Raw genomic sequence first — 56003 nt, 5'->3', positions numbered from 1 at the left:
GGAAAACTATCAGATCGAGGTCGTGGACCTCGACGGCCAGCGCATCGACAAGCTGCTCTTCACGCAGACCGGGCCGAACCCGGGGGAAGAAGACGACGACCAGGAGGCCGAGAGCCGGAGCGACGGTGAAGAGCCGGACGAGAAGAACGAGGCGTGACCCGCTCTTCTGACCAATGCACAAGCGAAAGGCCGGGCGTTTCGAACGCCCGGCCTTTTTCAATTCGATCCAAGGATCGCAAGACCGATCAGGAGCGGCGGGTGCCGCAGGTGTTCTGAGCGGCCTTCATCGAAAGAAGATAGGTTGGATCACAGCGCCAGTCGCGGTTGAGCGCTTCATGGACGTCGTCCCGTTTCAGGCCCACATCGTTCAGGAGATAATCCGGGAGATCGGCAAGACGGCGGGCAGCGCGGCGATTGATCATCGTTACGGCAAAGGCGCGCAGCGCTGCGCCTGCGAGGCGGAAGCTTTCGCCGAACGAATGGGTGAGATGTCCGGTGGAGGGTCTCTGGAAGATCGCCATGGCTTTGTGTCCTTTCGTGAAAGCCGTCGGGCGTGAGGAAAAAGGGGAAGCGCCGAGCCAGGTTGCTGCGAACGCTTCCAAGTTTCTTCCTGACGAAACGACACATAACGATCGCCTATTGATCGATCCAACGAATGTTCGTAATCTCACCCATCGCTTTTGCTGATGGAGAACCCCGAATGGCATCGCCGATCGATCTGGAACAGCTGCGCACCTTCGTTGCGATCGTGGATGCGGGAAGTTTCACCAAGGCGGCGGAGGACGTGTTCAAAACCCAGTCCGCCGTCTCCATGCAGATGCGGCGGCTGGAAGACCGGCTTGATACCAAGCTCTTCGAGCGCAATGGCCGGGCGATCGAGGTGACCGAAAGCGGGCGGCGGCTGCTCACCTATGCCCGGCGCATGCTGACCCTCAGCCAGGAGACGCTGTCGGCCTTCGACGAAAACGCCATGCAGGGTGCAGTGCGCATCGGCCTGCCGGACGATTATGCCGAACGCTTCCTGCCGGAGATTCTCGCCCGCTTCTCCCGCTCCAATCCTCTGGTGGAGCTGTCGATCGCCTGCGAGCCATCCTCCAATCTTGCGGACGCGGTCGCCAAGGGCCGGCTCGACGTCGCCCTCGTGTCAGACTGTGGCACGGACGGCGCCAAGCTCGACGTGGTGCGGCACGAGCCTTTGCATTTCGTCGCCTCCAGCGCCCATGAGGCGCATCTCAAGGATATCGTTCCCCTCGCGGTCGGCCGCGCGGATTGCAAATGGCGCCTTGAGGGCATCGAAGCGCTGGAGAAAGCCGGCCGCAAACACAACGTCCTCTTCAGTTCGTGGTCGGCGCAGGTGCTGATCTCGGCCGTCCTCGCCGGCCTCGCGGTCGGCGTCCTGCCCGAATGCGCGCTGCGGCCGGGAATGCGCGTCCTCGGCGAGCGCGACGGCTTCCCCAAGCTCGACCATACGGCGATCGGCGTTCTTCGCTCCCCCAATGCATCGGGTGCGATCGTGACGGCGCTCATCGAGCATATCCGCGACAGCCTCGCGAACCTCGCCCCGGCCAATACGCCGGCGGCCCAGCCCATTGCCGAGATCCACCATCTTCCCGAAACGCGGATCATCCGCTCCCAGCGGCGCAAGCCCGGCTCCGTGGCCGCGGGCTGGTAGAAACGGCGACGGCAGATGACCATGACGAGCGAACATCCGTCAGACATGCCGATCCAGATCGCTTCGAGCGAACTCGTGACGGCCGATATCGAGGCTCTTGCCGACTGGTACGGATCGGCGCTGGGCTTCGAAGCGCTTGAAGAGAACGGGGCCCGGATCGTGCTCGGTCTCGGCGGGAGCGCCCTCCTGACACTCATCCAAGATCCCAATGCCAAACCGACAAAGGGCACGGCGACAGGCCTCTTCCACAATGCCTATGTCGTGCCGAACCGGAGCGATCTCGCAGCCTTTCTGGGTCATGCGCGCCGGACCGGCCTTCGGCTCACCGGCGCATCGGATCATCTCGTCACCGAAGCGGTCTATCTCGACGACCCGGACGGCAACGGCATCGAGATCTACTGGGACCGGCCACGGGCGGCATGGCCGCTCGGCCCTGGCGGAGAGATCCGGATGGCGACCGAGCCCCTCGATCTCGACGCCCTGATGGCGGAATTATCGGCGGATGGCGGCTCACCACTGCCGGCGGGGACGCGCCTCGGCCACATTCATCTCAAAGTCGCAGATCTTGCCGCCGCCGAGCGCTTCGTCGGCGCGGCCCTCGGCTTTGCCAAACAGGTCGATTATCCCGGCGCCGGCTTTTTCGGATCGGGCGGCTATCACCATCATGTCGGCGCCAATATCTGGCACTCGCGCGGCGGCAAGCCGGCTCCGCAGGGTTCGACGGGGCTCAGGTCTTACACCGTCGTCTATGCCGATGTCGCATCGCGCGATGCGGCGGCCGCGCGGCTCGAAGACCAATCCTTCGAAAGACGAGAGGAAAGCGGGCGCCTCGGCTATGGCGATATCTCCGGCGGCACGGTCTGGCTCGAAACGCTCTGAGGACGAGCGCTTCGGCGGACCGGGCTGCGCCGAAGCCGTTGAGCATCCCGAACAATGGCCCCTCACTGCGCGCACCGCTTGACTGTTTCGGCCGAAGATGGCTCGGTTCGCCTCATGAGCCTTATCGATCCCGATCCCCAGTCCAATGCCGCCGAATTCACCGTTTCGGAGATTTCGCTCTCCCTGAAACGCACGGTGGAGGACGCCTTCGGCCATGTGCGGGTGCGCGGCGAGGTTTCGGGCTATCGCGGCCCCCACTCCTCCGGCCACGCCTATTTCGCGCTGAAGGACGAGAAGGCGCGAATCGACGCCGTCATCTGGCGCGGCAGCTTTTCCAAGCTCGCCTTCAAGCCACAGGAGGGGCTGGAGATCATCGCGACCGGGCGGCTCACCACCTATCCGGGCTCGTCGAAATACCAGATCGTCATCGAGGACGTGAAGCCGGCCGGCGCGGGCGCGCTGATGGCGCTTCTCGACGAGCGACGCCGCACACTCGAAGCCGAGGGTCTGTTTGCGCCCGAGCGCAAGAAGCCCCTGCCCTTCCTGCCGCGCGTCATCGGCGTCGTCACATCGCCGACGGGCGCCGTCATCCGCGATATCCGGCACCGGATTACCGACCGCTTTCCCGTCCATGTCCTCGTCTGGCCGGTGAAGGTGCAGGGCGAAGGCTCGGGCGATGCCGTGGCGCGGGCGATCGCCGGCTTCAACGCGCTCGAACCGGGCGGCAAGATCCCCCGGCCCGACGTCCTCATCGTCGCGCGCGGCGGCGGAAGCCTCGAAGATCTCTGGGGGTTCAACGACGAGGCCGTCGTCAGGGCAGCGGCCGATTCCGATATCCCGCTGATTTCCGCCGTCGGCCACGAGACCGACTGGACGCTGATCGATCATGTCGCAGACCGCCGCGCGCCGACGCCGACGGGCGCGGCCGAGATCGCCGTTCCGGTTCGCGCAGAGCTTCTCGCAGACGTCGCCGCGTTTCATGCCCGTCAGGGCAATGCGATCTCCCGCAGGCTCGAACACGATCGCCGGCAAGTCGCCCAGACCGCGCGGGCGCTTCCCTCGCCGGACATGCTGCTCGCCCTTCCCCGGCGGCGGCTGGACGACGCAGCCTCCGGTCTCGGCTCGCAGTTTCTGCTCGTCGTCTCGGAGCGGCGCCAGACCTTTGGCGCCGTCTCCGCGCGCCTCTCGCTTTCGACCCTTGAAGCTGCGGTGCGCGAAAAGCGTAGCTCCCTGCGCCATGCCGCTCTCGAATCCGAACAAGCGATGGTCGGGCGGCTCTCGCGCCAGCGCCAGCACTTCCAGCGGATCACCGCGAACCTTCAGCCGATCGGCCTCAAGGCGCGCAGCGAGGCGGCGCGGCTGAAGCTCGATACTGTGAGCGAACGCTTCGAGCGGGCGCGCACGCGCCTCACCGAGGATCGCCGCGAGCGCCTTCGCCAGACCTGGCGCGTTGCGTCGGGTCTCGGTCCGAAGCGCGTTCTCGAGCGCGGCTATGCGATCATCCGCGGCGAGGACGACGCGCCGATCACCGATCCGTCGCTTTTGCCGCCGGGCACCGTCTTTTCGGTGGAATTTGCCGGCGATCGCCGCGTCGCAGCGCTTTCGACAGGTGAAACCGCCGAGAGTGGCGGGGGCCTTCGCCCGAGGGTGAAAAAACGCCGCAAGAAACCGGACGAGGACGCTGCAGCGCGCGTTCAGGGCAGCCTATTCGAGGGCTGACCGGGCGCGTTCAAGCGCTTCGTCCCCATCTGCAAACCGCAGCCAGCTCTCGTCGAACTGGTGGCGAAACCAGGTTTCCTGTCGTTTGGCATATTGCCGGGTGCGGGTGACCGCGCGTTCGCGCGCATCCTCGATTGTTGCTTTACCGTCAAGCACATGCGCAAGTTCCGCAAAACCGATCGCCTTTTCGACGAAACGCCCCTCGTCGGGACGCCGGGCGAGATAGTCGCGCACCTCGTCCAGTGCGCCAATCTCCAGCATCTGGTCGAAGCGCTCGGCGATGCGCGCGCGCAAAAGCGCGCGATCCGGCGTCAGCACGATTTTCAGCGTGGATCGCGTATCGAGAATGCCCTCGCCCCGACCCGCCTGAAGCTGGCTCAGCGGCGTTCCCGTCGCTTCGTGGATTTCCAGCGCCCGCACGATCCGCTGACCGTCTCTTGGCTTGAGCCGTTCCGCGGTCATCGGATCGATGGCGCTCAGCTCTGAATGGAGCGCTTCGGGCCCATCCTCGGAAAGCCGCGCCCGCCACTTGTCGCGAACCTCGTCCGGCACATTCGGCATCGCGTCGAGGAGCCCCAGCAGAGCCTTGAAATAAAGTCCCGTCCCGCCGCAGAAAATCGGCATCCGCCCTTCTGCCCGGCAAGCCGCGAGAACCTTCTCGGCTTCGCGCAGATAGCGCCCGGCGGACATCGGCTCGTCCGCCGCACAATATCCGTAAAGAGCGTGAGGCACGGCGGCCTCGTCCTCTTCCGTCGGCCGCGCCGTCAGCACCGGCATATCGCGATAGACTTGCAGGGAGTCGGCGTTGACGATCCGCCCGCCGAAGCTCCGGGCGATCTCCATCGCCAGCCGCGACTTGCCGCTCGCGGTCGGCCCGGCTATCAGGACGGCCTCTGGAACTTCGTCGGTCAGGATTTTCGCCCCTTCATGTTCGTCGCAACCCTGATCGCCCCGCCCCGCTCCGCCGGCCTCGAACAGGAATTGATCGCCAGGATCGGCGACGTTCTCGGCTATGTCACATCCGAAGACAAGCTGCACCCGACCCACGCTTCCGACCTTCACCTCGATCGCGAGCCGCTCCCCGGCGCATGGGAGGCGGCCCGGCGTCTTGCTGCGAGCCAGCGCATGGACATCGTCCTTCAGCCGTCGGAAAACCGCAGGAAGTCGATCCTGATCGCCGACATGGATTCCACCATGATCGATCAGGAATGCATCGACGAACTTGCCGCCGAGATCGGCGCGAAGGAAGAGGTCTCCAAGATCACGGCACGGGCGATGAACGGGGAGATCGAGTTCGAATCCGCCCTTCGCGAGCGGGTAGCCCTTTTGAAGGGCCTGCCGACAAGCGTCATTTCAGAGGTGATCGAAAAGCGCATCACGCTCGCCTCCGGCGGAAATGCCCTGGTCTCGACTATGCGGGCAAACGGCGGCTATGCCGCGCTGGTCTCAGGCGGTTTCACCGCCTTTACCGAGGTCATCGCGGACAAGATCGGCTTCGACGAGACCCGCGCCAACATCCTTCACATGGAGAATGGGGCACTCACGGGCACGGTTGCCGAACCGATCCTCGGCTCCGATGCGAAAGTCACCGCGCTCATCGAGATCGCTCAGATGCGGGGCGTCGACGTGCGCGATGCGGTCGCCGTCGGAGACGGGGCCAATGATCTCGGCATGATCCGGCTTGCAGGCGCGGGCGTTGCCCTCCACGCCAAGCCCTCCGTTGCCGCAAGCGCCGAACACCGCATCGACTTCGGCGATCTGACGGCCCTTCTCTATATGCAGGGCTACAGAGCGGACGAGATCACCACCGCCTGAGCGGGGACCAAAGGGGTTCAGATCTTGTGCCAGCGATCCTCGGCCGCCTCGTCGGTCGCCTTGGATTCCACCCAGCCGCCCACCGAGCCGTCCTTCAGATGCTCGCGCTTCCAGAAGGGGGCCTTCGTCTTCATGAAATCCATGATGAAGGACGCCGCTTCGAAGGCCGCGCCGCGATGTTTCGACGAACAGGCGACGAAGACGATTTCCTCGCCCGGCGCGATCTTGCCATGGCGATGGGCCGCGCGCACCGCGATGAGCGGCCAGCGCTGGCCGGCCTCTTCCGCGATCTTGCGAATCTCCTGTTCGGCCATGCCCGGATAATGTTCGAGTTCCAGCGCCGAAAGCCGGCCCTCCTCGTCGCGGCAAAAGCCGGAAAAGGTCACCAGTGCGCCGGCATCGCCCTCGCCGGACAGCGCCATGGTTTCGGCGGCGATATCGATGCGCTCGGCTGACACCGTGACCTTCGGCTCAACCGTCGTCGTCGTCCGAGCCGGCTCGCCCGCGTCATGGGATGCGATGCCCTCCGGCCGAACGGTCTTCGAGCCCTCGCTCCGATCATACATGGTCGCGGCCATGTCGCGATGTATGGTGTTGCGGGTATTCTCGTCAGCGCTCATGGTTCATCCGCCCGTCATCGGTGGGAACAACGCGACTTCCTTCGCGCCGGCCAGCGGCTCGGAGTGATCGACATGCTCCTGATCGATCGCGACGCGAATGATCTCGGGGGCCTGAAGCGCGAATTCGTAGTTCTCCCCGCGCCCCTTCAGCCAGCCGAGCAGATCGGCGACCGTCGCAACGCCGGCCGGCAAGGCGACCTCTTCGTCCGCAACGCCGATGCGTTCGCGAACCCAGGCGAAATAGCTGAGCTTCATATCCGATAGCCTCGCAAGATGATGTGTTTCGCGTTTTCCTGAACAGATAATCACGCGGGAAATGCCGGTAAAGCCGTCCGTTCGTCCATCGGCTTAACAGGGCGCTCAACCGAAATCCGTTTGATCGCTTCGCGATCGCGGATTTCAAGAACGTGTCTGCGCCGCGCGGGATGCGATACCATTCCCGGCTTAATGAGCCGGACATGGTATCAAGCGACCGGAAGCCCTCAGGCCTCGCCCTCGTATTCGGCGTCGGTCACCTTTTCCAGCCATTCCACCTGACTGCCGTCCAGCCGTTCCTGCACGGCGATATGGGTCATCGCGCTGTCGCTCGTCGCGCCATGCCAGTGCTTTTCACCGGGCGCGAACATCACGACATCGCCGACTTCCACCTCTTCGATCTCGCCGCAATCGCGCTGGACGCGGCCCTTGCCTTCGATGATGTAGAGGGTCTGGCCGAGGGGATGGGTATGCCAGGCGGTGCGCGCGCCCGGCTGGAAGGTGACGCGGGCCCCGTTTACCCTTGCAGGTTCGGGCGCCGCGAAAAGCCGCTCGATCTGAACATCGCCGGTAAAATATTCCGTGGGAGCGGGGTGGATCGACCGCTCTTCACCGCGTTGGATATCCATCTGTCGCTTTTCTCCCTGAGCCGTGTCGATGCGAGGCGACACCGCTTCGTCTCAATGGATCAACTCCTTACTGATATGAGCGGGCGTGTCGCTTCGGCAAGCCAACTTGCCTCCTCCGGCTCGAGGAACGGCGTGATCTCCTCGGCGACGCGGGCATGATAGGCATCGAGCCAGTCGCGCTCCTCCTGAACCAGAAGAGCGGGATCGATCAGCCGCCGGTCGATGGGGCAGAGCGTCAGCGTCTCGAAGCCGAGCATCGGCGTTTCGCCGCCCTCGATCCCGGTGGGCGGCGTGACGAGAACGAGATTTTCGATGCGAATGCCGTATTCGCATTCCTTGTAATAGCCCGGCTCGTTCGAGGCGATCATGCCGGGCTCGAGCGCCACCATACCCCGCCGCGAGATGGATTGCGGCCCCTCATGGACCGCAAGGAACGCCCCGACGCCGTGGCCCGTACCATGGGCGTAATCGACGCCGGCCTTCCAGAGCGCGATGCGGGCGAGACAATCGATATCCACCCCGCGCGAGCCCTTGGGAAAGCGCGCCAGGGAAATGCCGATCATGCCCTTCAGCACCAGCGTGAACATACGGCGCATCCCGGCCGTCGGCTCGCCAATCGGCATCGTGCGCGTGATGTCCGTCGTTCCGTCACGGTACTGACCACCGGAATCGAGAAGGAAGAGTTCCCCGGCCTCAAGGCGCCGGTCGGACCCCGTGTTGACGCGGTAGTGGACGATGGCGCCGTGGGGGCCGGAGCCCGAAATCGTGTCGAAAGAGATATCCTGAAGCGGCTGCCCATCCGCCTCGCCAAAGCGCCGGCGGCTCTCCTCCAGCGCCCTCGCGGCCTCGATCTCGGTGATCGTGCCGGGCGCCTGCCGGTCGAGCCAGCAAAGAAACGCGGTCATCGCGGCGCCGTCGCGCCGGTGCGCGGCTCTGCTACCCGCGATTTCGGCCTCGTTCTTTTTCGCCCGCAGGGATTTGACCGGATCTTCCATCGCGGCAACCGTGCCGCCGGCATCGGAGACGATCTCGCCGATCGCGGCCACCGCTAGGCTCTTGTCGAGGCCGATCTCGGCCCCGGTCGCCATGATGCGCAGTTCGTCGGCAAACGCCTCATAGGGTTTCAGGGTGGCGACGGCTTCCAGAGCGGACCGCGTTTCCGCATCGAACTTTCGCGGATCGATGAAGAGCGTAGCGCCTCCGTCCTTTGCGACCGTCGCGAAGGACAGAACGAGCGGTGTATGCTCCACATCCCTGCCACGAATGTTGAACAGCCAGCAAACCGAGGCCGGGTCCGTCAGAACGGTCAGATCGTATTTCGCCTTGCGCACGGCTTCCGCGACCTCGGCGATCTTATCATCGGCCGTTTTGCCGGCAAACTCGACCGGATGAAGCGCGACGTGGGCGGCGCAGGCCTCGGGCCGATCCTCCCAAAGGGCATCGATCGGGTTCTCGTCAAGCGTGACGAGCCTTCCCCCTTCGGCTTCGAGCACCTCCTTCAAGCGCTCCGTGCCCGCGATCGTCGTCAGCCAGGGATCGATCCCGATCGAAAGTCCCTTCGCATGCTCCGTGAGATAGTCGTTGAGCGAGGTGTCCATCGAAGCCACCGGCTCGAACGCATCCGTATCGATCTGCTCGCGCAGCTGGATTGTGTAGCGCCCATCGGAAAGGACGGCGGCACGATCGCGGAGAACCACGGCGGTCCCGGCCGATCCGGTAAAGCCCGTCAGCCATTTGAGGCGCGCATCATGCTCGGGAATATATTCGTTCTGATGCCGGTCGGCTCGCGGAACCACGAAACCGTCGACACCGAGGACCTTCAGCCGTGAACGCAGCCGCGCAAGGCGATCGGCGCTCTTCGAAGCATCGCTGACCTCGTCGAAACTCTGAAACATCGCCGCACTTCCTTCCCCGTCCTCGGCCCATCGATGAGCGCTCCTTATCGCGTCCGCCGGCCGGGCGCGAGCCTCGCCCATACCGAGCCATCTGGCAAACAGTGCTTATACCGGCGCGAGCGGGACGACGTTCGACCTGGAGCGAGATCGAAAGAAGCTTACCCAGCGCTTAACGGCGATTTGTTGTGCGTTGCAGCAAATGCGAGGGAGCTATGCATCCGGGGGCCTGCCTGACCCCCCGGTGTTTGTCCATATTGGATGGCAGGGAGACAGACAGCACACGCTATCCAAAGGGGAATACTGGCATGGCAAAGAAGAGCTACACCGATCTGTCCATGCGCAAGGCATCGCCGTCCAAGGGCGTTTTCCGCACTGCGCTCGACCGCATGATCGAAGCACGCGAACGCCAGGTTCGCGCCTATGTCCGCAACAATCTCGCAATGCACGGCCATGACCTGGACGAGCTGATGAAGAGCGGACCGACCGATCCGTCCGGCCCGCAGCGCTAAGCGCAAGGCAGAGACGCAATCCAATCGAACGAAAGCCCGTGTCGGACCCCCGATGCGGGCTTTTTCCTTTGCAACGGCGCTGGAGCGGGATGGGCGCTCATCCTGAGGTCCCGTGCGAAGTGCAACACGCCAGAGCCGATGTAATACCGGCGGACCTTTGAAACCATCGGTTTCATGGGTCGTCGGCAGCCCGAGCGGCGTTTGAGCCGTTTGCCGGGCGTGGATTGAACCAAGGGGTCAATTCATTCGTCCGGCAGTATAAGATCGGACCGGTTTCCAGACCAAATGGCGTGTTGCCCTGCCATTCGGATGGCACGCTTCATGACCCGTTCTTTTCGATGGCGAACCGATCGATGAAGAAGTGGCTTTCGCCCGGCGCGCCCTTCGACCACTGGCCGGCAAAGAGACTTGGCTTGCCGGAGAGCCGCAGAACAGTCAGCGGATCGATTTCGAAGCGGAAGGGCCGGGCCGGTTCCTCGGCCGAGGCCGGCAGCTCGAGCTCGACGGATGCCGTCAGCTGGCGACCGCGACGTTCCAGCCGAATGATGGCAGGCTTTTCGGCCAAAGATGCGAGCACTGTATCGGCATAGGCGCGCTGCTCGGCATTACACATGGACGCGATGATCGGGCCGTCGAAGAGGTTCTGCTCGAACGCCGACTTCTCCGGCTTGGCCCCCGGTTCGCCCGAAATATTGACGATCGAGAAGATCAGCCGCGTGCCGCAGCCGGTCCCTTCCGTCCACAGGACGGCTCCGATCTGGTTGTTCGTATCCTCGAAGACCGAAACGGAGATGTGCTCCCGGCTGGTCTGAAGAACGAAGCGCGCCTCGGTGAGGAGGTCGAAGTCGCCATCGGGCAGGGGCTCTTCCAGCACCAGCCGATTGACCGCCTCCTCGCGATCGTAGATCGATTTCGTGCCGACGGCCGCTATGAAGAGAGCGCCCTCGCCATCGAGCGCTTTCAGCTCCTCGTTCTCGTTGACGATGGACCAGGCCGGATCGATCTCGGGGCCATCGAAGGTCTCTTCGAAGACGGACGTGCTCACCGGTTCTGGCACCGGCATAGGCCCGGGTTCCGGGGCAGGCGCTGGAGCGGGTTCGGCCTTTGCAATCTCGACGGCCTGGTTGATCGCATCGGCGAATTCGTCGGCATCGTTCGCGGCGTAATAGTTGCCATTGCCGCGTTCGGCGATGCATTGGAGGGCCTTGGCCTCCTCGTCGGTGAGATCGAAGCCGACCACATGAACGCGGGTGCTGATGCCTTGCCCTGCGAGCGCTGCCGCGGCTGCACACGGATCGCCGCCGCAGGTCTCCAGACCATCGGAGATCAGAAGAACGTTCGCCGCCCGGTCACCGCCTGAAAAGGCGCCGGTCGCGGCCTCAAGCGCGCCGGCGATCGGTGTCTTGCCGCGAGGCGTAATGGCATCGATGGCGGGACCGACATCGGCCTCGCCGCCCGGCGCGATGGGCAGGACGACGTCGATATCCCCGCAATCGCCCTCGCGGTTGTGGCCATAGGCGATCAGCCCGACATTCGTGGAGCGGTCGAGATCGCCGATCAGGCCCTTCAGTGCCTGCTTGGCCGTAGTGACCTTCGCAACGCCGTCGATCTGGCCCCACATGGAGCCCGACCCGTCAAGCACGAAGAGAAGGTCGCTACCTCCTGCTTCTGCGGCGCTGCTCCGAGCCGGAGCGGCGGTTTCATCCGCTGGCGCCACATCCTCGGTTGATGGGGAATCCACGTCTTCAGGCGCATCTTCGCCGGCCTTCGGGTTCTCGGCCATGTTGCCCTGAAGATCGGCGGGGTTCATGCCGACATCATCCGGCGGATTGTCGATAGCCTCTACCGTATCCATCGCCCCGTCCTGGAGGGTGATCTCCTTACCCGAGACCTGGGCATAATTCACGCCCGCCTCGCGCATGAGCCCGTCGAGCGACCATCCCTCCTCCTCCGAATAGATGTCGCTGATCTGCCAGTCGCCGCCCGGCACCTTCACCAGCGTGTAGATAAAAGTACGCAGCGCGCCGAAATTGGTGAAGGAGACGCGGATCTGCGCGGCCCCGCGCAGCATCGGCAACTCTGGATCGGGCATGATCTGCAGGTTCGCGATGTCGGCGTCCTGTCCGCCATAGACCGGATCGAACTGAAGCCGCCCCTGGAGCCCGTCGATCGCAAGACTGTCCACCAGATAGGGGCTTGCCGCCTCAGCATCGTTGAGAAGCGGTTCCGCGCCGGACTGGAAGCGATCGGTATGATCTGCGAAGAAGACGCGCACCAGCCGTGTTGCGTCATCGAGATCGGCATCCTCGGCCGTCGCGGAAATCGGCGCGGCGAGGAGGCAGAACGCTACGAGGGAAAGCCGGAGGATCGATTTCGAAACGGTCATCTTGCTTATCCTCATCTCTCAGCGCGCCGCGACGATGGAAATGTCTTTGAATTCGACGGTCGTTTCGCCGTTCTTGGCCTTGCTCGACTGGCCGACCATGAAGAAAGGCGTTCCGAACGGCTCCACCCGCGAGACCGCATGGGTGGAAAAGCGCTTTACGCCGCCGCTGTCTTCGCCGAGCGGCGGCAGGTCGAGTTCCACTTCGGCATGATAGCGCATGCCGCGTCGCGCAAGCGTCAGCGTGAAGCCGGTTTCCTGAATATGCGCTAGGACCTTGTCAGCTGCCGCACGCCCCTCCTTGCCGCAGATGCCGTCGAGGATCGGTCCATCGAAGAGATTATCCGTAAAGCTGCTCGTCTGCATCTTGCCGCCCTCCTCGAAGACCCGGCCGTTCTCGACGCTCAGATAAAGGCTCGTACCGCAGCCTTGCGTGTAGGTCAGAAGAGTGGCGGCGAGATAATCGTCCGGCCCGCTCCGAAGGCCGAGCCAGGCACCATCATAACCCGTCTTCGCATCGAGACGCGCTTTCATGCTCATGTCGAAATCACTGAGCGGCAGCGCGTCGTTCAAGGTGAAGATATTGGCGATATCGCCATTCGAGGGATGGGACTTGCCGCCGGTCTGAAGCGCGAACACCTCGCCGCCCTCGACGACGTAGAGATCCGGGTTCCCGTTGACGGCGGTCCAGCTGTCCGCGAGCGCGCCCCCGTCGAACGGATCGTGGAAAGGCAAGGTCAGCGTCTTCGGCGCGGCCTCCGCCGGCTCCGCCGCGCCGCCGTCCGATGCGGCAAGCCGCGCCTTTTCCTCCTCCGATAACCCATCCTGCCCAGCCGCCGGCCCCTGGCTCAAGACGACCGCGAGAGACGTGACGGCGAACAGCGCGCGAAGCGGCGTGAAGCGCTGCGGCGCGGTTGAGGCTTTGGGGATCATGGCGGCAAACTCCTGAACGTCGTCAGAAGCGTAACCCGCTCCACCCTAGGCCGCCTCCTTCAAACGGGTGACGTCCGCCAAAGTCGTAACATCACCCGAAGAGGTGTCGAGGGGCGGCATCCCCAGCGGCCAATCACCTCTCCTCGTCCCCCGATCTCGCAAGCATCCATCGGTCTGTGGCCAGCGCTTGCGAGCGCGCTTCGGGTGTGTGTCGATCTTGAGTCTATACCCTCCCGTTCAAGGAGGCGTCCGATAAGTGCAACCCGCCGCGCAAAGCTCTTCACGAACGGCGCCCGCCAGGCCGTGCGGCTTCCAGCCGAATTCCGGTTCGACGGCGATGAGGTCTATATCCGCCGCGACGAGACGACCGGCGATGTCGTCCTCTCGACACGGCCGGGGACCCGCGCCTGGTCGGACTTCTTCGAGTTGATGGAGACGATCGAGGTTCTGGACGCCTTCATGGCGGATCGGCCGATGAACCGCCTGCCGGTGGAGCGGGACATCTTCGGCGATGAAGGCTGATCGATGCTGCACATGCTCGATACGGATACGGCCAGCTCTATCATCAAAGGCCGATCACTACGCCGAGATCCGCCATCGTCTCGTCAGCGCCGGCCAGCAGATCGTCTGGCTTCAGAGAATTTGTCGAACCTCAAGACCATGAGGCGAAAGCGACCGCCGCGCCAAACGTAAAAAGTTGCGACAGATCCACGCAAACGCTTCACTTCCCAAAGGGAATAATCGTTTCTGTTCAGTGTTCTTATGCTACTTGTTGTGAGTCGGTTCAGCGTTGCCGTCTCTGACCGTACTGAAGGGACGTGCGGGACAAGGTGGAATAGGATCGGGGATGCAGACGGGGTATCTCGTGACGGCGGACGGAGTGACCCTGACGCGCTTCATGGTCCCAGCCGTCAAAAATCAGCGCGGGACCGCCTTCGTCACTCACAGCATCGCCCAGCATACCAGCAATCTCAGCGCCTCCATGGCGGGTCTTGCCGCACATGGCTGGACCACACACGGCACCGACTTGCGCGGACACGGCCATTCGGCGGGCCGCACGGCACCGCTCGGACATATGGAAATCGGCAAGGGCTGGGAGCGGCTGGTCGGCGATCTTGCCCTCGCCCTGCAAGAGACGTTCAAGACCGTGCCATGGGAGGAGCGGCTCGTCGTTGCCCCCAATATCGGCGCCCTCCTCGTTCTGGAGGTTCTGAAGGACTGGCCGGATCTTGCGCGCAACATCGTCTTCGTCACGCCGCCCACGAACCAGCCCGCGCTGATGAAGCTCGGACGCGGCTTCACGAGGGCGCGGTCTTTTCTGCATGCGGCCGACAAGCCCGACGAGTTGACCCATCACCAGCTCTATTCGTTTCTCGGCGCGCATCTGGAAGGCCGCGACCGGCTGATCGACGTGGTCTCCTCCGATAGCGCCGTCACCGATGCCCTGATCGCCGATCCGCTCGCTTGGTTCGTGCCCACCACCGGCTATTTCCATGATCTCTTTCGCGGCGTAGAAAGCGCCTGGCGCTGGCCGGCGGGCAAAACGGTGAAACCGGGAACCCGCATGCTGATCCTTTACGGCGGCGACGATCCGATGACCGCGAACGGCCGTTTCGTCGGGCCGATGCGGGCGCATCTCGAAACGATCGGCTTTGCCACTGTCGACGCCCATTGCGTGCGCGAGGGTCGCGCCGGGCTCTTCATCGAGGAAAAGCGCTTCGGACTGTCGACGCTGATTAACGCCTGGAGCGCCGGCAGGGCGATCGGCGCATCCTCTGGTGAAATCGGCACCGAAGTCGACATGCGCGCGGTCACGACGGGCGTTCTCCAGCGCTACGGCTTCGACGAGCCGGACCGGGAGCTGAGCGCCGACGAACTGGTCGAGATCTGCTATCACGCGATCGAGGACGAGGATCGCTGGACGGAAGTCCTTTACCGCCTCACCTTCGCGCTCTCCGCCGATGGCGATTTTTCCGACAAGCATCTGGAAGCGCTGCTTCTCGCGCTGATCCCCCATCTCGACCGGTCCTACCGCCTCAGCCGGCAATTGCTCCAGTCGGCAGCGCTCGGCGCGATCCTCGAAAACGTCATCGACCGGCTGGGGATCGGCACTGCGGTCGTCGCCGCCGACTTCACGATCTCCTACGCCAACACCCCCTTTACCCAGACACTGGCCCGCCTGATCGACGAGCCGGCCCATGGGGGTTCTTCGGATCTTCCCGATCTGTCGCGTCGGTTGCAGGCCATCGTGCGCGAGGAGAACCGGCAGCAGCTCTCCCGTGCTCACGGGGAAGGCTTTCTCTATCTCGGCACGCAGGCGATCGGCTTTCACTTCCGTCCCCGCGCGCTCGCGCAATCGGCACTGAAGCGGGGCGGGCCGACCGGCGTCGTCATCCTGCGCGACATCGACCGCCCGACCGACACCAATGCCGCGCTGCAGCTGGAACTGCTGCAATTCGCCTATGGCCTGACGGCCAAGGAGGCGGAGGTGGCCGTCGGTGTCGTCAGCGGCAAGTCGCCGGACCTGATCGCCGAAGAACTCGGCATCACCATCAACACGATGCGCACGCACCTCAGACGGATTTTCGAGAAGACCGAGGTCCATGGCCAGACGGAGCTCGCCGCCCGCCTGCTGCGCGGGCCCATGGGGCTGATCGCCTGATATGTATTGGACTTAAATCGTGCCGGCTGATCTTTCGTCCAGTTTTGCCGTTGTCGCCCTGCTGCTCCTTCCCCTGTTGCTGGCTGCGATCACCCGGCCCTCGAAACCGGGGAACCGGGCGGCGGAATTCGCCCTCAACGCCGGGCGCAACGGACCGCTCGCGACCTTTGCCGGCGCCGTGAGCGGCAATATCGGCATCGGCAGTTTCGTCGCGCTGTTTCTCTTCACAGGGCAAAGCCCCGTGCTCGGCTTTTCGATCGCACTTGCCTATTCGCTGGGGCTTGTCCTCTGCGCCGCCCTCGCCGGCACCATCCGCAAGGTGGCGGGCGAACGCGGCACCGTCGGGCTGATCGATCTCGTCGCGATGACCGAGGGGCGCATCGGGCGCCGGATCGTGTTTGCCTGCTTTGCTTTCGTCTTCGTCCTCAGATCAGCGATCCAGCTTGCCGCCCTCGGGCTTCTGACAGCGCCCTATCTCGGCGTCGAAACCGCCCTTGCCGTCACCGCCTCGGGGCTCCTGATCGCGGTCTATCTCCTCGTCGGCGGCTATCGCGCGGCGGTCGAGACCGACATCGTGCAGGCCGGCGTCATCCTTGTCGCCATGGTGGTCTGCATGGCGGGACTATCCGGCCTGGACGCGCCGGATCGTCCCTTCTTCACCTTCGGCGAATATCGCCCCGCGCTGCTCGCCGGGGTCTGGCTGTTCATTCCCTGGAGTGCGGTCCTTGCCGTCGACAACTGGCAACGCATCACGCTCGCCCGCTCGGACGGCGTTGCGCAGGTGAGTTATCTCGCCGCCGCGCTGGTCTGTGGCCTGCTCTTCTGGGGCATGGCCTATGCCGGCTATGCCTCGCCTCCAGGAGCGGAGGTCTTCGAGACCTATGCGCGGCTTGCCCCCGAGGCGATGCCCTGGATCGCGACGGTGATGTTCGTCGCCTGCATCATGTCCTCCATCGACACGTTCATCATGGCGCTCGTGGTCGGCGGCAATCGCGATGCCGCCATTGGCGCGATGCGGATCATGATCCTCGTCCTGACCGGCCTTGCGACGGTTGCCGCGATCCTCTTCGGCGATCTCCTGTCGACCGTCGTCGCCGCCTTCAACAGCCTCGCGGTCTTCCTTCCGGCGGCGCTTGGCGCGCTCTTCCTCAGCGCGCCGGGCCGCTTCGCCGCACCGATCTCGATGAGCCTCGGGCTTATCGCGGCGATCGCCTTCACCTTCGTCGACGTGAACTCCGCATCCCTTGTCGGCTTTTGCCTTGCCGCCCTCAGCTACGGTCTCGTCAGCCAGCTTCCGCGCAAGATCTGATCCGCGACCCTGCAGCACACCCATGTCATACCGCCGGACGAGTGAATTGCCCCGTTGCGTCAATCTACGCCCGCCAAACGGCTTGTCTGATGATCTTTTCGACGTGAACGGCGATGATGGTTCCGCTTGGTGGAGGGTGGCCACCCTCCACCAAGCGGCGAGAAACGGACCGATAAAACGTTGGCCGAAAGGGCCGTGCCTGAGTGTGGTCGTCCTCGTCTTTCTCGAAGTCCTGAACGGATAGACCGTTGCCGAACCCTCCGAAAGTGCCCGTCCATGCGGGCCGGAATGGCCGACGACGCAGGCGTGGGGCACATAGGCATCTCCAACGCGCATCAGCGGCCGACCGTTGACGAAAACATTCGGGCTCCCACCGATGGCAGGCGTGGGCGGGAAGTGACATCCGTGACCGGAGCCGATGTCTCCCTTGCGATGGGCTGGCGGCATCTCTGAATCTCGTCTTCGGCTGACGGCGCGCGCAAACTGCGCACCCTGTTTCTTCATGCACTATAGAGTGCATATCCACAACCAAAAGAGAGATGAGAATTATCGCCCGATCATCCGGTTACCCGTGCCAGGAGCGGTATGCGCTCACATCAAGGAAAACCGAAACCTCGCAACCAACCGCGCTCAGCCCGGTCTTACCGCGCCAGAAGCAGGGTCACCCATTCACCCATGGTCAAGGTGCGGCGGTGGTAGAGGCCCTGATTGGAAAAGGCAGCGAGCACCGAACGGCGCTGGTGGGTGAGGATGCCCGACAGGATGATCCGCCCGCCGGGGGCGAGATGCCGCCTAAAATCCGGCGCCATCGCCTTCAACGGGCCGGCGAGCACGTTGGCGACGATCAGGTCGAAGGGGTGCCATTCGGCGACCACGGGTGAGCGGAAGCCTGTCGAGACCACCGTCGTCACACTGTTTGAGACGCCGTTCGCCTTCACGTTCTCACGGGCGACATCGACGGCCACGGGATCGATATCCGTCGCGAGAACCGGCAGGCGTCCGAGCTTTGCCGCGCCGATCGCAAGAACCGCACTGCCCGTGCCGAGATCGAGCACGGACTTCGGGCGCTTGCGCCGGATTTCTTCGCCGATCAGCGTCAGGCATCCCGCCGTCGTGCCGTGATGGCCGGTGCCGAAGGCCATGCCCGCCTCGATCTCGATGGCGATGTCGTTGGGTTTCACCTTGTCCCGGTCGTGGCGGCCATGGACCAGGAAACGCCCCGCGCGCACCGGTTTCAGCCCGGCCAGCACCTCGGCCATCCAGTCCTTCTCGGGAAGCTCCTCGCGCCCGACCCGATCCAAGGCGATGCCGAGGACCTCGGCGAATTCCTGCGCACGGTCCTCGCCCTCTTCCACATCGAGATAGGCGGCCGCCTCGAAGATGGCTTTGGCCTCGTCGATTTCGGTGAGCCCAAGCGGGGCACCCTCGTCCTCGAAAGCAGTCTCGAGCGCTGCGTACCAGTGCTCGGCCTCGATCTTCGGACCTTGCGCAAAATAGCGGATCTGCACGGGTTTCAGGCCTTGTTCGTCATGATTTCGGAGGTCTGGCGGGCGCGTTCCTCGCGCCGCTCCTTCTCGTGCGGCTCCGTCGCCTTCTCGATCTTCTCGCGGTTGCGATCCTGCCGCGGCGGCGTGAAGGAGATCAGGCGGTCGCCTGTCACCGGATCGCCGGCCCCTTCGACGGTCGCGAAGATGATGGCGCCCGATGGCTTGATCCAGAGAATGACCTGCGTCTCCGGCGGCCGCTCTTCGTGGAAGTCGTCATAGTCGAATTCCTCGGTCAGGCGAGTGGACTGAAACACCCAGCCATTGTCCACCATCTCGACCAGTTCGTTATAGGTCTTGCCGGGCTGGAACAACGGCAGGCCGCCGATGGTGAAGTTCATGGAACGGCGCTCGGAATTGCCGTTGCGGCCGATCTGGAAGACTGCCGAGCGGCCGATTTCCGGCGCGAAATCGGTGGTGATCAGGGCATTGTAGGCGTCGTTGTCGGTCGCCGCGATCATATGGTCGAAGCGCGCCAGATTGAGGTTGTGGTGAGCGGCCTCGGACAGGATCTCGCCGTACCAGGTCTCGATCTCGGCATAGCGGGCTTCGGAGATGTGCGACCAGTTGGAGTCGGCGATCAATGTCGGCACTTCGTCGGTCTTCAACCGCTGGGCGAGCGCGATGGTGAAGGGCGAGGCGCCGACGAGAAGGATGCCGGGGCGCATGGCCGCCTTCAGACCCAGAAGCCGCGAGAGCGGCCCCAGCGTGAAGCCGTGCAGGAAGATCGTGACGGCGACGACCGCGAAGGTGTAGGCGATCATCGCCTGTCCGTCTGCAACGCCCATATCGGTCAGCGTCGCACCGAACAGGCCGGCGACGGCCACGGCGACGATACCGCGCGGCGCGATCCAGCTGACGAGAACCCGTTCCTTCCAGTCGAGCCCCGTACCCATGGTCGCAAGACCGATCGCGATCGGACGGACGCAGGCGAGGACGACGACGATGAAGGCGAGCGCCTCCCACTGCAGGCTGTAAAGGGTCTCCATCTGGAGCGATGCGGTGAGCGCGATGAAGAGGCCCGAAACGAGGAGGATGGTGATCGTCTCCTTGAAGCGCCGCAACTCGTTGAGTGAGGAGATCTTGGCGTTCGCCATGGTGATGCCCATGACCGTGACGGTGAGAAGACCGGCCTCTTCCAGCACCATGTTGGTGAGCGCGTTCATGGCGACGACGGCCGCAAACAGGATCGGCGCCTTGAGGTATTCCGGCGAATGGCCACGGGTGAAAAGCCAGCCAAGCGCCTTGCCCGCGGCGATGCCGCCACCGATCGCAAGGACGAGCGCCATGACGATCGCGAAGGCGAGGCTTTCCGCCTGATGGCTGCCGTGAAGCACGAGATAGGCTTCGAAGGCGATGACCGCGAAGAGCGCGCCGACCGGATCGTTGACGATCGCTTCCCATCTGAGGATCGAGGCGGGCCGTGCCTTCAGCTTGGCATTGCGCAAGAGGGGCATGATGACCGTCGGCCCGGTGACGACCAGAAGCGCGCCGAGAACCACCGATGTCGGCCAGGACAGCGCCCCGACATAGTGGGCGGCGAGCGCCGTCATGAACCAGACCAGGGGACCTGAGAACATGACGATGCGGCGGACCGCCTTGGACGTCTCCTTGATCTCGCGAAAGTTGAGCGTCAGCCCGCCTTCGAAGAGGATGATCGCGACGGCCGTCGAGACGAGCGGCGTATAGAGATCGCCGAAATCTTGGGCCGGATTGATGAGCCCGGTGAACGGGCCGAAGACGAGCCCGACTGCCAGCAAAAGAACGATCGCCGGAAGCTGAAGCTTCCAGGCGACCCATTGAGCAGCAATACCGGCAAAGCCGATCAGCGCGAGTTGGAAAGCGAGATCGCTCATTCAGGTCCGATCCGGAAGTAAACAAGGCTTTTAGAATAGTTCATGGCGCGGCACAGGAAAGACCACGCGTCACCGCGACGTCTCGAATCCCTGCACGATCAGCCATGACAACGCAACTGCAGCACGAGAGACGCTGAGGCCTGCGGAGCCTTGAAACCATCGGGTTGACAGGGGGCGCCAGCCGCCCGGGCGATGTCCGAGCGCTTCATGTGGCCGCAAGCATGGGAGGTGAGCGCCTCCCACCATGCAGGGCCTTGCGGGAAGCGGAAATCAGACGCCGGACAGCTTTTCGAGTTTGCCGCGCGCCATGTCGGCATCCTCGCCATAGCCGATCGTGCCCGCAAGCCGCCCATCCGCATCGATGAGGAAGGTCGTCGCGGTGTGGTTCATGTTGTAGTTCGCGCCATCACCGTCCTTTTCCGCGATCACGCCCCACCCCTTGAGCATTTGCGCAATCTTCTGAGGCTCGCCGGTGATCGCCAGAACGTCGTCGCTCAGGGATTCGACGTAGTTCTTCAGCGTCTCCGGCCGGTCGCGCTCGGGATCGACCGTTACGAAGACGATCTGGAACGGCTTGCCGCCCTCCGACGCGATCTCCTTCTGGAACCCGGAGAGTTCGTATAGGGTCGTCGGGCAGACTTCGGGGCAATGGGTGAAGCCGAAGAAGACGGCGGAAGGACGGCCGCGCAGGGCCTGTTCGGTGACCGGATCACCGTTCTGATCGACCAGCTGGAAAGGCGAGCCATAGGGCTCGTTCGTGATCATGGTCCGGTTCGTGTCGTGCATCGTCCAGAAGACGGCGAGCGTCGCTCCGGCAAGCAAGGCAGCCGCGACCCAGAGCGCAATTCGAAATGTCTTCATGATATCCCTTGTCCAGACCAGTCGCGATCGCGCGGCGAAAGGACTAGAAGCAGAGCGCCCAGCCTTCGGCGACCGCGTTCAGAAAGATCGCTTCGCCATAGGTGAGCCATCCGGCAACGCCGCCGAACGAAACGACCGCCACGAACGCGACCATGAGCGCAAGACCCATCCGCACGATCCACGGTGAGAGCCTGCCAGCCTCGCCATTTCCAGCAGAATTGGTCATCCCTCTCCCGGATCGCAAACCCTGCGGCCCATCGCTTTCGCGGCCGCATCTCAAGCCCTTCGGTTAGCACCATGCCCGCCTATGATCCAGAGCAGCACCCTTCACATCTGGCGCTTCGGTTTCGTGACCCGGCCCCGAAAACCCATCAAAGCGCGACGATAAAAAGCTGCGAGATCGGCGACTATGCCGATATCGGGCCGCGCGTGACGCTTCGGGAGGTCGCCGTGGGCGCGTTTTCCTATTTCGAAACGGGCGCCGAAGCGTCCTATGCCACCATCGGCAAGTTCTGCTCCATCGCGCCGAATGTACGGATCAACGCCCTTCATCATCCAATGGACCGGGTGACGACCCACAAGATCGCCTATCGGCCGAACGAGTATTTCCGCTGGCGCCCGGTGGATCAGGCGTTTCTGGAAGAACGCCGTGCAAAGCGCGTGACGATCGGTCACGATGTCTGGATCGGCCAGAACGTCGTCATCATGCCCGGCGTCACGGTCGGCGATGGCGCCGTGATCGGCGCGAACGCGGTCGTGACGCGGAATGTCGCTCCATATACGGTCGTCGCCGGTGTGCCGGCAAAACCGCTTCGCAAGCGTTTTTCCGATAAGATCATCGCCCGGCTTGAAGCTCTCCAGTGGTGGGACTGGCCGGTCGAAACGCTGTTCGAGGCCGTGCCGGACATGGCCGAGCTTCCGCTGGAAGCCTTCCTCGACAAATGGGAGGGACTTCAGCCTTCTCTCGAAGTCGCCCGCCCCTCCACCAGCGCGAAATAGGCAAGTGCTGCCGCCGGCATGCCACCGCCGACCAGGCAGACCGCCGTCCAGCCGAAGCTTTCGAGGATCGGGCTCGCAAGGGCGGAGCCGAGCGCGCCGCCAAGGAAGAACGTCGTCATATAGACCGCGTTCAGCCGGTTGCGGATGCTCTCGTCCAGCTCGTAGATTTCCCGCTGGCCGAGAACGAGATTGGCCTGCACGCCAAGATCGATGACGATGCCGGCAAGAAGCAGCGGCCAGAACGTCGTCTCGCCGAACCAGGCGAGGACGAAGGCGATGATCGCCAGCGAGATCGCGATGGTCGTGCCGGTGCGCACATGGCCGCGATCGGCAAGACGGCCCGCGACGGGCGCTGCGAAGACACCGAACACCCCGGCAAGCGTGAAGAGCGCGACCTCCGTGGACGAGAAATTGAACGGCGCGCGAAAGAGGATGATGGGCGCTGCGGTCCAGAACACCGAGAACGACGCGAACATCGCGGCATGGTAGAGACCGCGCCGCCTCAGCACCGGCTCCTTCACGAAGAGCCGGCCGAGAGACCCGATGAGCTCGCCATAGCCCTTGCCGGCCGGCGGCTGGCGATGGGGGATGACGAAGACGCCGATGGCGAGAACGATTGCGACGGCAACGCCGGAAAGGCCGAAGACACCGCGCCAGCCCACATATTCGGCAAGGAAGCTCGCGATAGGTCGCGCGAGAAGAATGCCGCCGAGAAGGCCTGTCATGACATTGCCGACGACAGCGCCGCGCTGGCTGGCGGGCGCGAGATTGGCCGCCAGCGGCACGATCATCTGCGCCGCGACCGAGGTGAGGCCGACGAGAAGCGTCATCGCAAAAAGCGCCGCAAGACCCGGCAAAAGGGCGAGACCCGCCAGACTCACGAGATTGAGCCCCATGGTGGCCATGATCAGCTTGCGGTTTTCGAGAATATCGCCGAGCGGCACCAGAAGGATGAGCCCGATCGCATAGCCGGCCTGAGAGGCGGTCACGATGAAGCTTTCGAGGGCGACGGGTAGTCCGGTATCGGCCCCGATCAGCGCAACCAGCGGCTGGGCATAGTAGAGGTTCGCCGCCAGCGCCCCGCAGGCGAAGGCAAAAAGCGTCGTCAGCAGCGTGCCGATGCCGCGCGGTTCGTCGGCCGACCTGTTCGTCGCGGTTTCGCTTGGCGCGCTCATACGGTCCAGTCCCGTCAATGTCTTATTGGGTGCGGCACCTTTCGGGGATGCCTTGCTCGACAGAGCGAGAAATAGGCTCTTTCGCGCATGCGAAAACCTGACCGTTCGACGAATGGATCGTTCCCGTCGCGGCGACGATCATCGTAGCGGACCCCGCGAGCCGAGCCATTCGGAAGCGCGATCGATCCATTCCAAGATTTGATTGGCATTCGGGCGACGAAGGGGCTCTGACAGGACCCAACACGCAACCGATGGATGTTTGCCCATGGCCTTCGACATACGCCCGCTCACGCTGGACGACGAGCCCGAATGGCGCGCGCTCTGGACAGGCTATCTCACCTTCTACGAGACGACGCTTGCGGACGACGTTTACCGGTCGAGTTTCGCGCGGATGCTGTCGGGAGCGGCTGGCGAATTTCGCGGGCTCGTCGCCGCCCGTGACGGAAAGCTCGTCGGCCTCACCCATTATCTCTTTCATCGCCACGGCTGGCGGATCGAGGATGTCTGCTATCTTCAGGATCTCTGGGTCGAGCCCGATCATCGCGGACGCGGCATTGCGCGGGCGCTTATCGAGGCGGTCTATGGGGCGGCCGATGCCCATGGCTGCGGCAAGGTCTACTGGATGACAGAGGAGACCAACACGACCGCCCGCCTGCTCTACGACCGGATCGCGACGAAAAGCGGCTTCATCGAATACAAGCGCTGAGCATAATCTCGCCGGATCGTTCGGCAGCAGGAACCGTCACCAACCGCCCAATCTCGCCGCCCGACTGCAGGAGCCCCGCCGATGCCCACCCTTCCCATCTATCAGGTCGATGCCTTCACGAGCGATCTCTTCGCCGGCAATCCGGCCGCCGTCGTACCGCTCACCGAATGGCTGCCCGACGAGATGCTGAGAAAGATCGCGGCGGAGAACAATCTCGCCGAGACGGCCTACGTCCTGCCGGCTGGCGAAGACCGCTGGGAGCTCAGATGGTTCACGCCGGCGATCGAGGTGCCGCTCTGCGGTCATGCGACGCTCGCAACCGCCTTCGTCCTCACCGAATGCCTCGGCGTGACGGCCGAAACGCTCACCTTCGTCACCCGCCATTCGGGCGAGCTGACGGTGACGCGGGCGGAGGATGGCCGCTTCATCATGCGCTTTCCGCCACGCAGCCTCGAGCCCCACGAGGCCCATGACGAGCTTTCCGCCGCCCTCGGCAAGGCGCCGAAGAAGCTTTTCTTCACGAAGGTCGCGGGCGAGACCTCGTTTCTTGCCGTCTATGACACGGCCAGCGACATCCTCGATCTCGATCCCGATATCCGCGCCATCGCGGCCGTGCGCTCGCGCAACGTGGTCGCGACCGCGCCGGGCAGCGATGTCATCGTCACGGCGAAGGGCGACAGTGTCGATTTCGTCAGCCGCATGTTCGCTCCGAATGCCGGCATCGACGAGGACCCGGTCACCGGCTCGGCCCATTGCCTCCTCGCCCCTTTCTGGGCCGAACGCCTCGGGAAGACGAAACTCACCGCAAGGCAGGTTTCAAAACGCGGCGGCGATCTCTGGTGCGAGGTGGACGGCGACACGGTCGTCGTCTCTGGCTACGGGGTTCTTTATCTGGAGGGGCGCATTCACGTGCCTGATTGAGGCGGAACGGCCCGCTGCTTTCTTTTCGATGCGGGTGAACCCCACACGCTTGCGCTTTTCCTCCCGCTCCGCCAAAGCCCGTCCATGCCCATCGACATCCTTCTTCTTCTCGTCGCGGCCGCGTTTCTGGCCGGTTATATCGATGCCGTCGCCGGCGGTGGCGGGCTGGTTACCATCCCCGCCCTGCTTCTGTCCGGCATGGACCCGCTCACCGCGCTCGGCACCAACAAGGTGCAGGGCATTTTCGGATCGGGCTCGGCGACCATCGCCTATGCGGCCAAGGGGCATGTGAACCTCAAGACCCAGTGGCCGGCGGCGCTCGCAGCGGCCGGGGGCTCTGTCGTGGGGGCACTCGCGGCCTTCGTCGTGCCGACGGATGTCCTCGAAATCGGCCTTCCGTTTCTCTTGATCGCCGTAGCGCTCTTTTTTGCCTTCAGGCCCGGCCTCAATGATCTCGACCGGGAACGGCGGATCTCGCCCGCTCTCTTCACCGGCTTTGCCGTGCCGTTGATCGGGGCCTATGACGGGCTGTTCGGCCCCGGTACCGGCTCTTTCTTCATGATCGCCTTCGTCACGCTTGCCGGCTACGGCGTCCTCAAGGCGACGGCGCACACCAAGCTGTTGAATTTCTCTTCCAATCTCGGCTCGCTGGCGATCTTCATTCTGGGTGGCGCGGTGATCTGGAGCGTCGGGCTCGCCATGGGCGTCGCGCAGTTTCTGGGCGCGCGGCTGGGCGCGGCGACCGCCATGCGCTTCGGCTCGAAGCTGATCCGCCCGCTTCTGGTCGTCACCTGTCTGGCGCTGGCGACGAAGCTGCTCATCGGCTAAGCCGCAAGGCATGACCAAGACACCCGCCATCATGCTGCAGGGCACGGGCTCGGATGTCGGCAAGTCCGTGCTGGTGGCGGGGCTCTGCCGGCTGTTTACCCGGCGCGGGCTGACCGTGCGGCCCTTCAAGCCGCAGAACATGTCGAACAACGCCGCCGTCGCGCGCATTCCCGGCACCGCCGAATTCGGCGAGATCGGCCGGGCGCAATGGGTTCAGGCGCTCGCCTGCCACACGCCGGCAACGACGTGGATGAACCCGGTGCTCCTGAAGCCCCAGTCCGAGACCGGCAGCCAGATCGTTCTGAACGGCCGGATGGCCGGCAGCGCCAGGGGGCGGGACTATCAGGCCCTGAAAGGCGAATTCCTGAAGACCGTGCTCGAAAGCTTCGAGGCCCTTTGCGACGACGCCGATCTCGTCATCGCCGAGGGTGCGGGCTCGCCGGCCGAGATCAATCTGCGCGCGAACGATATCGCCAATATGGGCTTTGCAACCGCCGCGAACGTGCCGGTGATCCTCACCGGCGATATCGACCGGGGCGGCGTCATCGCCTCCATCGTCGGCACCCATACGATCCTCGACGACAAGGACCGCGCGATGATCGCCGGCTTCCTCATCAACAAGTTCCGGGGCGACGTCTCGCTCTTCGATGACGGGCTCACGGCGATTACCGGGTTCACTGGCTGGCCCTCCCTTGGCGTAATACCCTTCCTTCCCGCCGCGAACCGCTTGCCGGCAGAAGATTCCGTCGCGCTCGAAAAGCTTAGCCAAAGGGAAAGCCGGCCGGGCGATCTCGTCGTCGCGGTCCCGCGTCTCGGCCGGATCGCCAATTTCGACGATTGCGATCCGCTGGCCCACGAGCGCGGCGTCTCGCTCATCTTCGTCGCGGCGGGCGAGCCGCTGCCCGAGAATGCCGATCTCATCCTCATTCCCGGCTCCAAATCGACGATCGCCGATCTCGAAGCCTTTCGCGCGAACGGATGGGACCGCGACCTTCGCCGTCATGTGGAGAAAGGCGGCCATGTGGTGGGGCTTTGCGGCGGCTATCAGATGCTGGGCAGAAGCGTCACCGATCCGGCGGGCATCGAGGGCCCGGCGGGAACATGCGAAGGTCTCGGCCTTCTCGATATCGAGACCGTGCTGTCGACGGACAAGACCGTGCGCGAAGGCTCAGCGACCATGTTCAGCGGCGAGGCGCTGGAAGGCTACGAAATTCATCTCGGCATAACGAGCGGTCCTGATTGCGCCCGCCCGGTCTGCCGCATCGGCGAGACGCCCGACGGGGCGACAAGCGCCGATGGAAGGGTCTTCGGCACCTATCTTCACGGCGTTTTCGCAAACGATGCCTTCCGGCGCGATCTTCTCGCACGGCTCGGACTCAAGGCCACTGGCGCAAGTTACCGGGCGGGCGTCGAGGCTGCCCTCGACGAGATCGCCGCCCGGTTGGAAGAGGTCGTCGATTGCAGCAGGCTGCTGGAGATCGCCCGGAGCCGGTAAGAGAGGCGGTCACGCGCAACGGGCACCGATCTCGAAATCAGCCAAATCCGCCGCTATCAGCCTGTCTCGGAAGCCGAACGGGTTTCGCGCTTCGCCGCAGGCTTTTGGGTTTGCGGGGCTTTTGAGGAAAGGCTAGAACGGATCTCATGAGCAATGTCGCCACAGGCCGGCCCGGCCGCTTCGCCATCCTCGCCAACCCGACGCGCTTTCTGGAGCTGTCGGGCAAGATCCTGCCATGGCTCTATGCGCTGGCCATCCTCGCGATTCTCGCGGGACTGACGCTCGGCTTCATGGCCCCGGAGGACTATCAGCAGGGCGCAACCGTGCGGATCATGTTCATCCATGTGCCGTTTGCCTGGCTCTGCATGATGATCTGGACGGTGATGGCCATATCGGCGCTCGGCACGCTGGTCTGGCGTCATCCTCTGGCCGATGTCTCGATCAAGGCGGCAGCGCCTATCGGCGCGGTGTTCACCGTGCTGGCCCTTCTCACCGGCTCCATCTGGGGCCGGCCCATGTGGGGCACTTGGTGGGTATGGGACGCGCGGCTCACCTCCGTCTTCGTGCTTCTGATCATGTATCTCGGCCTCATCGCGCTCACCCGCGCGCTGGACGAGCCCGGCAAGGCGGCAAAACCCGCCGCGATCCTCGTTCTCGTCGGCTGGGTGAATATCCCGATCATCAAGTTCTCGGTCGACTGGTGGAACACGCTGCATCAGCCGGCGAGCGTGATGCGGGTGGATGGCCCGGCAATGCCCGCCGAATTCCTGACGCCGCTTCTTCTTTCCGCGTTCGGGTTCACGCTGCTCTTCTTCGCCCTGCATCTCACGGCGATGCGCACGGAAATCCTGCGCCGCCGCGTCGAGGCCCTGTCCCGGCTCGCGGCCCGCAAGGCCGAACGGTCCAAGACGGAGACACCGGCATGAGCGACGGCTATACCGGCTTCATCCTCGCGGCCTATGGCTTTTCCGCGCTTGCGATCATCGGCCTCGGCGTCTGGATCGCCCTCGACTCCCAAGCCCAGAAGCGGGCGCTCGCCGATCTCGAAGCGCGCGGAATACGTCGGCGGTCCGATGCGAAACACGCAGCCTCGTCGAAAGGGGCCTGATCCGATGAGCGACCACGAAACCGAAACGCCCAAACCCAAAGGCTCGAAGCGCGGCTTTCTCGTCGCCCTGCCGCTTCTCCTTTTTGCGGGCCTTGCGGGGCTCTTCTTCTACGCGCTTCACCAGAACCAGCTCGGGCGCGACATCACGGAAATTCCCTCGGTCCTGATCGACAAGCCGGCTCCGAGAACGGTTCTTCCAGGCCTTGAAGACATGCGGACGGCGAGCGGCGAGCCGATCCCCGGCCTCGACATGAGCGCGCCCCACGACAAGCCCATGCTGGTCAACGTCTTCGCCTCATGGTGTGGCCCGTGCCGGCAGGAGCATCCGCTGTTGATGGAGCTTGCCAAGGACGACCGGCTCGACATCGTCGCGATCAACTACAAGGACAAGCCGGCCAATGCGCGCGGCTTCCTTGAAGCCCTCGGCAACCCGTATGACGCGATCGGCGTCGACCAGAAGGGCGCGGCGACGATAGACTGGGGCGTCTACGGCGTGCCGGAAAGCTTCCTCATCTCGACCGACGGCCGCATCGTCTACAAGCAGACCGGCCCGTTCTCCGAACGCACCTTCCGCGAGGAACTGATGCCGGCGCTGGAAAAGCTGCTGAAGGACAAGGGCACGGCACCGGCGGTGGGCTGATCCTTCGCCGGGCACTTGTCTCGTTCGGCCGTTAAATCCCCATCCTGTCGATCTGATGCGACCCCATGGTTTTCTTGTGCGCCAAGCTTGCTATAGAGCGCAGCAAAGACAACACGCCTTGAAAGAACACCGATGGCCCTTCCCCGAGACGTCAAAAAGGTCGTCCTCGCCTATTCCGGCGGGCTCGACACCTCCATCATCCTGAAATGGCTCCAGACCGAACTTGGCGCGGAAGTGGTGACCTTCACCGCCGATCTCGGCCAGGGCGAGGAACTGGGCCCCGCCCGCGAAAAGGCCGAACGGGCCGGCGTGAAGGACATCTATATCGAGGACGTGCGCGAGGAGTTCTGCCGCGACTTCGTGTTTCCGATGTTCCGCGCGAACGCCGTCTATGAGGGCACCTATCTTCTCGGCACCTCCATCGCCCGGCCGCTGATCTCCAAGCGTCTCGTGGAGATCGCAGCCGAGACCGGCGCAGATGCGATTGCCCATGGTGCGACCGGCAAGGGCAACGATCAGGTGCGCTTCGAGCTTTCGGCCTATGCGCTGAACCCGGACATCAAGGTCATCGCCCCCTGGCGCGACTGGGAATTCAAGTCGCGCACCGATCTCCTCGATTTTGCCGAGAAGAACCAGATCACGGTGACGAAGGACAAGCGCGGCGAGGCCCCGTTCTCGGTCGATGCGAACCTTCTGCACTCCTCCTCCGAAGGCAAGGTTCTGGAGGACCCGAACGAGGGCCCGCCGCCTTACGTCTTCATGCGTTCGGTCTCTCCCGAAGAAGCACCCGATACGCCGACGACCATCACCATCGGCTTCGAAAAGGGCGATCCGGTCTCGATCGACGGCAAGGCGATGAAGCCGCACGAGATCCTTGCGGCGCTCAACGATCTCGGCCGGGACAACGGCATCGGCCGTCTCGATCTCGTCGAGAACCGCTTCGTCGGCATGAAGTCGCGCGGCATCTACGAGACGCCGGGCGGCACGATCCTTCTTTCCGCCCATCGGGCAATCGAGTCGATCACCCTCGACCGCGGCGCGATGCACCTGAAGGACCAGCTCATGCCGCAATATGCCGAGCTGATCTATAACGGCTTCTGGTTCTCCCCCGAGCGCGAAATGCTCCAGGCAGCGATCGACCATTCCCAGAAGCATGTGGAAGGCACGGTCCGGCTGAAGCTCTACAAGGGCAATGTCATCGTCGAGGGCCGCGAGAGCGCGAAATCCCTCTACAACGACGCGCTCGTCACCTTCGAGGACGATCACGGCGCCTACGACCAGAAGGACGCCGCCGGCTTCATCAAGCTGAACGCCCTGCGCCTTCGCACCCTCGCCAAGCGCGACCGGTAAATGAAACGAGGAGCGAGGCGCCTCTGGTCGAAACGATCAGAGGCGCCTAGCACTCGCTCATTTCGAATTTTTCGATTAAGCCGCGCCGAAACAGGCTCAGGAGAATCGCCGGTGTCGCTGCTCGCACAATTCGAACGCTACCCCCTCACCTTCGGCCCGACGCCGATCGAACACCTGCCCCGCCTGACCGAGGCGCTCGGTGGCAAGGTCGAGATCTACGCCAAGCGCGAGGACTGCAATTCCGGCCTCGCGATGGGCGGCAACAAGCTGCGCAAGCTCGAATATATCGTGCCGGATGCCCTCGCTTCCGGCGCCGACACGCTGGTTTCGATCGGCGGCGTCCAGTCGAACCACACCCGCATGGTCGCGGCGACCGCCGCCAAGCTCGGGCTGAAATGCGTGGTAATCCAGGAAAAATGGGTGCCCCACCACGACGCGGTCTACGACCGGGTCGGCAATATCCTGATGACCCGCCTCATGGGCGCTGATTCGCGCCTCGTGGACGATGGCTTCGACATCGGCATCCGAAAGAGCTGGGAGGATGCGATCCGCTCGGTGGAGGAAGCCGGCGGCAAGCCCTATGCCATTCCCGCCGGGGCCTCGGTCCACAAGTTCGGCGCGCTCGGCTATGTCGGCTTTGCCGAAGAGGTCGCAGCGCAGGAAAAGGAGCTCGGCTTTACATTCGATTACATCGTCGTCTGCGTCGTCACCGGCTCCACCCAGGGCGGCATGATCGTCGGGTTCGCCGCACAGGACAGGGCCGATCGCGTCATCGGGATCGATGCGTCGGGTACGCTTGACCAGACCCGCGCGCAGGTGCGTTCCATCGTCGACAACACGGCCAAGCTGGTGGAGCTTGGCCGGGATGTCCGCGACGACGAGATCGTCATCAATCCGGATTACGCCTATCCGGCCTACGGCGTCCCCTCGGAGGAGACCAATGCCGCGATCCGTCTTGCGGCCCGAACCGAGGCGATGATGACCGATCCCGTCTATGAGGGAAAATCCATGCAGGGCATGATCGACCTTACGAAGAAGGGCTTCTTCCCGGAAGGCTCGAAGGTTCTCTACGCCCATCTCGGCGGTGCGCCTGCCCTCAACGGCTACAGCTCCTATTATAAGGATGGTTGATACGGCGATGGCCTGACAGGAACGCTGCAGGCCATCGCGTCATTCAACGAGGAAGGGAGGTCCTCTTTGTCTGAATATCCCATGAAACTCGTGGAAAGCCGTCTCTTGTGGCTCTCGCACTGGATGATCCATCACGCCAACCACGTTCGCCCGAAGGTGGACGGCATCAAGGTTGGTGGCCATCAGGCCTCGTCCGCCTCCATGGTCCAGATCATCACGGCGCTTTATTTCTCCGCGCTGAGGCCGGAAGACCGCGTGGCCGTGAAGCCCCATGCCTCGCCGGTCTTTCATGCCATGCAATATCTGATGGGCAATCAGAGCCGCGAGCAGCTGGAAGCCTTTCGCGGGCTCGGCGGCGCCCAGAGCTATCCGAGCCGGACGAAGGACAGGGACGACGTCGACTTCTCGACCGGTTCCGTCGGACTTGGGGTCGCGATCACGAGCTTCGCCTCGATCGTCCAGGACTATATTCAGGCCAAGACCTGGGGCGCGGATGTGCCGCTCGGCCGTATGGTGGCTCTCGTCGGCGATGCCGAACTCGACGAGGGCAATGTCTACGAGGCCCTGCAGGAGGGCTGGAAGAACGACCTGCGGAACTGCTGGTGGGTCATCGACTATAATCGCCAGTCTCTCGACGGGATCGTGCGCGAGGGTTTGTTCGAGCGGATCGAGAAGATGTTCGCCGTGTTCGGCTGGGAGGTCGTGCGCATCAAGCACGGCGCGCTCCAGCGGGCAGCCTTCGAGGAGCCAGGCGGGCAGAAGCTGCGCGACTGGATCGATGCCTGCTCCAACCAGGAATATTCCGCCCTCACCTTTCGGGGCGGCGCGGTCTGGCGCGAGCGGCTGATGAACGATCTCGGCGATCAGGGCGATGTCTCGGCGCTGATCGACCGGCGCAGCGACGACGAACTCGCCGACCTCATGGAAAATCTCGGCGGCAACTGCACCGCGACTATGGCCGAAACCTTCGCCTCGATCGATCACGATCGCCCCACATGCTTCCTCGCCTATACGATCAAGGGCTGGGGCACGCCGATCGCCGGTCACAAGGACAATCACGGCGGGCTGATGACGAAGGACCAGTTCGCCGAATGGCAGCGCTATATGGGCGTTGCCAAAGGCGAGGAATGGGAGCCTTACGCGACGATCGAGGATACCGAAGCCTTCAAGGCCTTTCTCGACGCGGTTCCGTTCTTCGCCAAGGGAACGCGGCGCTACAGGGCCGAGAAGATTTCCGTCCAGGCCGTCGCGCCGCCGAAGGACAAGACGATCTCCACCCAGGCGGCCTTCGGCAAGATCCTCGACACCCTCGCCAAGGGCGACAGCGATCTGGCCGCGCGCATCGTCACCACCTCGCCGGACGTCACCGGCACCACCAATCTCGGGCCGTGGGTGAACCGGCGCAAGCTCTTTGCCCGCAAGGATCAGCTCGACGCCTTTATCGAACACAAGATCCCGTCCACCGCGAAATGGGTGTTCGCGCCGGAAGGCCAGCATATCGAGCTCGGTATCGCCGAGATGAACCTTTTCCTGCTGCTGGCCGCCTCCGGGCTCTCGCACTCGCTCTTCGGCAAGCGTCTGATCCCGATCGGCACGCTCTACGATCCCTTCGTCAATCGCGGCCTCGATGCCCTGAACTACGCCTGTTATCAGGATGCCCGCTTCATCGTCGTCGGCACCCCGTCAGGCGTTACGCTCGCGCCCGAAGGCGGGGCGCACCAGTCGATCGGAACGCCGCTGATCGGCATGAGTCAGGATGGACTGTCGGCCTTCGAACCAGCCTTTGCCGACGAACTCGCGGTCATCCTCGAATGGGCGTTCGAATATCTCCAGCGCGATGGCGATGCCGTCCTCAACGAGCGCACATGGCTGCGCGACGAGACCGGCGGATCGGTCTATCTGCGCCTTACCACCAATCCCATCGAACAGATCGGCACGCGCGCCGACGACGCGTTCCGGCAGGGCGCGATCGACGGGGCCTATTGGCTGAAGACGCCGGGACCCAATTGCGAGATCGTCATCGCCTATCAGGGCGCGGTCGCGCCCGAAGCGATCAAGGCGGCGGGCATTCTTGGCGAAGGCCGGCGCGATATCGGCGTTCTCGCCGTCACCTCGGCGGACCGGCTGAATTCCGGCTGGCTCGCGGCCCAGCGCGCACGGTCTCGGGGCAACAGGCAGGCTCGCTCCCATATCGAAAGGCTCTTCGAGGCCCTACCCGCGAGCTGTCACCTCGTGACCGTGATCGACGGCCATCCGACGACGCTCTCCTGGCTTGGCGCGGTCGCCGGGCACCGCACTATCCCGCTCGGCGTCGAGCATTTCGGCCAGACCGGCACGATCGGCGATCTCTACGATCATTTCGGCATCGATGCCGCGACCATCGTCGACCGGGTGGAGGGGCTGACTGCGGGGCGGAAACTCTCCGAAAGCGTACGCGCGACCATCGGAAGCTGACACTTCAGATCAGACGACGGCAAGGAGGGCCGGAACCCCATGAATCTCTATACAAAGCTCAAGGCCCGGCAGGATGCGGGCAAGCCGATCCGTGTCGGCCTGATCGGCGCAGGCAAGTTCGGCTCGATGTTTCTCAGCCAGGTCCGGCACGTGCCCGGCATGCATCTCTACGTCATTGCCGATCTTTCGGCGGCCCGCGCGAAGGACGCGATGACCAATACCGGCTGGGACCTCGGTTCCGTTCTGGCCTCAAGCTTCGAGGATGCGCTTTCGACCGGCCGCACGATGATCACCGAGGACCCGGATGCGCTTATCAAGGCTTCCGGCCTCGATGTCATCATCGACGCGACGGGAAGCCCGGCAGCCGGTATTCACCATGCCCTGCTCGCGGCCGAGGAAGGCCGGCACATCGTCATGGTCAACGTGGAGGCCGACGTCCTCGCTGGGCCGTATCTCGTCAAAAAGTTCGACGAGGCGGGCCTCGTCTACTCCATGGCTTACGGCGACCAGCCGGCGCTCGTCTGCGAGATGATCGACTGGGCCCGCACCTGCGGCTTCAGGATCGTCGCGGCCGGCAAGGGCACGAAATATCTCCCCGAATACGCCGCCTCGACGCCGGACACGGTCTGGGACCATTACGGCCTGACGCCCGAGGAGGCGAAGGCCGGCGGCATGAACCCGCAGATGTTCAACTCCTTCCTCGACGGCACTAAATCGGCGCTGGAAATGGCCGCGATTTCCAACGCGGCCGATCTCCTCGCGCCCCGCGGTGGGCTGAAATTTCCGCCCGCCGGCACGCACGATCTCGCCAATGTGCTGAGGCCCGTCAGCGCCGGCGGAATGCTTGATGACGCCGGCATGGTCGAATGCGTGTCGAGCGTCGAGCGCGACGGCCGGCACGTCTTCGGCGATCTCAGATGGGGCGTCTACGTCACCTTTGAAGCGATGGACGAAGTCGGGCGCGGCGCGGACTATGTGCGCCGCTGCTTCCGGGAATATCAGGTCGTCACCGACACCTCGGGTCGCTATGCGACGCTCTTCCGGCCGTCCCATCTCATCGGGCTCGAACTGCCGGTTTCGGTCGCAAGCGCTGCCCTGCGCGGCGAGCCGACCGGACGGACCAACGCCCTCGTTTCCGATGTCGTGGCCGTTGCCAAGAAGCAGCTCAAACCCGGAGACAGGCTCGACGGCGAAGGCGGCTACACCGTCTGGGGCCGCATCGCCCGCGCAGAGGATTCGCTGCGCAACAATGGCCTGCCGATCGGTCTTGCCCATGGGATGACGCTGAAAAACGCCGCCCCTGAAGGCGCGATGCTGACCTGGGACGATGTCGAGGCCGGCGAGAGCCAGGCGATCACCGTGCGCCGGGCTATGGAAGACGCCGAGCGGGCGCGTCTTGGCCTTACCAGCCACTGACGCTCTCAGGCGACGGATCGAGCCTCCTGTGCAAAGCGCAGAACAATGCCCGAGGGATGGCGGAAATTCGCCGGTCGCGGGGTCGCTGCCGTGCGTTCGAGCGTGATCGCGCTGCGGTCCATGGCGAGCAATTGCTCGGTCAGAAGGGCAAGCTCGGCTTTTGCGAGTAGATGACCGGGGCAGCTGTGCTTGCCCTGGCCGAAGGTCAGGTCGAAGCCCGCGCTGCCGTGGGGCACCGGGCAGCCTGAATTGCTCTTGACCAGATCCACATGGACGATGTCGCCCTTTTCGAACGCGGTCTCGCCGATCACCGTATCGGCGCTGCAATAGCGCGTTGCAAGGCCGAGCGGCGGATCGCTGCGCAAGAGACCGAGATTGAAGGCCTCGACGCCGGCCTCCGTGCATTCGCGCACGAAGCGCTCGTGATCCTCGGCCCAGAGCATCAGGAGGCTCTTCATGGCCACCGTCGTCGTCTCGGACCCGGCGACGGCAAGAAGCGAGAGTTCGGCCTCGCGCTGTTTCGGCTCGAGGTCCGCGAAGAGACCGTCGGCCCGTGCAAAGAGCTCGCTTCGAAGATAGGCTTTGGCCTCGGCGACGCCCGGCCCCTTCACATTGGTTTCCAGATAGGCGATCGCAGGGCGCACCTTCGCGTGATGCTCCATCGGATCGATATCCTCACAGCCAAGAAGCAGGAGGATCACCCGGTTCGGCACATAGACGGCAAGGCGCATCAGGTCGTCATACGCCCTGGCATCGGCAAAGCCTTCCGCCATGCTCTGTTCGATGACGGAGCGATAGGCCTCCGACGTGAGCGCGCGCCGGGAAAAGTCCTGCAGCCAGTTTCGCTTGCGCGCGACATGACCCTTTCCCTCCACATCGAGCACCGTCGGCCCGAACAGCTGACGGGTCGCACGAAATGGATGATCGGTCCGAAACTGAGCACTTTTCAAGATTGCGACGCTTTCATCGAAGCCGTCGACGAAGATGGGATCGCGGCGATCAGCCATGGTCACTCCTTTTATTACGCTGCGTCATTTTATAGAATCCGTTGTTCGCGACATCGCTCAGTGTTGCGATCGGCGTGCCGGGGCATTCGAGCCATGCCGCAGGCAGCACGCGACACTACAACCTTGTCGCGAGCACCTCGTTGAAATTCCATGCTTTTCCGTTTCATATCGGAACAATTCACACCAATAACGCGATTTATTTCGATTTTCACGCGAAAAATTTTCAATCAACGCAATCTATGGTGTTGACTCCCAAACGACCGTTTTGTAGCAAAATGACCCAAGACAAGACGTCGCGAAGGGACTGATCGAAGCTCGCGAACCCACGAAAACCGGCCGATGGCCGGGCGCAGCTCTGCGCCCGGAGATAACAACGGGCGGCCAGGCCTCCTTATAAATCTCTTGAGTGAAGTAATTTTCGGAAAATTACTTCAACGGCAGCGCTTTGTCTGAAAGTCGTCAAACCAAGGACGTTCCCCATGCATGATTTGATCGCAACGATCGCATCCCTCAGCGACCAGCCGGCCCAGGCGATCGAGCCCGGCACCGAACTGATCGAGAGCGGCATCATCGACAGCATGAACATCGCCAAGCTGCTCGCCTATATCGAGGACCGGACCGGCCGCAGCATCCCGCTCGAGGAACTCGATCTCGATCAGATCAAGACGCCCGCCGCCATCATGGAGACCTATCTCACGCCGGAGACGGTCTGATGACGATGGGCCGGATGGCGATCGATGAGACCCGGGAAGCTGCTTTCGATGCGGCGCTCGCGGCACTTCCCTGTTTTGCGGGGGCAACGGATGAACGGTACGCCCCGCTTCTGCCGAAGGCGTTCGTTCTTGCGGGCAATTATCTGAAATCCTTCCCGCAGCACGGCTTCTCCCTGTCCAATACCATTCGCACGGATGAGGAATATCTCCTCTCTCCGACCTGCTGTTACCCGGTCTTCCACGGCAAGCGGGGCGCGCGTCTGCCGAAGAGGACGCTGGTCACCCACAAGAACCTCTGCTTTCGCTGCGAGGAGTATTACCGCGAGGGGACGCGGCAGATCGCCTTCATGATGCGCGAATACATTCTCTTCGCGCCGACGGCCGAGGAGGCGTCCGACTGGACGACCCGCGTCAAGGAAGAGGTTTCGGGTCTTCTGAGAGGCATGGGTCTTTCCGTCGATGTGGAGGCGGCGACCGACCCCTTCTTCAATGCGCAGGATTACAAGCAGAAATTCCAGGAAGACCAGAACCTCAAATCCGAGTTCGTGATTGGCGGCATCGCCGTCGGGTCGGTCAACCTGCATCTGCGCGCTTTCTCTAAGGCCTGCGATATCCGCACCGAGGCGAACGAGCCGCTGTATTCGGCCTGTTTCGGGCTCGGCTACGACCGGCTCGCCCATCAGCTTTCCCTCGCATCAGCGCCCAAGCCGCAGAGCGCACCCGCAAAGGAGCCGAGCTATGTATGACGCCAACTATCTCGCCGCGCGCCTTGCGTCCGGCTCGGCCGAGAACCGCGACAGCGCCTTTCTCGTTCTGCCCGAAAAGGGCGAGCAGATCTCCTATCAGCAATTCTTTGCCGATGCCGAGCGGATCGCGCGGGTGCTTTCAAACGAAGGTCTTACCGTCGGCGACAGTGTTCTCGTCTACGCGCCGAAATCGGCTGTGTCGCTGGAACTCTATTTCGGCTGCCTGATCGCAGGCTTCGTCTATGTGCCGATCAATCCCGGCCTGCCGATCGACGATATGTCCTATTTTCTCGCCGATGTGACGCCGAAGGCGATCGTGTGCGGCTCATCAGATCTCGAACAAATGACGCGGGAAGCGGAAGCCTTCGGCGCTGCCATCTTCACCCTCGACGGCGATGAGACGGGAACGCTTGTCGATGCGCGCGACGAGGCGGAACCCGGCTATGAAGCCGCCGACCGCGAGGATTCTGATATCGCAGCGATCCTCTACACCTCCGGCACGACCGGCAAGCCGAAGGGCGCGGTCCATACCCACTATTCGCTTTGGTCGAATGCCGAAGCACTGGTCGCCTCCTGGAAGTTCACCCGCGAGGACGTGCTGATCCATGCCCTGCCGATCTTTCATCTCCACGGCCTCTTCACCGCCACCAATGTCATCCTTGCAAGCGGCGGTTCCTGCCGCTTCCTGCCACGGTTCGATGCGGACGCGGTCCTCAAGGAGATGCCGGTCTCGACGGCGCTGATGGGCGTGCCCCCCTTCTACATGCAGCTTCTCGAAAGAGCCGCGCTCGAAGAGGCGGCAAAGTCCATGCGCGTCTTTATCTCGGGCTCTGCCCCCATGCTGCCCCAGACCCACCGCGCCTGGCGCGAGCGGACGGGCAAGACGATCATCGAGCGCTACGGCATGACCGAATGCAGCATGATCGCCTCCAACCCCTATGACGGCGAGCGCAAGCCCAACACGGTCGGCTTCCCGCTGCCGGGCGTCACCGTGCGGATCACCGATGTGAAGACCGGCAAGACCGTGCCCGCCGGCGGCGTCGGCATGATCGAGATCAAGGGACCGAACCTCTTTCGCGAATACTGGAACAAGCCGGACAAGACCGCCGAGGATCATACGTCCGACGGCTTCTTCATCTCCGGCGATTTCGGCCGCAGCGACGCGGAGGGCTATCTCAGCGTCCTCTGCCGGGTGAAGGATGCCGTCTTTACCGACAGCGGCACGGTGCTTCCCAAGGAAGTGGAGGAGCTGATCGACGAAGATCCGGCGGTCGCCGAGAGCGCGGTCATCAGCGTGCCCGCAGGGAACGGCTCCGCCGCGCCCGTCGCGATCCTCGTCGCAAAGCCCGGCGCACGGATCGATGTGTCCGCGATCGAGACGTCCATCGCCGGACGGCTCGAAGCCTTCAAGCAACCGGCCCGCTACATCGAGATCGACACCATGCCGCGCAATGCCATGGGCAAGGTTCAGAAGGCCGTGCTGCGCGAAACCTTCGCCAGCGCCCTCGAACCTGTGCGGGTGGAGATCGGCGAAGATGCCTGAAACGGCCGCGATCGACGATTTCGAGGCGGTCGGCCCTTGCGAGGAGGGCCCGGGTGCCGGCCTGACGCTTCTGGCGCTCAAAGCGGGCCGGATCGGGTTTCCCAACTATGCCTATGTCGTCGCCGACATGGCGTCTGGCGAAGCCATTGTGATCGATCCGGGCTGGGAGGCGGCATATCTCTGCGACAGGCTCGCAGGGATGGGCCTTGCGCCGGTCGCCATCCTCCTCACCCACGGCCACCGCGACCATACGGAGGCAGCGCCGGCCATCGCGCGGGAGGCCGGCTGCCCGGTTTACATGGCGCGGGCAGATGCGGAGCATTTCCGGTTTGCCTGCAATGGGCTCATGGCGCTCGAGACGAGCCGGACCCTGCGCTTCGGCTCAATTTCCGTCGATGCGCTCGCAACGCCGGGCCATACGGCCGGTTCGCTCTCCTATAGGATCGGGACCTGCCTGTTCACCGGCGACACCCTCTTTTCCGAAGGCTGCGGTCTGGCGAACCCGCCGAACGGCGGCGGCGATGCCGGAGCCCTCTTCCAATCGCTTCAACACCTGCGCGAAACCCTCTCGCCAGGTTGCAGGGTCTATCCCGGTCATCGCTACCGCGCGGCGATCGGGCAGACATTCAGCACGCTCGAAACGAGCAACATCTATCTGCGCTTTCGCGAGCTGGGCGCCTTTGCCGCCTTTTGCGCGCGCCCCGCGCGGGCGAGAAACGCGCCGCCTTCGATCGGCAGTGTGCCGCTGATGGCGCCGGAGCTTGTACGTCTCACCGGGCCCGGCCGGCTGCGAGAGACCCCGCCCGATCTCCATCACGCCCCCGAAGTCGACCATCCTGCCCTCCGACGCGCCAGCTGACAGCGCTCGAAACGCCCTGATCCCCGGAATCGAGCGATCACGGCCACACGTCACGCTGCCCTTTACCGAAGGAAAACACCCATGATCCATATCACCCTTCACGAACCCTCCGGCGAGGTTCGCACCATCGAAGCCGAGCCGGGCATCAGCCTCATGGAAGTCGCCGTCCGAAACGGGATCGAGGGAATCGAGGCTTCCTGCGGCGGTGCCTGCTCCTGCGCCACCTGCATGGTCTATGTGGACGACGAATGGCGAGGAAACCTGCCGCCGCGCAGCGACATCGAGGAGGACATGCTCGAAATGGCGTTTCAGCCGGATGAAAATTCCCGCCTCGCCTGCCAGATTACACTTAGACCCGAGGACAACGGCCTCGTCGTTCGGGTGCCGCGAGAGCAGTGCTGATTCGCCGGCTGGGGAGGATGGCCGCTTCGGACCGGCAGGATTCGACGCGCGGCGGCTGAATTATCCAGCACCCGGTCGCATTTGAACCGTTTTCATTGCGGTTTGACTACCTAATTCAACCCCTGATAAGCAAAACCCAGCCTGCGCGTTGCTTGCGGGCCCATGAACCGTGCCATAAAAACAACCGATCGTTTACGGAGATCGGGCATGGTCAAGACATCACGCGAGCAAATCATTCTGGCATCGCGCGATCTGATACGGGAAAAAGGATACGCTGGCACGTCCATGAAGGACGTCGCCGACCGCGTCGGTCTGCTCAAGGGAAGCCTTTACGCCCACGTCAAGAACAAGGGCGAACTCGTCTCGGAGATTCTGGCCCTCACCTATGCCGAGATCTTCACGGACCTCGAAAACACAGGTGACTGGCGCAAGGATTTCGAACGCGCCCTCGAATGCCTCGTCGAGACGCTGACGGAAGGGCGTCGATGCGTCGGTTTCCAGCTCGCCTACAGCTATAGCGGCATGCCCTACGAACTGCGATCCGCGGTCCAGGCGTTCTTCGACGATATCAGCGCCTTCTTCATGCATTGCCTGACGCAGGGCCTCGACAAGGACATCGCCGAACGCTTCACCAGGGAATGCGTGATTCTCGTCGAGGGGGCGACGCTTTACCTCGTGCTGGAACGGGGGGACGCAGCGGTCCAGGCCGTGAAGACGTCCATTCTGGAACGGGCCGACGGGCTTGCCATGGATGTTCCCGACCCCGAAGCAAAACGCCTCCTCGATGAGATGATGGGCGACTGGCGCTGGGCGAGCGTTGCCGAAAAGAAGCTGGCCCTTCGCACAGTGGAAGCCGAACGGGAGCTTCTCTCGACACGGGCTGCGCTCGCCGGACAAATCGAGGCGGAGAGCTGTTTCCGCTGAACCGCTCGGCGCGCCCTACGGCGGTGCGGGCGGTCACGCATTGCAGGGACCTGGGGCGCTTTTGAGAAGCGGCGCTGGTCTCCCGCGGTCGTCTAAGCGAGAGTTTTCAGGAACTTCGCGCCGACGACTTTCATATAAAAGATAAATTCGCATCCATGAGTTGAGTCCGAACGACCGTTTGTTTACACTTTGCAGCAGTCCCACAGGCTGCAAAGGCTTCTTTCGGATGACGAGTCAGACTCAGAAAAGCGCCTACGATCCGGTTCCGGACAATGCGCTCGGCCATTCGGGCGAACTTAAGATGCGCGAGCGCTTTCCGAGCCGTTACCACTGGCACGAGGGCAATCTGCGGGCGATGATGCGCCCGGAGATCAGCGAGGCCCTTGCCCGCTTCATCGAAGACCTGCCCATGTTCTTCATCGCGACAGCGGATGCCGAGGGCCATTGCGATTCGAGCTTTCGGGGACAGGAATACGATGCCTCGGGCCAGCCGCTGCCGGCTGCTCGTGTCGTCGACCCCCACCACATCGTCTTCCCAGACTATTCCGGCAACGGGCTCTACAACAGCCTGGGCAATATCCTGGTGAACCCGCATATCGGCATGCTGTTCATCGATTTCGAAAATCAGCGCCGGGCCCGGGTGAACGGGCAGGCACGGATCGAGCGGGCCAGCGCCGAGGTCAAGACACTCTGGCCCCTCGCCCAGGCGGTCGTCGTCGTGACGGTGGAACAGGCCTATGGCAACTGCCAGGCTCGTATTCCGCGAATGCGCTATGTCTCTTCGGACTGAGTTATACCGGCGGACCTTTGAAACCATCGGTTTCATGGGCCGTCGGCAGCCCGAGCGGCGTTTGAGCCGTCTGCCGGGCGTGGATTGACCCAACGGGTCGGCTCTTTCGCCCGGCGGTATTACCTTACACAAGACGGAATTTTCGGACTGCAACGCGCGCCGGATGCTATCGCAGCGTTGGTTTTATTCATGATAAATTGAAGCTTCAGGCTTGGCTTTCTCTACGAAGCATGCACGATAAAGACTTGACGTCGTTGTGTATCGGGAGGGAACCGACAGTCTTCAATGGCAAGTAAGCGGCATGAGATCCCGGACCTGACCTATGCGACGCTTCCGGCACTCTATGACATGACATCCGTCGCGGATTGCTGGCAGGAGACTCTCGACGGCATCGTGGCCTCCATCGAGAGCGCGGCCGGTGCCCTCATATTCGGTATTTCCGGCTTTGATGACACCTATCAGCCAGATCGGATCTCAAGCTCATTTGCAGATCTGTTTCATCTTTCGTCGATATGGCTCGAACGCTTCCGCCATTACGAGGAAGAAGCGGAACGTACCCTGTTGGGGTTGGAAGACGGAGAGATCTGGACGGATACCAGTACTTGGAGCGAAGCAGAGCTTCGCGGACGAGACGACCAGGTGTTTCTCTTGGAACATTTTGGAACCCGCGTTCGCTACGCCGCGCCGCTGAGGGCTTCGGACGGCTGGCGCGCAGGGATTTTGGTGAATTGCGGTGAGAAAACCGAAGCGGTCGACCTGTCCGCGCGGTCCGTCATCGGCTTCCTGCAACCTCATCTTTCCGCCTCGCTTGGTCTGCGCCGCTTCGTCAACGGACTGATCGCCCGCTATCAGGCGGTGCTTGGCGTGCTCGACCATCTTTCCGTCGGCGTCATGCTGGCCAACCCCTCCGGAGAGATCGTTCTCGTCAACGAAGCGGCCAAGGCCACGATGGACCGGCACGGCGGAATCGGCCTCTGCGCGAGACGCCATATCCGCACGCGAGACGAGGGCCGGACGCGTCAGATCGAAAACGCCATCCTCTCGGCCTCAAGGGCCGCGCACCGGCTGGATCGCCCGGCCCATGAAATCCTGCTGAGCCCGCCCGTCGGCACAGGCGAGCCGCTCCTTCTCGAAATTTCGCCCATGCGTGACGGCGGCCGCGAGCTGGAGCGCGGCTTTGCCGGTGCCCTCGTCACCCTTATCGACCCGAATGACCCACCGAACGTCGATCCGGCTCACATCGCAGCGCTTTACGGGCTGTCGCCGGCCGAAACGGCGGTCGCGGGCCTCATCCTGAAGGGTCACACGGTTCCGGCGATCGCGGAGATCCGGGGCGTCTCTCCCCACACGGCGCGCACGCAGATCCGCACGATCTATCGCAAGACCGGCGCCGACGGACGCGGCGGCCTCGCGCTCAAGGCCGCGCATCTGAGACCGCCGGTCTTCTGATACGGCGTCCGGCTGATTCAGCCCGGCTCCGGTTCAAGACCCGCGCGCCGTCAAGACACGTCTTCACGGTCAGGTCGATAACCTCGGAACGAAAGCGGGCCGGACCACTGGCCCGACCGTCAAGAAACACGTTCTGACAGCCCTCGCGAGGTCTCCCGCGCAGGCTGTCATACCGCCGGACAAATGAAGTGACCGACAGGTCAATTCTCGTCCGACGATTGGCTCAGGCGCCGCTCGGGCTCCCGGCGGCCTTACGAAACCGTTGGTTTCGAGGGCCCCTCGGTATCAGCCGCGGCTATCGACCGGCTTGTATTCGCGCTGTTCGGCGCCGGTATAAAGCTGGCGCGGGCGACCGATGCGCTGCTTCGGGTCCTCGATCATTTCCTTCCACTGGGCAATCCAGCCGACGGTCCGCGCAACGGCAAAGAGCACCGTGAACATCGCGGTCGGGAAACCGAGGGCCTTCAGCGTGATGCCCGAATAGAAATCGACGTTCGGATAGAGCTTCTTGTCGATGAAATACTGATCGGTGAGCGCAATCCGCTCCAGTTCCATCGCCACTTCCAGAAGCGGATCATCGCGCACGCCGAGCTCGTCGAGTACTTCGTGGCAGGTCTTCTGCATGATCTTCGCGCGCGGATCGTAGTTCTTGTAGACCCGGTGCCCGAAGCCCATCAGGCGGAACGGATCGTCCTTGTCCTTGGCACGGGCGATGAATTCGGGGATGCGATCCTTGGTGCCGATCTCCATCAGCATGTTGAGAGCCGCTTCGTTCGCGCCGCCATGGGCCGGACCCCAGAGGCAGGCGACACCGGCCGCGATGCAGGCAAACGGGTTCGCACCCGAGGAGCCGGCGAGACGCACCGTCGAGGTCGAGGCGTTCTGCTCGTGGTCGGCATGGAGCGTGAAGATACGATCCATCGCCCGTGCGAGAACGGGGTTGATCTCGTAGGGCTCGCACGGCACCGCGAAGCACATATGCAGAAAGTTTTCCGCGTATTCGAGATCGTTGCGCGGATAAACGAAGGGCTGGCCGATGTGATATTTATAGGCCATCGCGGCGATCGTCGGCATTTTCGCGATCATGCGCAGCGATGCCACCATCCGCTGGTGCGGATCGGCGATATCGGTCGAATCGTGATAGAATGCGGACAGGGCGCCGACGCAGGCGACCATCACAGCCATCGGATGGGCATCGCGGCGGAAGCCGGTGAAGAACCGGTTCATCTGCTCATGCACCATGGTGTGGCGCGTCACCCGATAGACGAAGTCTTCCTTTTCGCGGGCGGTCGGCAGCTCGCCGTAAAGCAAGAGATAGCAAGCCTCGAGATAGTCGCCCTTCTCGGCCAGTTCGTCGATCGAATAGCCCCGGTGGAGAAGGATGCCGTTATCGCCATCGATATAGGTGATCTTCGATTCGCAGGACGCGGTCGAGGAAAAGCCGGGATCGAAGGTGAAAAGACCCGTATCCTTGTAAAGCTGGGTGACGTCGACGACGTCCGGGCCGATCGTTCCGCTCCGGCGCGGCAGCTCGGCCTCTTCAGATCCCATTGTGAACTTTGCGGATTGGTCCGTCATCTCTTTCCCCTTCCGTTCGCAACTGCGGTGCAATCTGAGGATTTTTAGTGCAATCCGGCGATTTTTGCAGCGCACAAGGTTTTAATGGCCTTGCGTACTTCATCCATGCGGACAGAACAAGTTAATCCATTGCACCGCGATATGATCCATGAGGCCGGATTGGCGACGCCCCTCATCATTTAGAATAAGGCGCTCTCATCCTTTGGGATATTGGTCCTTGAGGCGCGCCAGGGACTCCTCCCGGCCGAGAACCGCCAGAACGTCGAACACGCCGGGCGAGGTCGAACGCCCCGTCAGCGCCGCACGCAGGGGCTGCGCCGCCTTGCCGAGCTTCAGTCCCTTCTCCTCGGCAAAGGCCCGCACTTCGGCCTCCAGCGGCTCGACGGCCCAATCGGACACCCCTTCGAGGCGCGGCGTGATCTCGGCAATCGTCTCGCGTCCGCCATCCGCCAGGATCGCTTCGGCCTTCTCCTCAAGAGGAAGCGGACGCGCCGCAAAGAGATAGGTCGCGCTGTCGGCCAGCTCGACGAGGGTCTTGGCGCGGTCCTTGAGACCGGACATCGCCGCCAGAAGCTTGGCGCGGACGTCCGCGTCAGGGCCGGCCTTCAGAATATCGCCGTTCGGCAGGGCGTCGCGCTCGGCCATCAGCTGATCGGTCAGCGCCTCGTCGCCGGATTGCCGGATCCACCAGCCGTTGAGCGCTTCGAGCTTCTTGAAGTCGAACCGCGACGCACCCTTGTTGATGTCGGTCACATCGAACCAGGAGATCATGTCCTCGGTCGAGATGATCTCGTCGTCGCCATGGGCCCAGCCCAGCCGGACGAGATAGTTGCGCAGGGCCACCGGCAGATAGCCCATCGCGCGATAGGCTTCGATGCCGAGCGCGCCGTGCCGCTTGGAGAGTTTCGCCCCGTCCGCCCCGTGAATGAGCGGAATATGCGCCATCACCGGCACATCCCAGCCCATCGCCTTGTAGATCAGGGTTTGCCGCGCGCCGTTGGTGAGGTGATCGTCGCCGCGAATGATGTGGGTGACGCCCATGTCGTGATCGTCGACGACGACGGCGAGCATGTAGGTGGGCGAGCCGTCCGAGCGCAGGAGCACGAAATCGTCGAGCTCCTTGTTGTTGAATCGCACGCGTCCCTGCACCTGATCGTCGACGATCGTCTCGCCGTCGAGCGGTGCTTTCAGCCGGATCACCGGATCGACGCCGGCCGGGGCCTCTGAAGGATCGCGATCGCGCCAGCGCCCGTCATAGCGCGGTGCGCGCTTCTCGGCTTTCGCCTTCTCGCGCATCTCGGCGAGCTCTTCCTGGCTGGCATAGCACTTGTAGGCCTGCCCCTTGGCGAGCAGCTCCTCGGCGACCTGGCGATGGCGGTCGCCATTGGCAAACTGAGACACCGGCTCTTCGTCGGCCTCGAGGCCCATCCATTTCAGGCCCTCGATGATCGCGTCGACAGCCTCCGGCGTCGAGCGTTCGCGATCGGTGTCCTCGATCCGCAACAACATCTTGCCGCCCTTGGCGCGGGCGTAGAGCCAGTTGAACAGCGCTGTCCGGGCACCACCGATGTGAAGAAATCCGGTGGGCGAGGGCGCGAAACGAGTGACGACGCCGTCCGTCATGTTGTCTCCATTCATGTCAGATAACAAAACGCCCGATATTGCGGTCGCGTCTTTTCGGCGGGTGTGTACCATAGCCGGCCTGTGAAACAAGGAACGGACCGCCAGGAGTTGAGCGAACCGGCAGACGAGGACGTCACAAGAGGCTGGCTTGCTGGTCCCGAGACCCGTTCGTCCGGTGTCGGGAAGCGTCTCAAATGGCTTGCGATCATCAGGAACTTTAAAGCCGTTTCGGCGATCGGATCATGGATCGCCTCGCAATGGGAGCGCGAAAAGGCGTACCGGACGACGTTCCACCTGATCCCCGTCGCCATGGCAGCGGGTGCCGTTGCCGTGTTCGGCTTTCAGGCGGGCATCGCCCTGACCCTCCTTACGTCAGGTCTTCTGGCGCTCGCGATGGCCGCCAGACGCATCGGGGGCGCGACGAGCGGATCGACGCCGATCCTCCTCCTGTCGAGCTTCCTTGCCGGCCTTCTTCTGTCCCAGTTCGAACTCTGGCGTACCGATACGACTATCTTTTCCGGCGAAGCGACCGTCTTCGTGACCGGACGGGTCGTCAGCCATGAAATGGACGACCGGAACCGCTCCCGCTACCTCGTCGAGATCCAGTCGACGACACGGCCCGTCCTGTCCCGGCCGCCCGAACGCGCGCGGATCGTCGTCTCTGGCGATCACGACATCATGCGGCCGGGAACCCGTTACGAAGGGCTCGTGCGCCTTCGTCCACCCTCCGGGCCGGCGTTTCCGGGAAGCTACGACTTTGCCTTCGCGCCCTATTTCGAGGGTCTCGGCGCCTACGGCTTTTCCCTCGGCAGCCCGAAGCGGCAATCGGATCTGGGCACGGACGGGGCCGGACCTACACTCGCAGAGCGCCTTCAGACCGCCATCTCCGGCCTGCGCGGGCGGGTGACCGACCGCATCCGCTCTGTCATTCCCGGCCAGCCAGGCGCTGTCGCAGCGGCCCTGGTGACCGGTCAGCGGGGCGGCATCGACGAGGCGACCACCGAGGCCCTGCGCGCGACGGGGCTTGCGCACATTCTCGCCATCTCGGGTCTCCATGTCGCCCTTGTCGCCGGTTTCGCCATGGTGTCCATTCGCCGGTCCCTCGTCTTCGCAGGCGCGCTCGCCCTCGTCTGGCCGGTCAAGAAGATAGCCGCCATCGGCGCGATCTGCGTCTCGAGCTTCTATCTCGTCCTCTCGGGCTCCAGCGTCGCCACCGAGCGCGCCTATCTCATGCTTCTCGTCATGCTGATCGCGGTCCTCTTCGACCGACCGGCGATCACCATGCGCAATGTCTCGATCGCGGCGATCCTCATTTTGGGGTTCACGCCCCATGCCGTGATGACTGCGAGCTTCCAGATGAGCTTTGCCGCGACGATCGGTCTTGTCGGTGTCTATGGTGCCTACAGCCGATACCGGGGCCGGCGATCGGACAGGTTCGCGGACGGGCCCGCGCGCGCCCTCGTCGTCTTCTTCACCGGCACGGCGGCAACCGCGCTGATCGCCGGTCTTGCGACCGCGCCTTACGCAATCTTCCATTTCCAGCGCTTCGCACCCTTCGGGCTTGTCGCAAATCTTCTCGTGATGCCGCTCTTCGCCCTGTTGATCATGCCGATGGCGCTTCTCGGCGTCATCCTCATGCCCTTCGGCCTCGACCATCTTCCATTCGCGATCGTCGGCGCCGGGCTCGATCTCCTGATCGCGGTCGCCTCAGAGCTCAGTGCGCGCCTGCCGGACCAGAGCACCGGGCTTGTCCAGCCCGCCGCATTGATCGCGCTGACCCTCGCGCTACTTGCCTTCTGCCTTCCCGTGGGACGGCTCAGATGGCTCGCCGTACCGGTTCTCGCGATCGGTCTGGTGCTCGCGGCAGCGCGTGCCACCCCGCCCGAACTGTTGATCTTCGAGGATGGCAAGACCTTTGCCCTTCTGGAGGGCGGCTCGATCGCCTATTCGAAAGCACGACCCAACGGCTTCGTCTCCGAGCAATGGGACCGGGCCTACCTGACCGAGGGAACCCAGCGCGGCCTCATTCCCGGCCTCGAAGACTGCGAAACGAAGCTCTGCCAGTTCACGACACGCAGCGGGATCACCATTGCCTACACCACCGACTATCGGCTTCTAGGCGCAGCCTGCGACAATGCCGATATCGCTTTCGTCGCGCGGGCAGCCCGCATCCGAACGTGCCGGTCGGGTGCCCGCCTCGTGACCCTCAGGACACTGCGCCGAAGCGGCTCGCTCGCCATCAGCCGCGATCCGGCGACCGGCGCGATCGAAGTCCAACGTGCCATCTCCGAGTTCCCTGCCGACTGGAATCGCCACCGCCTTGCGCCCTGGCCGGAATACTGGCGCAAACCGGACGTGGCTGAATGACCTGTGCGGCCCGGGACGTGGGCCGGAGCCCGGATTGTGATCAGTAGCGCCGGATGAGCCCGACGAGCTTGCCCTGAACGCGCACCCGGTCGGCGCCGAAGATCCGCGTCTCGTAGGCCGGGTTCGCCGCTTCCAACGCGATCGTGTCGCCCTTCTTGCGAAAACGCTTCAGCGTCGCCTCTTCATCATCGACGAGCGCCACGACGATCTCGCCGGGCGTTGCCGTATCGCCCCGGCGGATCACCACCGTATCGCCATCAAGAATGCCCGCCTCGATCATCGAATCACCCTTCACTTCGAGGGCGTAGTGCTCGCCGCCCATGATCATGTCGGGTGGGATCGAGATGGAATGGGTGTTGTGCTGAATCGCCGAGATCGGAACACCGGCCGCGATCCGCCCCATGACCGGGATCGAGACGTTCTCGTTTGCCCCGCCGTCTCGCACCGTCTCGCGCGCTTTCGCCGGCTGGCCCTTGGAGCCTTCAATAACGCTCGGCGTGAAGCCGCGCTGGGCGGGCTGAGGCGGTCGAGCCACTTCCCCCCGGCGCATGGCATCCGGCAGCTTGAGAACTTCGAGCGCTCGCGCCCGATTTGGCAGGCGGCGAATGAAGCCGCGCTCTTCCAGCGCGGTAATCAGACGATGAATGCCCGATTTCGACTTCAGCTCCAGCGCATCCTTCATCTCGTCGAAGGATGGTGGCACACCGGTCTCGTTCAGCCGGGCGTCGATGAATGTGAGAAGTTCGTGCTGCTTGCGCGTCAGCATGCGTCTCGGGGCCTCCAAAACAAATCCTGAACAAGCCTATATGTTCTTATTGTGTTCCGCAAGTGGCGAATCGGAACGAATCGGGAATTGTGGGCGCAAACGCTATTCGGGATTGACGAGGTAAAATCGGAACGCGCTATCCGGGATTGGTGATGTTACACCAAGCCATAATTTCCGGTCGTTTAGAGGACTTTTTGGCCTTCAAATTGGGTCCTCAATCCCTGTCCGCGCACGTCACCAAAAGGCCCAATACCGATTAAATTGAACTTGCCATTCTTTTCAGTCGCTTAGTCGTCCTTCTTTGGTGACCTAGAACGTAGGTGTTCGAGTTTTGGTGACGCTGATTGGTGACCCTCATCGGAACTGGTCCGCTCCCAAACACCATCGTTCAGTTGATGGAGTCCAACTGTCGTTAGGCGGCTAAGGCCGCGATAATACTCACACTGTTCGTCGATCGCTTCTGCGAGAGCCCTTGCTGCTTCCTGCTTCCTATTGTGAAGCTTCCAAGCCTCTTCACTATCTTCGGTGAAGGGGTTCGTGTTCGTAACGTTGACTGGAAGATTGGGGAGCTGATCGCCGAAGATCGTCCATAGGGCGTCGTACAAATGCCATTTGTGCATTCGGCGCTTCTGATCGTCGAAGTCGCGTATCTCCAGATCGATCAAGCGAGAGATCGCTACCAGCGTACTCGCGGGCATTCTCGTGCGACCCATCATGTAATTTTGCAGGGATCGATAAGGAATTCCGGTGGCTTCGCCGAGGTCTTTGACCGACCAGCCCATCTTCGCCAAGCCGGCGCGAACTGCTTGGATGATATTTTTATCGAGATCAGGCATTGTGCTTTACGCTAAACTGCGTAATTAAAAAAATCATGATGCACCAAAACAGCGTAAAATCACGGCCCATAAAGCTCTCACTGACGACACAGGTGGCGGGTTCGCCCTCGCTCTATGTCGCCGTTAGAGCCGGCTTCGTCAATCAGGGCTCTTCGCTCAATAGGTGGTGCCGGGACAATGCTGTGAACCGCCAGACGGCAGAGAAGGCGCTGAAAGGCGAACGGCACTCGCGGCGAGCGCAGCAACTCATTGAAACGCTGATCTCTGCCTCGCTTGGGTTTCAGGCAGTCAAATGAAGCTCAATTGGCTGCCTTCGCCTTCTCTCGCTTGCCTTGCCGAAATGCGACGTGAAACTGCTGCTCGGCTCCTACAGAGAGCAGCGACGCAGCCCTCATCCATATGGCGTGGCGCGTCCTTGGAAGTCCGTATCGTCAAAGGGCGCGGTGGGCGTTCCGGCCTTCAATACGAAGTCCGTCTCGACAGCCTTCCGGTCGAACTTCAAGACGCTTGGAAGGCCTCTCAAATGGCGCTCGAACCCGCTTCGAAGCCTCTTTCAACGTCAGGCCTCGCCCTGAAATGGCAGTGGTTTCGCAAGAACTTCGGCGCTGTTCTGGCAACCGAACCCCATAGCGCGGCCAGAGCCCAGGCTATCGACGAGCTGATCGGCGTCGAAACGACGGACTGGCGCGGCCGGTCGATCAAGTTCGCCCGAAACACGATCTACACATGGCTCCGCGAATACGAGGCGAAAGGAGCGGCTGGGCTCGCGCGAGGCCGGCGGACGGATGTCGGCACCACGCGCTATCACGTCTCGAAGCGCTGGGATGAATTCGTGTCCGGCCGGATCGATCGCGAGGCGATGGAGCGGATCGGCGACGGGATCAAGCAGTACCTAGGCGGATGCATCAAGGGCGGAGAGAAGCGCAAAATCGTTCTCTTCCTCGGCCGGGAAAAGCTGAAGGAACTGACGGCGCTGCATGGCGTCCGGCCAGCCGACGAACGACTCTTCAACCGCGTGTGCGAGATCCCGGTTCGGCTCTATCGCGACCTCTACCACCTTCGGCAGGTCTATGAGTTCAAGCGCGACCGGAAGCGGTTCGACGACGCACAGCCCCGCATCAAGCGCACGACGGTCGGGCTCCGGCCTATGCAGTATGTCGTAGCGGACGTTCACCACTGCAACGTGCTTGTCCAGCGCGACGACGGCACGACCACGACGCCAAAGATCATCGCTTTCATGGACATGGCGACACGGCGCGTCTGGTGTCATTTGATCCAGTTCGACGGGCGCGGTGCGGTTCGCAACATCGATGTCATCACGGCCTTTGTCGAAATGGCTTGCGACCCGCTCTATGGGCTTCCCGAACACCTTCTGATTGACAACGGCAAGGAATACCTCTTTGCCGATTACGTCGCGGACGCACTTGCCCTCAACATTCGCGGGTTCGGCGAGGATGCATCCCACCGGGTCCACCGGGCATTGCCCTACAACGCGGCGGCGAAGCCGATCGAAGCGTGGTTCGGGCACTTCGAACAAACCTACCTTTTCAGCCTTCAGGGCTACATCGGCGACGATCGCATGAAACCGATGCAGGAGAAGCCCGGACGGCTTCCCGCTGCCTTCGGAACGTTCGACCAGTTCGCCGCGCAGTTCCAGGCGCTTCTGACGGCCTATGAGCACGTCCCGCAGCAAGGCGACCTCAAGGGACAATCGCCGCACGAAGCCTTGCGCGGTCATGTCGAAGGCGGATGGGCCGCGACCGTCATGGACGAAACCAGCCTGACGAGCGTCTTCACGACACCCGAAACCCGCATCGTCGATCGCGGCATGTTCCGATGCGCCGGCCGCGTCTGGTACGCGCCGGATGTCGGCTCGGAAACCAAGATCGTCGTTCGCATCCCGGCATGGCACGGCTTCAACGCGCTTCGCGTCGAGACCATGAAGGGCAAGCCGCTCGGCATCGCAAGGCCGCAAGAGGAAGTCGCGTTCACCGATCTTCGCGGTGCGAAGGAAGCCGGCATGCGCAAGACGAAGCGGCGCAAGGCGGTTCGTGATCTCGACACCGCCTATCCCTCGATCGACAGCAAGTCCGATCTCGCTGCCTTCGCGAGCCGGCAGTTGCCGATCGCCGCGAACGATCCGAACGGCATCGTTCAATATCGAGGCCGGGACGCCGACGAAAACCTTCTCGCGATCACACCGGACAAGTCCGCAGCAAGCGCTTCCAATGCCCGTCGCCAGTCGATCCGAGAAGAGAACGACGAGATGACGAGCTTGCTTCGTGAGGCTCGTGAACGGAGGGCGCGCAATGCTTCATGATCGCTACCCGCTCCCGCCTATGACGATCCGCAGCTCGGCTATGGATGACATCATCGAGCGCGTCGATCTTGCGAGCGGCATCCGGCCCCCGGCTCCGGTTCATGTGATCGGCCGTGCCGGAACCGGAAAATCGACTGCGCTTCGGATGATCGCGAAGGAACGCGGCTACCACTATACCGAAGCCGAATATGCTTCGAAGAGTGTGGAAGGGCTTTATGCCTCGATCCTTCGGGATTGCACGGAACTCTACGACGTTCCGAAATGGCGCGCGAAGAAGGTCGCGGCAGTGGAACAGATGCTTCACCCCCGACAGACGCTTGCCCAGAATGGCGAATGGGATTGGGTTCCGAGCGTCCTCGTCGTCGATGAAATTCAACAGGTCGAACTGACCTGCCTTCGCCAGCTCCTACAGACGGCCGAACGGGCCGGCGCGCTTCTCATCCTTGCCGGAAACGAGCGCGGCCTTGCGAGCGGGCGCGGCCGGCCGGCCGAAGACCTTGAGCCGATCACAAGCCGGCTCGCCATCCGTATCAAAATCGAAGGTTGCTCAAAGCGCGATTGCGAACTGATCGCTTCGAAGCACGGCGTCGAAGGAATGCCGGCCTTCCGGGCATGTGTCGCCTACGGTGCCGCCCACAATCTTCGCGAACTCGTCTCGCTCCTTGAGATCGCTCGCCAGATGGCGACCGGTCCATCGATCGATGAGAGCGCCGTTCACCATGCCGCCATGGTGAAGCACGGCAAGAAAGAGGCGGTGAAACTTCTGAAAGCACATCACGAGGAGGCATGAGACGGACCATGCGCAACGACTTTGAAACATGGGCAGAACGCACAAGATTGTTCTCGTCTGAGAAGAGTACCGCTCGCGACGACTTCGCCGGCGAATTGGAGTGGCTGGTTCGCCGGATCAAGCTTCTTCACTGGGCTATGGATGTCCTTGCTAATTCGGAGTTCCGGACAGACCAAGACAACGAATGGCTCTGGAATTTCTCTCAAGTCGCGTTCGACATCATCCTTTCAGATACGAAGAGGGCTCATCAGATGTCCCGTCGTGTCGCAGGCAAAGAACTGCCCTCGCCAATGCAGCTTACACTAGACGCTCTTCGTGCCGTCATGTTCGACGAACTCAAGGCGCAAGGGATCAAGGCTGGCGAGATCAACGCCCGGATCGAAGCGAAGATCGCAGTCGTCGCGGAAGCTGCGAAGCGCCAGATCGCCGAGCATTATCCCGACGAAGCGGCTTAGGGTGCGCCATGCTCACCCGAAACCAGACGGCCGTTCTTCATGTCGCCAAGCGCCAGCTCGGGCTTGATGACGAGAATTATCGAGCGATCCTCAAGGCGAAGGCCGGCGTCGAAAGCGCTGCCGACCTGAACCTTCCCGGCTTCTATGATGTCATGGAGCATTTCGGGAAGCTCGGCTTCAAATCGACATGGAAGAAGCGAAACTTCGGAGCGCGGCCGGGAATGGCCTCGCCCTCACAGATCGGACTGATACGCGGGTTGTTCGCCGAATGGGCGGACAACGCGACCGATCCCGACGTTTCCCTCAACCACTGGCTTGATAAGTCGTTCGGCGTCACCGCGTTGCGGTTCGTCGATAGCGACACGGCGAGCAAGGCGATCACCGCCCTGAAGCGGATGACGGCGCGCAAGCAATCGCAGGATCAAAATTAAAGGCCTTTCAAAGGCCGCTGAAGCGATCGGCAGCGTTCCACGGCGCTTGGTAGCGTCACGCAGGTTAATCGCTCTCTACGGGCTTCTTGATCAATCGAACGGAAATCAACAATGGCAGAACTCGGACCCGAATTTCTGAACACGATCGGCGCGCACCCGGTCGATGTCGTAAATGCCTTCCTCGAAGACCTTGTTCATAGCGATGCCGCTGTCGAACTGTTTCTGTCCTCACTTGAGGCTTCGAGCCTCACTTACGAACAAAAGGTCTCGATCGCGAAGTTCAGAGAAGGGCGGACGCTCCTACGCGAGGCGCTGTGGTCGGAATTGACCAACATCGACAGATCGGAACCGACCATTCAGTGAATAAAGCATTTCTCGAAATTGCGAAGGAAGGTGACCTGGAGGGTCGTAAGTCTCTCGCGGCGCATGGCCGGCTTTACAGTATGGCTCAGGTCGAGCTGAAATATAGCTGATAGCGAGCGTTCCGACAATACGGCACTGAATAGCCCCGAGTTTCGTGGACGCCCTCGGGTTACGTTTCCTGCTGCCGTTCGAACTGAACGGGTGACAGCATCCCGTTCCTGACGTGCTTGCGCTTCGGGTTGTAGAACATCTCGATGTAATCGAACACGTCCTGCCT

The 56003-nt window shown here is 63.0% G+C and carries 55 protein-coding genes (1 of these 55 running past the window's edge); 36 read left to right on the top strand and 19 right to left on the bottom strand.

The genetic code is table 11. The annotated features are described in order from the left end of the window. Positions 1–157 carry the 3' portion of a hemolysin family protein gene (locus ABDX79_RS18270; RefSeq protein WP_346221743.1) on the top strand. 1208 nt of this gene lie to the left of the window's left edge, so the window shows 157 of its 1365 coding nt (coding positions 1209–1365); the start codon falls outside the window, past its left edge; its stop codon occupies positions 155–157. 88 nt (positions 158–245) lie between these two features. On the opposite strand, the gene ABDX79_RS18265 is transcribed toward ABDX79_RS18270, so the two are convergent. Beyond that, positions 246–521 (bottom strand): DUF1127 domain-containing protein, encoded by a 276-nt coding sequence (locus tag ABDX79_RS18265; RefSeq protein WP_346221742.1) that lies wholly within the window; start codon positions 519–521, stop codon positions 246–248. A 179-nt stretch (positions 522–700) separates the two neighbouring features. On the opposite strand from ABDX79_RS18265, the gene ABDX79_RS18260 reads away from it, so the two are divergent. The 3 genes from ABDX79_RS18260 to xseA all read left to right on the top strand — a co-directional run bounded on the left by ABDX79_RS18260 (position 701) and on the right by xseA (position 4270). Further along, positions 701–1672, top strand: coding sequence for a LysR family transcriptional regulator (locus tag ABDX79_RS18260; protein WP_346221741.1), 972 nt, complete (start codon positions 701–703; stop codon positions 1670–1672). A gap of 15 nt (positions 1673–1687) precedes the next feature. After that, entirely contained in the window at positions 1688–2551 is an 864-nt protein-coding gene (locus tag ABDX79_RS18255; RefSeq protein ID WP_346221740.1) for a VOC family protein, read from the top strand. Positions 2552–2665: 114 nt separating this feature from the next. After that, positions 2666–4270: an exodeoxyribonuclease VII large subunit gene (gene xseA, locus ABDX79_RS18250; protein ID WP_346221739.1), complete on the top strand. Its 1605-nt coding sequence runs from the start codon at positions 2666–2668 to the stop codon at positions 4268–4270. On the opposite strand, the gene miaA is transcribed toward xseA, so the two are convergent. Further along, positions 4256–5113, bottom strand: coding sequence for a tRNA (adenosine(37)-N6)-dimethylallyltransferase MiaA (gene miaA / locus ABDX79_RS18245; RefSeq protein ID WP_346221738.1), 858 nt, complete (start codon positions 5111–5113; stop codon positions 4256–4258). The two genes, xseA and miaA, sit on opposite strands and share 15 nt — an antisense overlap. Before the next feature lie 84 nt (positions 5114–5197). On the opposite strand from miaA, the gene serB reads away from it, so the two are divergent. Then, on the top strand, positions 5198–6085 hold the full coding sequence (gene serB / locus ABDX79_RS18240; RefSeq protein ID WP_346221737.1) for a phosphoserine phosphatase SerB: 888 nt from the start codon (positions 5198–5200) through the stop codon (positions 6083–6085). Between the two features lie 17 nt (positions 6086–6102). On the opposite strand, the gene ABDX79_RS18235 is transcribed toward serB, so the two are convergent. From ABDX79_RS18235 to ABDX79_RS18220, 4 genes are all read right to left on the bottom strand, one after another. Beyond that, a complete protein-coding gene (locus ABDX79_RS18235; RefSeq protein ID WP_463671202.1) occupies positions 6103–6543 on the bottom strand; it encodes a molybdenum cofactor biosynthesis protein MoaE in 441 nt (146 codons plus the stop codon). 165 nt (positions 6544–6708) lie between these two features. Continuing rightward, positions 6709–6960: a molybdopterin converting factor subunit 1 gene (moaD, locus tag ABDX79_RS18230; protein WP_007068268.1), complete on the bottom strand. Its 252-nt coding sequence runs from the start codon at positions 6958–6960 to the stop codon at positions 6709–6711. A gap of 227 nt (positions 6961–7187) precedes the next feature. Beyond that, complete coding sequence (locus ABDX79_RS18225; protein WP_346221735.1) at positions 7188–7589, bottom strand: (R)-mandelonitrile lyase; 402 nt, start codon at positions 7587–7589, stop codon at positions 7188–7190. A 59-nt stretch (positions 7590–7648) separates the two neighbouring features. Then, the gene (locus ABDX79_RS18220) at positions 7649–9484 is read right to left on the bottom strand and encodes an aminopeptidase P family protein (RefSeq protein ID WP_346221734.1); all 1836 of its coding nucleotides are present in this window, start codon (positions 9482–9484) and stop codon (positions 7649–7651) included. 305 nt (positions 9485–9789) lie between these two features. Here ABDX79_RS18220 and ABDX79_RS18215 point away from each other — a divergent pair, with 305 nt between their 5' ends. Beyond that, on the top strand, positions 9790–9993 hold the full coding sequence (locus ABDX79_RS18215) for a hypothetical protein (protein ID WP_346221733.1): 204 nt from the start codon (positions 9790–9792) through the stop codon (positions 9991–9993). A gap of 319 nt (positions 9994–10312) precedes the next feature. Here ABDX79_RS18215 and ABDX79_RS18210 read toward each other — a convergent pair whose 3' ends face one another. Both ABDX79_RS18210 and ABDX79_RS18205 read right to left on the bottom strand, forming a co-directional pair. Then, a complete protein-coding gene (locus tag ABDX79_RS18210) occupies positions 10313–12379 on the bottom strand; it encodes a vWA domain-containing protein (protein ID WP_346221732.1) in 2067 nt (688 codons plus the stop codon). An 18-nt stretch (positions 12380–12397) separates the two neighbouring features. Beyond that, on the bottom strand, positions 12398–13309 hold the full coding sequence (locus ABDX79_RS18205) for a hypothetical protein (protein ID WP_346221731.1): 912 nt from the start codon (positions 13307–13309) through the stop codon (positions 12398–12400). 204 nt (positions 13310–13513) lie between these two features. Here ABDX79_RS18205 and ABDX79_RS18200 point away from each other — a divergent pair, with 204 nt between their 5' ends. The 3 genes from ABDX79_RS18200 to ABDX79_RS18190 all read left to right on the top strand — a co-directional run bounded on the left by ABDX79_RS18200 (position 13514) and on the right by ABDX79_RS18190 (position 17280). Further along, positions 13514–13831: an antitoxin gene (locus ABDX79_RS18200; protein ID WP_463671201.1), complete on the top strand. Its 318-nt coding sequence runs from the start codon at positions 13514–13516 to the stop codon at positions 13829–13831. A gap of 325 nt (positions 13832–14156) precedes the next feature. Further along, the gene (locus ABDX79_RS18195; protein ID WP_346221730.1) at positions 14157–15971 is read left to right on the top strand and encodes a serine aminopeptidase domain-containing protein; all 1815 of its coding nucleotides are present in this window, start codon (positions 14157–14159) and stop codon (positions 15969–15971) included. A 19-nt stretch (positions 15972–15990) separates the two neighbouring features. Then, on the top strand, positions 15991–17280 hold the full coding sequence (locus ABDX79_RS18190) for a sodium:solute symporter family transporter (protein WP_346221729.1): 1290 nt from the start codon (positions 15991–15993) through the stop codon (positions 17278–17280). A 641-nt stretch (positions 17281–17921) separates the two neighbouring features. On the opposite strand, the gene ABDX79_RS18185 is transcribed toward ABDX79_RS18190, so the two are convergent. The 4 genes from ABDX79_RS18185 to ABDX79_RS18170 form a co-directional block, all read right to left on the bottom strand. Then, complete coding sequence (locus ABDX79_RS18185) at positions 17922–18788, bottom strand: 50S ribosomal protein L11 methyltransferase (RefSeq protein WP_346221728.1); 867 nt, start codon at positions 18786–18788, stop codon at positions 17922–17924. Between the two features lie 5 nt (positions 18789–18793). Further along, complete coding sequence (locus tag ABDX79_RS18180) at positions 18794–20680, bottom strand: cation:proton antiporter (RefSeq protein WP_346221727.1); 1887 nt, start codon at positions 20678–20680, stop codon at positions 18794–18796. Positions 20681–20950: 270 nt separating this feature from the next. Then, positions 20951–21541 carry an SCO family protein gene (locus tag ABDX79_RS18175; protein WP_346221726.1) on the bottom strand — a complete coding sequence of 197 codons (591 nt, stop codon included), beginning with the start codon at positions 21539–21541 and terminating at the stop codon, positions 20951–20953. Positions 21542–21584: 43 nt separating this feature from the next. Then, on the bottom strand, positions 21585–21767 hold the full coding sequence (locus ABDX79_RS18170) for a hypothetical protein (RefSeq protein ID WP_346221725.1): 183 nt from the start codon (positions 21765–21767) through the stop codon (positions 21585–21587). 71 nt (positions 21768–21838) lie between these two features. Between ABDX79_RS18170 and ABDX79_RS18165 the strand changes: the two genes are divergently transcribed. Next, on the top strand, positions 21839–22540 hold the full coding sequence (locus ABDX79_RS18165) for a DapH/DapD/GlmU-related protein (protein WP_346221724.1): 702 nt from the start codon (positions 21839–21841) through the stop codon (positions 22538–22540). Here the strand turns inward: ABDX79_RS18165 and ABDX79_RS18160 are convergent. Continuing rightward, positions 22495–23715 (bottom strand): MFS transporter, encoded by a 1221-nt coding sequence (locus ABDX79_RS18160; protein ID WP_346221723.1) that lies wholly within the window; start codon positions 23713–23715, stop codon positions 22495–22497. The two genes, ABDX79_RS18165 and ABDX79_RS18160, sit on opposite strands and share 46 nt — an antisense overlap. A 265-nt stretch (positions 23716–23980) precedes the next feature. Here ABDX79_RS18160 and ABDX79_RS18155 point away from each other — a divergent pair, with 265 nt between their 5' ends. The 11 genes from ABDX79_RS18155 (at position 23981) to ABDX79_RS18105 (ending at position 35764) form a co-directional block, all read left to right on the top strand. Then, positions 23981–24421 carry a GNAT family N-acetyltransferase gene (locus tag ABDX79_RS18155; RefSeq protein WP_346221722.1) on the top strand — a complete coding sequence of 147 codons (441 nt, stop codon included), beginning with the start codon at positions 23981–23983 and terminating at the stop codon, positions 24419–24421. Between the two features lie 81 nt (positions 24422–24502). Continuing rightward, positions 24503–25342, top strand: a complete 840-nt coding sequence (locus ABDX79_RS18150) for a PhzF family phenazine biosynthesis protein (protein ID WP_346221721.1) — start codon at positions 24503–24505, stop codon at positions 25340–25342. An 84-nt stretch (positions 25343–25426) separates the two neighbouring features. Beyond that, on the top strand, positions 25427–26170 hold the full coding sequence (locus ABDX79_RS18145) for a TSUP family transporter (RefSeq protein ID WP_346221720.1): 744 nt from the start codon (positions 25427–25429) through the stop codon (positions 26168–26170). 10 nt (positions 26171–26180) lie between these two features. Next, positions 26181–27665 (top strand): cobyric acid synthase, encoded by a 1485-nt coding sequence (locus ABDX79_RS18140; RefSeq protein ID WP_346221719.1) that lies wholly within the window; start codon positions 26181–26183, stop codon positions 27663–27665. 146 nt (positions 27666–27811) lie between these two features. Beyond that, positions 27812–28591 carry a heme ABC transporter permease gene (locus ABDX79_RS18135; protein ID WP_346221718.1) on the top strand — a complete coding sequence of 260 codons (780 nt, stop codon included), beginning with the start codon at positions 27812–27814 and terminating at the stop codon, positions 28589–28591. Continuing rightward, complete coding sequence (gene ccmD, locus ABDX79_RS18130; protein ID WP_346221717.1) at positions 28588–28773, top strand: heme exporter protein CcmD; 186 nt, start codon at positions 28588–28590, stop codon at positions 28771–28773. Before ABDX79_RS18135 ends, ccmD begins: the two co-directional genes overlap by 4 nt. A gap of 4 nt (positions 28774–28777) precedes the next feature. After that, positions 28778–29413, top strand: coding sequence for a DsbE family thiol:disulfide interchange protein (locus tag ABDX79_RS18125; protein WP_346221716.1), 636 nt, complete (start codon positions 28778–28780; stop codon positions 29411–29413). 132 nt (positions 29414–29545) lie between these two features. Then, positions 29546–30763: an argininosuccinate synthase gene (locus ABDX79_RS18120; protein WP_346221715.1), complete on the top strand. Its 1218-nt coding sequence runs from the start codon at positions 29546–29548 to the stop codon at positions 30761–30763. 111 nt (positions 30764–30874) lie between these two features. After that, positions 30875–31894, top strand: coding sequence for a 1-aminocyclopropane-1-carboxylate deaminase (locus ABDX79_RS18115; RefSeq protein ID WP_346221714.1), 1020 nt, complete (start codon positions 30875–30877; stop codon positions 31892–31894). 81 nt (positions 31895–31975) lie between these two features. Continuing rightward, positions 31976–34348 carry a transketolase gene (locus ABDX79_RS18110; RefSeq protein ID WP_346221713.1) on the top strand — a complete coding sequence of 791 codons (2373 nt, stop codon included), beginning with the start codon at positions 31976–31978 and terminating at the stop codon, positions 34346–34348. 39 nt (positions 34349–34387) lie between these two features. After that, positions 34388–35764, top strand: a complete 1377-nt coding sequence (locus ABDX79_RS18105; RefSeq protein WP_346221712.1) for an NAD(P)H-dependent oxidoreductase — start codon at positions 34388–34390, stop codon at positions 35762–35764. Between the two features lie 5 nt (positions 35765–35769). Here ABDX79_RS18105 and ABDX79_RS18100 read toward each other — a convergent pair whose 3' ends face one another. Beyond that, complete coding sequence (locus ABDX79_RS18100; protein WP_346221711.1) at positions 35770–36771, bottom strand: cytochrome P450 family protein; 1002 nt, start codon at positions 36769–36771, stop codon at positions 35770–35772. A 479-nt stretch (positions 36772–37250) separates the two neighbouring features. Between ABDX79_RS18100 and ABDX79_RS18095 the strand changes: the two genes are divergently transcribed. From ABDX79_RS18095 to ABDX79_RS18060, 8 genes are all read left to right on the top strand, one after another. After that, positions 37251–37484 carry an acyl carrier protein gene (locus ABDX79_RS18095; protein ID WP_346221710.1) on the top strand — a complete coding sequence of 78 codons (234 nt, stop codon included), beginning with the start codon at positions 37251–37253 and terminating at the stop codon, positions 37482–37484. Then, the gene (locus ABDX79_RS18090; RefSeq protein WP_346221709.1) at positions 37484–38230 is read left to right on the top strand and encodes a class-II aminoacyl-tRNA synthetase family protein; all 747 of its coding nucleotides are present in this window, start codon (positions 37484–37486) and stop codon (positions 38228–38230) included. The genes ABDX79_RS18095 and ABDX79_RS18090 overlap by 1 nt, the downstream gene beginning before the upstream one ends. Next, entirely contained in the window at positions 38223–39773 is a 1551-nt protein-coding gene (locus ABDX79_RS18085; protein WP_346221708.1) for an AMP-binding protein, read from the top strand. Before ABDX79_RS18090 ends, ABDX79_RS18085 begins: the two co-directional genes overlap by 8 nt. Next, the gene (locus tag ABDX79_RS18080; RefSeq protein ID WP_346221707.1) at positions 39766–40632 is read left to right on the top strand and encodes an MBL fold metallo-hydrolase; all 867 of its coding nucleotides are present in this window, start codon (positions 39766–39768) and stop codon (positions 40630–40632) included. The genes ABDX79_RS18085 and ABDX79_RS18080 overlap by 8 nt, the downstream gene beginning before the upstream one ends. 81 nt (positions 40633–40713) lie before the next feature. Continuing rightward, complete coding sequence (locus ABDX79_RS18075) at positions 40714–41034, top strand: 2Fe-2S iron-sulfur cluster-binding protein (protein WP_346221706.1); 321 nt, start codon at positions 40714–40716, stop codon at positions 41032–41034. Positions 41035–41241: 207 nt separating this feature from the next. Next, positions 41242–41958 (top strand): TetR/AcrR family transcriptional regulator, encoded by a 717-nt coding sequence (locus tag ABDX79_RS18070; protein ID WP_346221705.1) that lies wholly within the window; start codon positions 41242–41244, stop codon positions 41956–41958. Between the two features lie 226 nt (positions 41959–42184). Continuing rightward, on the top strand, positions 42185–42748 hold the full coding sequence (locus tag ABDX79_RS18065) for a pyridoxamine 5'-phosphate oxidase family protein (protein ID WP_346221704.1): 564 nt from the start codon (positions 42185–42187) through the stop codon (positions 42746–42748). A gap of 285 nt (positions 42749–43033) precedes the next feature. Next, positions 43034–44197 (top strand): helix-turn-helix transcriptional regulator, encoded by a 1164-nt coding sequence (locus ABDX79_RS18060; protein WP_346221703.1) that lies wholly within the window; start codon positions 43034–43036, stop codon positions 44195–44197. Between the two features lie 285 nt (positions 44198–44482). Here ABDX79_RS18060 and gltA read toward each other — a convergent pair whose 3' ends face one another. Then, positions 44483–45775: a citrate synthase gene (gene gltA, locus ABDX79_RS18055; protein ID WP_346221702.1), complete on the bottom strand. Its 1293-nt coding sequence runs from the start codon at positions 45773–45775 to the stop codon at positions 44483–44485. A 195-nt stretch (positions 45776–45970) separates the two neighbouring features. Further along, complete coding sequence (gene gltX / locus ABDX79_RS18050) at positions 45971–47398, bottom strand: glutamate--tRNA ligase (RefSeq protein ID WP_346221701.1); 1428 nt, start codon at positions 47396–47398, stop codon at positions 45971–45973. 108 nt (positions 47399–47506) lie between these two features. Here gltX and ABDX79_RS18045 point away from each other — a divergent pair, with 108 nt between their 5' ends. After that, positions 47507–49765 (top strand): ComEC/Rec2 family competence protein, encoded by a 2259-nt coding sequence (locus tag ABDX79_RS18045; protein WP_346221700.1) that lies wholly within the window; start codon positions 47507–47509, stop codon positions 49763–49765. Between the two features lie 40 nt (positions 49766–49805). Here ABDX79_RS18045 and lexA read toward each other — a convergent pair whose 3' ends face one another. After that, on the bottom strand, positions 49806–50531 hold the full coding sequence (lexA, locus tag ABDX79_RS18040; RefSeq protein WP_346221699.1) for a transcriptional repressor LexA: 726 nt from the start codon (positions 50529–50531) through the stop codon (positions 49806–49808). A gap of 287 nt (positions 50532–50818) precedes the next feature. Further along, entirely contained in the window at positions 50819–51367 is a 549-nt protein-coding gene (locus ABDX79_RS18035) for a helix-turn-helix domain-containing protein (RefSeq protein WP_346221698.1), read from the bottom strand. Between the two features lie 35 nt (positions 51368–51402). Between ABDX79_RS18035 and ABDX79_RS18030 the strand changes: the two genes are divergently transcribed. The 6 genes from ABDX79_RS18030 to ABDX79_RS18005 all read left to right on the top strand — a co-directional run bounded on the left by ABDX79_RS18030 (position 51403) and on the right by ABDX79_RS18005 (position 55726). Further along, on the top strand, positions 51403–51663 hold the full coding sequence (locus ABDX79_RS18030; protein WP_346221697.1) for a hypothetical protein: 261 nt from the start codon (positions 51403–51405) through the stop codon (positions 51661–51663). A 227-nt stretch (positions 51664–51890) separates the two neighbouring features. Continuing rightward, the gene (locus ABDX79_RS18025) at positions 51891–53687 is read left to right on the top strand and encodes a hypothetical protein (protein WP_346221696.1); all 1797 of its coding nucleotides are present in this window, start codon (positions 51891–51893) and stop codon (positions 53685–53687) included. Beyond that, entirely contained in the window at positions 53677–54477 is an 801-nt protein-coding gene (locus tag ABDX79_RS18020; RefSeq protein ID WP_346221695.1) for an AAA family ATPase, read from the top strand. The genes ABDX79_RS18025 and ABDX79_RS18020 overlap by 11 nt, the downstream gene beginning before the upstream one ends. Before the next feature lie 8 nt (positions 54478–54485). Continuing rightward, a complete protein-coding gene (locus ABDX79_RS18015; RefSeq protein ID WP_346221694.1) occupies positions 54486–54932 on the top strand; it encodes a hypothetical protein in 447 nt (148 codons plus the stop codon). An 8-nt stretch (positions 54933–54940) separates the two neighbouring features. Beyond that, positions 54941–55363, top strand: a complete 423-nt coding sequence (locus ABDX79_RS18010) for a regulatory protein GemA (protein WP_346221693.1) — start codon at positions 54941–54943, stop codon at positions 55361–55363. Between the two features lie 111 nt (positions 55364–55474). Beyond that, positions 55475–55726 carry a hypothetical protein gene (locus ABDX79_RS18005; protein WP_346221692.1) on the top strand — a complete coding sequence of 84 codons (252 nt, stop codon included), beginning with the start codon at positions 55475–55477 and terminating at the stop codon, positions 55724–55726. A gap of 169 nt (positions 55727–55895) precedes the next feature. Here the strand turns inward: ABDX79_RS18005 and ABDX79_RS18000 are convergent. Beyond that, positions 55896–56003: IS3 family transposase (locus ABDX79_RS18000; RefSeq protein WP_346221747.1), on the bottom strand; the 108-nt coding region annotated here is incomplete at its 5' end.

Origin of the sequence: Fulvimarina fulva (assembly GCF_039652615.1) — a bacterium.
Classification (GTDB): Bacteria; Pseudomonadota; Alphaproteobacteria; order Rhizobiales; family Rhizobiaceae; genus Fulvimarina.
The sequence above is the reverse complement of the archived record's forward strand: the minus strand, read 5'-3'. Positions and strand labels throughout refer to the sequence as shown.

What these genes read in the sequence shown, in the direction of transcription:
- ABDX79_RS18065 (WP_346221704.1), top strand. Translation starts at nt 42,185, where the DNA reads ATGACGAGTCAGACTCAGAAAAGCGCCTACGATCCGGTTCCGGACAAT.
- gltA (WP_346221702.1), bottom strand. Translation starts at nt 45,775, where the DNA reads ATGACGGACCAATCCGCAAAGTTCACAATGGGATCTGAAGAGGCCGAG.
- miaA (WP_346221738.1), bottom strand. Translation starts at nt 5,113, where the DNA reads ATGGAGATCGCCCGGAGCTTCGGCGGGCGGATCGTCAACGCCGACTCC.
- ABDX79_RS18195 (WP_346221730.1), top strand. Translation starts at nt 14,157, where the DNA reads ATGCAGACGGGGTATCTCGTGACGGCGGACGGAGTGACCCTGACGCGC.
- ABDX79_RS18215 (WP_346221733.1), top strand. Translation starts at nt 9,790, where the DNA reads ATGGCAAAGAAGAGCTACACCGATCTGTCCATGCGCAAGGCATCGCCG.
- ABDX79_RS18125 (WP_346221716.1), top strand. Translation starts at nt 28,778, where the DNA reads ATGAGCGACCACGAAACCGAAACGCCCAAACCCAAAGGCTCGAAGCGC.
- ABDX79_RS18030 (WP_346221697.1), top strand. Translation starts at nt 51,403, where the DNA reads ATGATGCACCAAAACAGCGTAAAATCACGGCCCATAAAGCTCTCACTG.
- ABDX79_RS18080 (WP_346221707.1), top strand. Translation starts at nt 39,766, where the DNA reads ATGCCTGAAACGGCCGCGATCGACGATTTCGAGGCGGTCGGCCCTTGC.
- ABDX79_RS18105 (WP_346221712.1), top strand. Translation starts at nt 34,388, where the DNA reads ATGAATCTCTATACAAAGCTCAAGGCCCGGCAGGATGCGGGCAAGCCG.
- ABDX79_RS18110 (WP_346221713.1), top strand. Translation starts at nt 31,976, where the DNA reads ATGAAACTCGTGGAAAGCCGTCTCTTGTGGCTCTCGCACTGGATGATC.
- ABDX79_RS18140 (WP_346221719.1), top strand. Translation starts at nt 26,181, where the DNA reads ATGACCAAGACACCCGCCATCATGCTGCAGGGCACGGGCTCGGATGTC.
- ABDX79_RS18165 (WP_346221724.1), top strand. Translation starts at nt 21,839, where the DNA reads ATGCCCGCCTATGATCCAGAGCAGCACCCTTCACATCTGGCGCTTCGG.
- ABDX79_RS18175 (WP_346221726.1), bottom strand. Translation starts at nt 21,541, where the DNA reads ATGAAGACATTTCGAATTGCGCTCTGGGTCGCGGCTGCCTTGCTTGCC.
- gltX (WP_346221701.1), bottom strand. Translation starts at nt 47,398, where the DNA reads ATGACGGACGGCGTCGTCACTCGTTTCGCGCCCTCGCCCACCGGATTT.
- ABDX79_RS18220 (WP_346221734.1), bottom strand. Translation starts at nt 9,484, where the DNA reads ATGTTTCAGAGTTTCGACGAGGTCAGCGATGCTTCGAAGAGCGCCGAT.
- ABDX79_RS18095 (WP_346221710.1), top strand. Translation starts at nt 37,251, where the DNA reads ATGCATGATTTGATCGCAACGATCGCATCCCTCAGCGACCAGCCGGCC.
- ABDX79_RS18205 (WP_346221731.1), bottom strand. Translation starts at nt 13,309, where the DNA reads ATGATCCCCAAAGCCTCAACCGCGCCGCAGCGCTTCACGCCGCTTCGC.
- ABDX79_RS18005 (WP_346221692.1), top strand. Translation starts at nt 55,475, where the DNA reads ATGGCAGAACTCGGACCCGAATTTCTGAACACGATCGGCGCGCACCCG.
- ABDX79_RS18100 (WP_346221711.1), bottom strand. Translation starts at nt 36,771, where the DNA reads ATGGCTGATCGCCGCGATCCCATCTTCGTCGACGGCTTCGATGAAAGC.
- xseA (WP_346221739.1), top strand. Translation starts at nt 2,666, where the DNA reads ATGAGCCTTATCGATCCCGATCCCCAGTCCAATGCCGCCGAATTCACC.
- ABDX79_RS18120 (WP_346221715.1), top strand. Translation starts at nt 29,546, where the DNA reads ATGGCCCTTCCCCGAGACGTCAAAAAGGTCGTCCTCGCCTATTCCGGC.
- ABDX79_RS18210 (WP_346221732.1), bottom strand. Translation starts at nt 12,379, where the DNA reads ATGACCGTTTCGAAATCGATCCTCCGGCTTTCCCTCGTAGCGTTCTGC.
- ABDX79_RS18145 (WP_346221720.1), top strand. Translation starts at nt 25,427, where the DNA reads ATGCCCATCGACATCCTTCTTCTTCTCGTCGCGGCCGCGTTTCTGGCC.
- ABDX79_RS18035 (WP_346221698.1), bottom strand. Translation starts at nt 51,367, where the DNA reads ATGCCTGATCTCGATAAAAATATCATCCAAGCAGTTCGCGCCGGCTTG.
- lexA (WP_346221699.1), bottom strand. Translation starts at nt 50,531, where the DNA reads ATGCTGACGCGCAAGCAGCACGAACTTCTCACATTCATCGACGCCCGG.
- ABDX79_RS18010 (WP_346221693.1), top strand. Translation starts at nt 54,941, where the DNA reads ATGCTCACCCGAAACCAGACGGCCGTTCTTCATGTCGCCAAGCGCCAG.
- ABDX79_RS18085 (WP_346221708.1), top strand. Translation starts at nt 38,223, where the DNA reads ATGTATGACGCCAACTATCTCGCCGCGCGCCTTGCGTCCGGCTCGGCC.
- ABDX79_RS18260 (WP_346221741.1), top strand. Translation starts at nt 701, where the DNA reads ATGGCATCGCCGATCGATCTGGAACAGCTGCGCACCTTCGTTGCGATC.
- ABDX79_RS18180 (WP_346221727.1), bottom strand. Translation starts at nt 20,680, where the DNA reads ATGAGCGATCTCGCTTTCCAACTCGCGCTGATCGGCTTTGCCGGTATT.
- ABDX79_RS18150 (WP_346221721.1), top strand. Translation starts at nt 24,503, where the DNA reads ATGCCCACCCTTCCCATCTATCAGGTCGATGCCTTCACGAGCGATCTC.
- ABDX79_RS18015 (WP_346221694.1), top strand. Translation starts at nt 54,486, where the DNA reads ATGCGCAACGACTTTGAAACATGGGCAGAACGCACAAGATTGTTCTCG.
- ABDX79_RS18020 (WP_346221695.1), top strand. Translation starts at nt 53,677, where the DNA reads ATGCTTCATGATCGCTACCCGCTCCCGCCTATGACGATCCGCAGCTCG.
- ABDX79_RS18160 (WP_346221723.1), bottom strand. Translation starts at nt 23,715, where the DNA reads ATGAGCGCGCCAAGCGAAACCGCGACGAACAGGTCGGCCGACGAACCG.
- ABDX79_RS18170 (WP_346221725.1), bottom strand. Translation starts at nt 21,767, where the DNA reads ATGACCAATTCTGCTGGAAATGGCGAGGCTGGCAGGCTCTCACCGTGG.
- ABDX79_RS18090 (WP_346221709.1), top strand. Translation starts at nt 37,484, where the DNA reads ATGACGATGGGCCGGATGGCGATCGATGAGACCCGGGAAGCTGCTTTC.
- ABDX79_RS18060 (WP_346221703.1), top strand. Translation starts at nt 43,034, where the DNA reads ATGGCAAGTAAGCGGCATGAGATCCCGGACCTGACCTATGCGACGCTT.
- ABDX79_RS18135 (WP_346221718.1), top strand. Translation starts at nt 27,812, where the DNA reads ATGAGCAATGTCGCCACAGGCCGGCCCGGCCGCTTCGCCATCCTCGCC.
- ABDX79_RS18155 (WP_346221722.1), top strand. Translation starts at nt 23,981, where the DNA reads ATGGCCTTCGACATACGCCCGCTCACGCTGGACGACGAGCCCGAATGG.
- ABDX79_RS18255 (WP_346221740.1), top strand. Translation starts at nt 1,688, where the DNA reads ATGACCATGACGAGCGAACATCCGTCAGACATGCCGATCCAGATCGCT.
- ccmD (WP_346221717.1), top strand. Translation starts at nt 28,588, where the DNA reads ATGAGCGACGGCTATACCGGCTTCATCCTCGCGGCCTATGGCTTTTCC.
- ABDX79_RS18265 (WP_346221742.1), bottom strand. Translation starts at nt 521, where the DNA reads ATGGCGATCTTCCAGAGACCCTCCACCGGACATCTCACCCATTCGTTC.
- ABDX79_RS18025 (WP_346221696.1), top strand. Translation starts at nt 51,891, where the DNA reads ATGGCGCTCGAACCCGCTTCGAAGCCTCTTTCAACGTCAGGCCTCGCC.
- ABDX79_RS18225 (WP_346221735.1), bottom strand. Translation starts at nt 7,589, where the DNA reads ATGGATATCCAACGCGGTGAAGAGCGGTCGATCCACCCCGCTCCCACG.
- ABDX79_RS18070 (WP_346221705.1), top strand. Translation starts at nt 41,242, where the DNA reads ATGGTCAAGACATCACGCGAGCAAATCATTCTGGCATCGCGCGATCTG.
- ABDX79_RS18075 (WP_346221706.1), top strand. Translation starts at nt 40,714, where the DNA reads ATGATCCATATCACCCTTCACGAACCCTCCGGCGAGGTTCGCACCATC.
- moaD (WP_007068268.1), bottom strand. Translation starts at nt 6,960, where the DNA reads ATGAAGCTCAGCTATTTCGCCTGGGTTCGCGAACGCATCGGCGTTGCG.
- serB (WP_346221737.1), top strand. Translation starts at nt 5,198, where the DNA reads ATGTTCGTCGCAACCCTGATCGCCCCGCCCCGCTCCGCCGGCCTCGAA.